The 56,815-nt window shown below is 64.0% G+C and carries 52 protein-coding genes (2 of these 52 only partly in view); 37 read left to right on the plus strand and 15 right to left on the minus strand.

Annotated elements, in window-relative coordinates:
• The 8 genes from groL to M4J40_RS15675 form a co-directional block, all read left to right on the plus strand.
• Positions 1-1,442: the 3' portion of a chaperonin GroEL gene (groL, locus tag M4J40_RS15640; protein ID WP_251755245.1), read on the plus strand. Its footprint begins 190 nt before the window's first position; only the last 1,442 of its 1,632 coding nucleotides appear in the window; its start codon lies off the left edge, out of view; the stop codon is at positions 1,440-1,442.
• A 215-nt stretch (positions 1,443-1,657) separates the two neighbouring features.
• On the plus strand, positions 1,658-1,858 hold the full coding sequence (locus M4J40_RS15645; protein WP_251755247.1) for a hypothetical protein: 201 nt from the start codon (positions 1,658-1,660) through the stop codon (positions 1,856-1,858).
• A gap of 244 nt (positions 1,859-2,102) precedes the next feature.
• Complete coding sequence (locus tag M4J40_RS15650; protein WP_251755249.1) at positions 2,103-3,911, plus strand: ABC transporter ATP-binding protein/permease; 1,809 nt, start codon at positions 2,103-2,105, stop codon at positions 3,909-3,911.
• A gap of 171 nt (positions 3,912-4,082) precedes the next feature.
• A complete protein-coding gene (locus M4J40_RS15655) occupies positions 4,083-4,499 on the plus strand; it encodes a DoxX family protein (RefSeq protein ID WP_251755251.1) in 417 nt (138 codons plus the stop codon).
• Between the two features lie 154 nt (positions 4,500-4,653).
• Positions 4,654-6,147 carry a histidine--tRNA ligase gene (gene hisS, locus M4J40_RS15660; protein ID WP_257235223.1) on the plus strand — a complete coding sequence of 498 codons (1,494 nt, stop codon included), beginning with the start codon at positions 4,654-4,656 and terminating at the stop codon, positions 6,145-6,147.
• Positions 6,144-7,280 (plus strand): ATP phosphoribosyltransferase regulatory subunit, encoded by a 1,137-nt coding sequence (locus M4J40_RS15665; RefSeq protein WP_251755254.1) that lies wholly within the window; start codon positions 6,144-6,146, stop codon positions 7,278-7,280. Before hisS ends, M4J40_RS15665 begins: the two co-directional genes overlap by 4 nt.
• Positions 7,277-8,269 (plus strand): ATP phosphoribosyltransferase, encoded by a 993-nt coding sequence (hisG, locus tag M4J40_RS15670; RefSeq protein WP_251755256.1) that lies wholly within the window; start codon positions 7,277-7,279, stop codon positions 8,267-8,269. The genes M4J40_RS15665 and hisG overlap by 4 nt, the downstream gene beginning before the upstream one ends.
• A 46-nt stretch (positions 8,270-8,315) precedes the next feature.
• Complete coding sequence (locus M4J40_RS15675) at positions 8,316-8,759, plus strand: GNAT family N-acetyltransferase (RefSeq protein WP_251755258.1); 444 nt, start codon at positions 8,316-8,318, stop codon at positions 8,757-8,759.
• Between the two features lie 69 nt (positions 8,760-8,828).
• Here M4J40_RS15675 and M4J40_RS15680 read toward each other — a convergent pair whose 3' ends face one another.
• Together M4J40_RS15680 and M4J40_RS15685 are read right to left on the minus strand one after the other, a co-directional pair.
• Positions 8,829-9,452 (minus strand): DNA-3-methyladenine glycosylase I, encoded by a 624-nt coding sequence (locus M4J40_RS15680; protein ID WP_251755260.1) that lies wholly within the window; start codon positions 9,450-9,452, stop codon positions 8,829-8,831.
• Between the two features lie 124 nt (positions 9,453-9,576).
• On the minus strand, positions 9,577-10,281 hold the full coding sequence (locus M4J40_RS15685) for a protein phosphatase CheZ (protein WP_251755262.1): 705 nt from the start codon (positions 10,279-10,281) through the stop codon (positions 9,577-9,579).
• Between the two features lie 314 nt (positions 10,282-10,595).
• Between M4J40_RS15685 and M4J40_RS15690 the strand changes: the two genes are divergently transcribed.
• Both M4J40_RS15690 and M4J40_RS15695 read left to right on the plus strand, forming a co-directional pair.
• Positions 10,596-11,303: a L,D-transpeptidase gene (locus M4J40_RS15690; RefSeq protein ID WP_251755264.1), complete on the plus strand. Its 708-nt coding sequence runs from the start codon at positions 10,596-10,598 to the stop codon at positions 11,301-11,303.
• 162 nt (positions 11,304-11,465) lie between these two features.
• Positions 11,466-12,137, plus strand: coding sequence for a L,D-transpeptidase (locus M4J40_RS15695; protein WP_251755266.1), 672 nt, complete (start codon positions 11,466-11,468; stop codon positions 12,135-12,137).
• A 9-nt stretch (positions 12,138-12,146) separates the two neighbouring features.
• On the opposite strand, the gene M4J40_RS15700 is transcribed toward M4J40_RS15695, so the two are convergent.
• Positions 12,147-12,479 carry a lysozyme inhibitor LprI family protein gene (locus tag M4J40_RS15700; RefSeq protein ID WP_251755268.1) on the minus strand — a complete coding sequence of 111 codons (333 nt, stop codon included), beginning with the start codon at positions 12,477-12,479 and terminating at the stop codon, positions 12,147-12,149.
• A 302-nt stretch (positions 12,480-12,781) separates the two neighbouring features.
• On the opposite strand from M4J40_RS15700, the gene M4J40_RS15705 reads away from it, so the two are divergent.
• Genes M4J40_RS15705 through M4J40_RS15720 form a run of 4 tightly spaced genes read left to right on the plus strand, consistent with a single transcriptional unit; the run spans position 12,782 to position 16,259 of the window.
• A complete protein-coding gene (locus M4J40_RS15705; RefSeq protein ID WP_251755270.1) occupies positions 12,782-13,549 on the plus strand; it encodes a (Fe-S)-binding protein in 768 nt (255 codons plus the stop codon).
• Positions 13,546-14,970 carry a LutB/LldF family L-lactate oxidation iron-sulfur protein gene (locus M4J40_RS15710; protein WP_251755271.1) on the plus strand — a complete coding sequence of 475 codons (1,425 nt, stop codon included), beginning with the start codon at positions 13,546-13,548 and terminating at the stop codon, positions 14,968-14,970. Before M4J40_RS15705 ends, M4J40_RS15710 begins: the two co-directional genes overlap by 4 nt.
• A complete protein-coding gene (locus tag M4J40_RS15715) occupies positions 14,967-15,641 on the plus strand; it encodes a lactate utilization protein (RefSeq protein ID WP_311134138.1) in 675 nt (224 codons plus the stop codon). The genes M4J40_RS15710 and M4J40_RS15715 overlap by 4 nt, the downstream gene beginning before the upstream one ends.
• Positions 15,642-15,644: 3 nt before the next feature.
• Positions 15,645-16,259: a LysE family translocator gene (locus M4J40_RS15720; protein ID WP_251755273.1), complete on the plus strand. Its 615-nt coding sequence runs from the start codon at positions 15,645-15,647 to the stop codon at positions 16,257-16,259.
• Positions 16,260-16,277: 18 nt separating this feature from the next.
• On the opposite strand, the gene M4J40_RS15725 is transcribed toward M4J40_RS15720, so the two are convergent.
• A complete protein-coding gene (locus M4J40_RS15725) occupies positions 16,278-17,171 on the minus strand; it encodes a LysR substrate-binding domain-containing protein (protein WP_251755275.1) in 894 nt (297 codons plus the stop codon).
• Positions 17,172-17,442: 271 nt separating this feature from the next.
• Here M4J40_RS15725 and M4J40_RS15730 point away from each other — a divergent pair, with 271 nt between their 5' ends.
• From M4J40_RS15730 to xseA, 6 genes are all read left to right on the plus strand, one after another.
• On the plus strand, positions 17,443-17,766 hold the full coding sequence (locus M4J40_RS15730; RefSeq protein ID WP_251755277.1) for a DUF1127 domain-containing protein: 324 nt from the start codon (positions 17,443-17,445) through the stop codon (positions 17,764-17,766).
• A gap of 187 nt (positions 17,767-17,953) precedes the next feature.
• Complete coding sequence (locus tag M4J40_RS15735; protein WP_251755278.1) at positions 17,954-18,292, plus strand: DUF1127 domain-containing protein; 339 nt, start codon at positions 17,954-17,956, stop codon at positions 18,290-18,292.
• Entirely contained in the window at positions 18,289-18,528 is a 240-nt protein-coding gene (locus tag M4J40_RS15740) for a glutathione S-transferase (RefSeq protein WP_251755280.1), read from the plus strand. The genes M4J40_RS15735 and M4J40_RS15740 overlap by 4 nt, the downstream gene beginning before the upstream one ends.
• Before the next feature lie 163 nt (positions 18,529-18,691).
• Complete coding sequence (locus tag M4J40_RS15745; RefSeq protein WP_251755619.1) at positions 18,692-19,435, plus strand: 16S rRNA (uracil(1498)-N(3))-methyltransferase; 744 nt, start codon at positions 18,692-18,694, stop codon at positions 19,433-19,435.
• A 122-nt stretch (positions 19,436-19,557) separates the two neighbouring features.
• Complete coding sequence (locus M4J40_RS15750) at positions 19,558-20,946, plus strand: glutamate--cysteine ligase (RefSeq protein WP_251755281.1); 1,389 nt, start codon at positions 19,558-19,560, stop codon at positions 20,944-20,946.
• Between the two features lie 97 nt (positions 20,947-21,043).
• A complete protein-coding gene (gene xseA, locus M4J40_RS15755) occupies positions 21,044-22,483 on the plus strand; it encodes an exodeoxyribonuclease VII large subunit (RefSeq protein ID WP_405030763.1) in 1,440 nt (479 codons plus the stop codon).
• Positions 22,484-22,492: 9 nt separating this feature from the next.
• On the opposite strand, the gene M4J40_RS15760 is transcribed toward xseA, so the two are convergent.
• Positions 22,493-24,121, minus strand: a complete 1,629-nt coding sequence (locus M4J40_RS15760; protein ID WP_251755285.1) for a diguanylate cyclase — start codon at positions 24,119-24,121, stop codon at positions 22,493-22,495.
• Between the two features lie 211 nt (positions 24,122-24,332).
• Between M4J40_RS15760 and M4J40_RS15765 the strand changes: the two genes are divergently transcribed.
• The 8 genes from M4J40_RS15765 to M4J40_RS15800 all read left to right on the plus strand — a co-directional run bounded on the left by M4J40_RS15765 (position 24,333) and on the right by M4J40_RS15800 (position 36,174).
• Positions 24,333-26,501, plus strand: coding sequence for a malate synthase G (locus tag M4J40_RS15765; RefSeq protein ID WP_251755287.1), 2,169 nt, complete (start codon positions 24,333-24,335; stop codon positions 26,499-26,501).
• A gap of 124 nt (positions 26,502-26,625) precedes the next feature.
• Positions 26,626-27,456, plus strand: a complete 831-nt coding sequence (locus M4J40_RS15770; RefSeq protein ID WP_251755288.1) for a universal stress protein — start codon at positions 26,626-26,628, stop codon at positions 27,454-27,456.
• 64 nt (positions 27,457-27,520) lie between these two features.
• Positions 27,521-30,226 carry a bifunctional acetate--CoA ligase family protein/GNAT family N-acetyltransferase gene (locus tag M4J40_RS15775; RefSeq protein WP_251755290.1) on the plus strand — a complete coding sequence of 902 codons (2,706 nt, stop codon included), beginning with the start codon at positions 27,521-27,523 and terminating at the stop codon, positions 30,224-30,226.
• Between the two features lie 288 nt (positions 30,227-30,514).
• Positions 30,515-32,902 carry a methyl-accepting chemotaxis protein gene (locus tag M4J40_RS15780; RefSeq protein ID WP_251755292.1) on the plus strand — a complete coding sequence of 796 codons (2,388 nt, stop codon included), beginning with the start codon at positions 30,515-30,517 and terminating at the stop codon, positions 32,900-32,902.
• Between the two features lie 189 nt (positions 32,903-33,091).
• Positions 33,092-34,051 (plus strand): transaldolase, encoded by a 960-nt coding sequence (gene tal / locus M4J40_RS15785; RefSeq protein ID WP_251755293.1) that lies wholly within the window; start codon positions 33,092-33,094, stop codon positions 34,049-34,051.
• A gap of 125 nt (positions 34,052-34,176) precedes the next feature.
• Complete coding sequence (locus M4J40_RS15790) at positions 34,177-35,130, plus strand: sugar-binding transcriptional regulator (protein WP_251755296.1); 954 nt, start codon at positions 34,177-34,179, stop codon at positions 35,128-35,130.
• A gap of 57 nt (positions 35,131-35,187) precedes the next feature.
• Positions 35,188-35,577: a DUF4440 domain-containing protein gene (locus M4J40_RS15795; protein WP_251755299.1), complete on the plus strand. Its 390-nt coding sequence runs from the start codon at positions 35,188-35,190 to the stop codon at positions 35,575-35,577.
• Between the two features lie 198 nt (positions 35,578-35,775).
• A complete protein-coding gene (locus M4J40_RS15800; RefSeq protein ID WP_251755300.1) occupies positions 35,776-36,174 on the plus strand; it encodes a diacylglycerol kinase in 399 nt (132 codons plus the stop codon).
• 109 nt (positions 36,175-36,283) lie between these two features.
• Here M4J40_RS15800 and M4J40_RS15805 read toward each other — a convergent pair whose 3' ends face one another.
• Both M4J40_RS15805 and M4J40_RS15810 read right to left on the minus strand, forming a co-directional pair.
• Entirely contained in the window at positions 36,284-36,982 is a 699-nt protein-coding gene (locus M4J40_RS15805; protein ID WP_251755302.1) for a D-allulose-6-phosphate 3-epimerase, read from the minus strand.
• A gap of 233 nt (positions 36,983-37,215) precedes the next feature.
• Positions 37,216-37,761, minus strand: a complete 546-nt coding sequence (locus M4J40_RS15810; RefSeq protein ID WP_251755304.1) for a hypothetical protein — start codon at positions 37,759-37,761, stop codon at positions 37,216-37,218.
• 200 nt (positions 37,762-37,961) lie between these two features.
• On the opposite strand from M4J40_RS15810, the gene M4J40_RS15815 reads away from it, so the two are divergent.
• Entirely contained in the window at positions 37,962-38,675 is a 714-nt protein-coding gene (locus M4J40_RS15815) for a response regulator (protein ID WP_251755306.1), read from the plus strand.
• A complete protein-coding gene (locus M4J40_RS15820; protein WP_251755309.1) occupies positions 38,672-39,985 on the plus strand; it encodes an ATP-binding protein in 1,314 nt (437 codons plus the stop codon). The genes M4J40_RS15815 and M4J40_RS15820 overlap by 4 nt, the downstream gene beginning before the upstream one ends.
• Positions 39,986-40,057: 72 nt before the next feature.
• On the opposite strand, the gene M4J40_RS15825 is transcribed toward M4J40_RS15820, so the two are convergent.
• From M4J40_RS15825 to M4J40_RS15840, 4 genes are read right to left on the minus strand one after another with little or no spacing between them, the layout of a single operon-like run.
• The gene (locus M4J40_RS15825) at positions 40,058-41,065 is read right to left on the minus strand and encodes a DUF4340 domain-containing protein (RefSeq protein ID WP_251755311.1); all 1,008 of its coding nucleotides are present in this window, start codon (positions 41,063-41,065) and stop codon (positions 40,058-40,060) included.
• Between the two features lie 22 nt (positions 41,066-41,087).
• Entirely contained in the window at positions 41,088-42,962 is a 1,875-nt protein-coding gene (locus tag M4J40_RS15830; RefSeq protein WP_251755313.1) for a Gldg family protein, read from the minus strand.
• Positions 42,963-42,971: 9 nt separating this feature from the next.
• On the minus strand, positions 42,972-43,718 hold the full coding sequence (locus M4J40_RS15835; protein WP_251755315.1) for an ABC transporter permease subunit: 747 nt from the start codon (positions 43,716-43,718) through the stop codon (positions 42,972-42,974).
• Positions 43,719-43,747: 29 nt separating this feature from the next.
• The gene (locus M4J40_RS15840) at positions 43,748-44,488 is read right to left on the minus strand and encodes an ABC transporter ATP-binding protein (protein WP_251755317.1); all 741 of its coding nucleotides are present in this window, start codon (positions 44,486-44,488) and stop codon (positions 43,748-43,750) included.
• 254 nt (positions 44,489-44,742) lie between these two features.
• Here M4J40_RS15840 and M4J40_RS15845 point away from each other — a divergent pair, with 254 nt between their 5' ends.
• The 4 genes from M4J40_RS15845 (at position 44,743) to hcp (ending at position 50,016) form a co-directional block, all read left to right on the plus strand.
• Entirely contained in the window at positions 44,743-46,134 is a 1,392-nt protein-coding gene (locus M4J40_RS15845) for an ethanolamine ammonia-lyase subunit EutB (RefSeq protein ID WP_251755319.1), read from the plus strand.
• Positions 46,131-46,880, plus strand: a complete 750-nt coding sequence (gene eutC / locus M4J40_RS15850; RefSeq protein ID WP_251755320.1) for an ethanolamine ammonia-lyase subunit EutC — start codon at positions 46,131-46,133, stop codon at positions 46,878-46,880. The genes M4J40_RS15845 and eutC overlap by 4 nt, the downstream gene beginning before the upstream one ends.
• Positions 46,881-46,991: 111 nt before the next feature.
• Entirely contained in the window at positions 46,992-48,311 is a 1,320-nt protein-coding gene (locus M4J40_RS15855) for an ABC transporter substrate-binding protein (protein ID WP_405030758.1), read from the plus strand.
• A gap of 121 nt (positions 48,312-48,432) precedes the next feature.
• Complete coding sequence (gene hcp / locus M4J40_RS15860) at positions 48,433-50,016, plus strand: hydroxylamine reductase (protein WP_251755322.1); 1,584 nt, start codon at positions 48,433-48,435, stop codon at positions 50,014-50,016.
• 83 nt (positions 50,017-50,099) lie between these two features.
• Here hcp and M4J40_RS22425 read toward each other — a convergent pair whose 3' ends face one another.
• Entirely contained in the window at positions 50,100-50,234 is a 135-nt protein-coding gene (locus M4J40_RS22425; protein ID WP_257235226.1) for a hypothetical protein, read from the minus strand.
• Positions 50,235-50,452: 218 nt separating this feature from the next.
• Here M4J40_RS22425 and hydE point away from each other — a divergent pair, with 218 nt between their 5' ends.
• Positions 50,453-51,502: a [FeFe] hydrogenase H-cluster radical SAM maturase HydE gene (hydE, locus tag M4J40_RS15865; RefSeq protein ID WP_251755324.1), complete on the plus strand. Its 1,050-nt coding sequence runs from the start codon at positions 50,453-50,455 to the stop codon at positions 51,500-51,502.
• 164 nt (positions 51,503-51,666) lie between these two features.
• On the opposite strand, the gene hydF is transcribed toward hydE, so the two are convergent.
• From hydF to hydG, 3 genes are read right to left on the minus strand one after another with little or no spacing between them, the layout of a single operon-like run.
• Complete coding sequence (gene hydF, locus M4J40_RS15870) at positions 51,667-52,899, minus strand: [FeFe] hydrogenase H-cluster maturation GTPase HydF (RefSeq protein WP_251755325.1); 1,233 nt, start codon at positions 52,897-52,899, stop codon at positions 51,667-51,669.
• A gap of 14 nt (positions 52,900-52,913) precedes the next feature.
• Positions 52,914-54,305, minus strand: coding sequence for an aspartate ammonia-lyase (locus M4J40_RS15875; RefSeq protein ID WP_251755327.1), 1,392 nt, complete (start codon positions 54,303-54,305; stop codon positions 52,914-52,916).
• A 24-nt stretch (positions 54,306-54,329) separates the two neighbouring features.
• Positions 54,330-55,730: a [FeFe] hydrogenase H-cluster radical SAM maturase HydG gene (gene hydG, locus M4J40_RS15880; protein ID WP_251755329.1), complete on the minus strand. Its 1,401-nt coding sequence runs from the start codon at positions 55,728-55,730 to the stop codon at positions 54,330-54,332.
• A 244-nt stretch (positions 55,731-55,974) separates the two neighbouring features.
• Between hydG and hpaR the strand changes: the two genes are divergently transcribed.
• Positions 55,975-56,520, plus strand: a complete 546-nt coding sequence (gene hpaR / locus M4J40_RS15885) for a homoprotocatechuate degradation operon regulator HpaR (RefSeq protein WP_251755331.1) — start codon at positions 55,975-55,977, stop codon at positions 56,518-56,520.
• 11 nt (positions 56,521-56,531) lie between these two features.
• Positions 56,532-56,815, plus strand: the 5' portion of a protein-coding gene (locus M4J40_RS15890) for a DUF1349 domain-containing protein (protein ID WP_251755332.1). Its footprint extends 304 nt past the window's final position; the window shows 284 of its 588 coding nt (coding positions 1-284); the start codon lies at positions 56,532-56,534; the stop codon falls past the right edge of the window.

Here is a 56,815-nt window from a genome sequence, read left to right on the forward strand (position 1 = left end):
ACAAGTTCGAGAACATGGGCGCCCAGATGGTCCGCGAAGTCGCTTCGAAGACCAATGACAAGGCTGGCGACGGCACCACCACCGCCACCGTTCTGGCCCAGGCCATCGTCCGTGAGGGCGCCAAGGCGGTTGCCGCCGGCATGAACCCGATGGATCTGAAGCGCGGCATCGACATGGCCGTCGCCGAAGCCGTCAAGGACCTGAACGCCCGCTCCAAGAAGATCTCCACCTCGGCCGAAGTCGCCCAGGTCGGCACGATCTCCGCCAACGGCGAGACCGAAATCGGCCAGATGATCGCTGACGCGATGCAGAAGGTCGGCAACGAGGGCGTCATCACCGTCGAGGAAGCCAAGACCGCCGAGACCGAGCTCGAAGTCGTCGAAGGCATGCAGTTCGACCGTGGCTACCTCAGCCCCTACTTCGTGACCAACGCCGAGAAGATGGTCGCCGAGCTCGACGACCCCTACATCCTCATCCACGAGAAGAAGCTGTCCAACCTGCAGGCCCTCCTGCCGGTGCTCGAGGCCGTCGTCCAGTCGTCGCGCCCGCTGCTGATCGTTGCCGAGGACGTCGAGGGCGAAGCCCTTGCCACGCTCGTCGTCAACAAGCTGCGCGGTGGCCTGAAGATCGCCGCCGTCAAGGCTCCTGGCTTCGGTGATCGCCGCAAGGCCATGCTCGAGGACATCGCCATCCTGACCGGTGGCCAGGTGATCTCGGAAGACCTCGGCATCAAGCTCGAGAACGTCACGCTCGCCATGCTCGGCCATGCCAAGCGCGTGTCGATCTCCAAGGAAAACACCACGATCGTCGACGGCGCTGGCGCCAAGGCCGACATTGAGGCCCGCGTTGCCCAGATCAAGGCGCAGATCGAGGAGACCACCTCGGACTACGACCGCGAGAAGCTGCAGGAGCGTCTGGCCAAGCTCGCCGGTGGCGTCGCCGTCATCCGCGTCGGCGGCTCGACCGAGGTCGAAGTCAAGGAGAAGAAGGATCGCGTCGACGACGCGCTCAACGCCACCCGCGCTGCCGTCGAAGCCGGCATCGTCCCGGGCGGTGGTACCGCTCTCCTGCGTGCCAAGGCTGCCGTTGCCAAGCTCTCGTCCGACAACCTGGACATCGAGCGCGGCATCAAGATCGTTCTCGCCGCCCTTGAGGCCCCGATCCGCCAGATCGCCGTCAACGCCGGTGTCGAAGGCTCGGTCGTCGTCTCCAAGGTGCTCGAGAAGGGGGATACCTTCGGCTTCGACGCCCAGAACGAGAGCTATGTCGACATGATCCAGGCTGGCATCATCGATCCGACCAAGGTTGTGCGCACTGCCCTGCAGGACGCCGCTTCGGTCGCCGGCCTGCTGGTCACCACCGAGGCCATGGTTGCCGAGCTTCCGAAGAAGGAAGCCGCGCCTGCCATGCCGGGTGGCGGCATGGGCGGCATGGACTTCTGATCCGAAGGATCTGAGCGTCCATAAGAGACAAAACCAAGTTGGGCGTCGCGAAAGCGGCGCCCTTTTTCATTGCCGGCAAAGACGGGACACACGGGAACGATCACCAAGAGGTGCATATGCACTCTCGCACCCTCATTGCGTTTAAAATGCATTAGGACAACTGGTCTAGATTGCTTCGGTCAATCCTGCCGACTTTGTCGCGGAGAACACCTGAAATGGCTGATTGTCCGAACCTGCCGAACTGCGGCTTCATGAAGAAGTACTGCGATGCCAAGAGCCTGGTCTGCCAGGGCTTTATCACAATGTACTGCAAGGGCGAAAAGCAGTCTCAATGTCAGCGCAAGCAATACAAGGCGACCCACGGCACGCCTCCGCCGGACAACATGATGCCGAGCGGGCAGATGATAGCGGCCTGACCACCGGACTGGCCTGAGCGAACAAGTTCCCACAGAGCGCATCATCCGAAAGGTGTGCTCCGGTTGATGTCGGTCGCCCTCCTTACGAAAGCTTCATCCAAGTCGCCGCAATGTTGCCGCGATCAAGCCGTGCTGTTCCTGCTGAAAAACTTGACGAACTCGCTGCAGTGGCATCGATTTTGATTGTCACCGCCGGGAGATTCTGCGTCAGTTCGCCGACTATCCGCCGTTCCGGGGACACCACATGAAAGCACTCTTTGCGACGCTAGCGCTGGCCTGGCGCCTCGCCATTCCCTACTTCAAGGAAAAGCGACAAGGCGAGCTGGTCTTCCGATGGTTCAAGATCCGGATTCAGGAGCGCTGGATCGGGCTTGGTTTTCTAGGCTCAATCCTGGCGCTCAACGTCGCCCAAGTCTATCTAAACGTGCAGTTCAACAGTTGGTACAATCGCTTTTACACAGCGATGCAGAACCGTGACGGCTCCCTCTTCTCGGCCGAGCTTGTCCTGTGGTGCGTGATCGTCGCGCCGCTTATCGCCTCGCTCGTGGTCGAGATCTACCTAACCAACTGGCTGCGCATCCGCTGGCGTGACTGGATGACGGATCACTTCGTCAACCGTTGGATGAACAACGCCAACTATTACCGCCTGTCTCAAATCGCCAGCGGCACCGACAACCCCGACCAGCGTATCGCCGAGGACATCCGTGATTTCATCAGCTATACGGTGACCATCTTCGTCCAGCTCTTCAATACGGTACTGACGCTCTATGCCTTCACCATGGTGTTGTGGGCTATCTCGTCGCAGTTCCCCTATTCGATCGGCGGCTTCGATCTTGCCCTTATACCTGGCTATCTCGTCTGGGCGGCAGTGATCTACTCGATCATCGGCACCTATTTCACTCACATGACCGGTCGCAAGCTCATCACCCTGCGCTTCCGCCAACAGCACGTCGAAGCCGACTTCCGTTTTGCCATGATGCGCCTTCGCGAAAACGCCGAGGAAGTTGCTCTCCTGAAGGGCGAAGAGCCCGAAAAGCGTGTCTTCAAAGGGGCGTTCGAGAGACTGAAGACGAACTTCTATGAAATCATGGACGTGACGCGTAATCTCAACATCGTCACGGGCTTCTACGGCAATCTCTCCGTCATCTTCCCGCTCCTGCTGCTGGCGCCTGCCTACTTCGCGGCTGGGTCGACCATGCAGCTCGGCGTGCTGATGCAAACCTCGCAAGCCTTCGACAAGGTGCAGAACAACTTCTCCGTCTTCGTCTCCCTGTACGACACCATTGCCAACTGGAAGGCCGTTCTCGACCGTCTCACCACCTTCGAACGAGCGATGTCGGCGGCCGAGGCGAATTCGGCCAATCCGGGCGTAGCACTGAAGCCGACTGGCGGCGACACGATCAGCGCCGATGGTGCTGTCGTCTCCCTGCCCAACGGCTCGCCGCTGGTTCGCCTTGACGATGCCGCTTTCGAAAAGGGCAAGGCAGTGCTGATCTCCGGCCCCTCCGGAGCAGGCAAGACGTCAGTGTTCCGGGCACTCGCCGGTATCTGGCCATTCGGCAGCGGCGAGCTCGGCATCCCCGAGAATGCGAGCGTGATGGTGCTGCCACAAACAGCTTACCTGCCACTCGGTACACTGCGGGAAGCGCTGGCCTATCCGAATCCGGCCGAAACGCAGGACGACGCCAAGGTTCGCGATGTACTCGCCGCCGTTGGTTTGGGCGCATTCGCCGACCGGCTGGACGACCTCTCGGAAGGCCCAAATCTCGCGTCGCGTCTTTCCGGCGGCGAACAGCAACGGGTGGCCATTGCACGGGCGATCCTCGCCGAGCCCGATTTCTTGCTGCTCGACGAGGCGACTGCCTCGCTGGACGAGGTTTCGGAGTCCGCTCTCTATCGCCTGCTTCGGGAACGCCTGCCGAGAACAGCTATCGTTTCCATCGGCCATCGCTCCTCGTTGAAGTCGCTGCATGACGAACTCATCGAGTTGCGAAAGCCCGAGAGCGACGGTCCTTACGTACTCGGAGCGGCGAAACCCGTTACCGCCGCCTGATGACGAACTGAACGTTCCACGACCAAAGAGCAACCGTTGCGACGCATTGTTTCCTTGACGGGAACAATGCGTCGCTCTTTTCATGGCTATGCTGCCAGCATGTGCGTAGCTATACGGACAGCAACGGCGTCTGGCGATGCCGCCCGCATCTCTCGATCGTGGAGTATCGACATGGACAGCATCAAGGCCCCGGCTCTGCTCGCCGGACGTATCCTTCTCTCAATCATCTTCATCACCTCAGGCTGGGGCAAGATCACCGGCTATGCCGGCACCGCCGGCTACATGGAGGCCATGGGCGTGCCGTCCATCCTCCTGCCGCTGGTCATCCTGACCGAGCTCGGCGGTGGTCTTGCCGTTCTCGTCGGCTTCCAGACCCGCATCGCCGCCTTCCTGCTTGCCGGCTTCTGCGTCGTCTCCGGTTACCTGTTCCACTACAAGGGGATCACCGGCACCGCCGGCCAGGAAATGATGGACATGATGAACTGGCTGGCCTTCATGAAGAACGTCACCATTGCCGGTGGCTTCCTTGCCCTGATGGGCGCCGGCGCCGGCGCGCTGTCGGTCGACGCCAAGCTCGGCAAGGCCTGACCCTACAACACAACCCGAAGGGGCGGGCAACGCCGAGCGGCCAGTTCGCCTTGCCCTTTCGCCGCTTATCGATTACTTGGAAACCCGCGCGCCCCGCTCGCGGGTTTTCGCGCGTCTTGGCCTTTTGTGGCCGCTATTCCAGGGCATAGGACTGATGTCGGATTATCTCAAGGCGCGCCTGCCGCGCGGTCTCGTCGATCGTACCCCCGCCGAACTCAAGGCGACCGCGGCCATGATCGAGACCATCCGACATACATACGAGATCTACGGCTTCGAGCCGGTTGAGACGCCCCTCATCGAATATACCGATGCGCTCGGCAAGTTCCTGCCGGACCAGGACCGGCCGAATGAGGGCGTGTTCTCCTTCCAGGACGACGACGAGCAATGGCTGTCGCTGCGCTACGACCTGACGGCGCCGCTTGCCCGCTTCTACGCCGAAAACCACGAAAAACTGCCGAAACCCTATCGCAGCTATCGCAACGGCTGGGTGTTCCGCAACGAGAAGCCCGGTCCCGGCCGCTTCCGCCAGTTCATGCAGTTCGACGCCGATACGGTCGGCGCGCCGTCGGTCGCCGCCGACGCAGAGATCTGCATGATGATGGCCGACACGATGGAGGCGCTTGGCCTCAAGGGTCAGTTCGTCGTCCGCGTCAATAACCGCAAGGTGCTGGACGGGGTCATGGAAGTCATCGGCCTTGCCGGGGACGACAAGGCGGGTACGCGCCTCACCGTGCTGCGCGCCATCGACAAGCTCGACAAGATCGGACCGTCTGGCGTGCGCGACCTGCTGGGCGCTGGCCGCTGGGAGAATCCCGAAGAAAAATCCGGCGATTTCACCAAGGGCGCCGGCCTCCCGCCGCAGGCGGCCGATGTGGTGCTGGCCTTCGTGGCCAGCGGCGCGGATAACGCGGCGGACACGGTTGCCAATCTCGGCCAGCTTGTTGCCGGCAGTCCGCGCGGCAGCGAGGGTGTCGAGGAGCTGAAGCTGATCGCTAGCCTCGTCGATGCCGCCGGCTACGCCGAGAAGGTGAAGATCGACCCTTCGGTGGTGCGCGGCCTCGAGTATTACACCGGCCCGGTCTTCGAGGCGGAGCTGACCTTCGAGGTCACCGGCGACGACGGCCGCCCGGTCCGCTTCGGCTCGGTGGGCGGCGGCGGTCGCTACGACGGGTTGGTCGGACGCTTCCTGAAGGACCCGGTACCGGCGACCGGCTTCTCCATCGGCGTGTCACGCCTGATGGCGGCGCTGCGGACGCTCGGCAAGATGGGCGTCGACAAGGTCAACGGTCCGGTCTGCGTTCTCGTCATGGACAAGACCACAGAGGCGATGGCCGGCTACCAGAAGATGGTGGCCGAGCTGCGCGCCGCCGGCATCGCCGCTGAAATGTATCTCGGCGCATCCGGCATGAAGGCGCAGATGAAGTATGCCGATCGGCGCAACGCTCCTTGCGTCATCATCGAAGGATCCAACGAGCGCGAGGCCGGAATCGTCCAGATCAAGGACCTCGCCCTCGGCAAGGAACTGTCGGCCGGCATCACCGATAACGCCGAGTGGCGTGCGGCACGTCCTGCCCAGAAGGAGGTCGCTCGCGCCGACCTCGTCGCCGAAGTGAAGGCGATCGTCGAGGCGGCGGGAGGCGCGGCATGACCGACGCCATTCAGATCGCCCTCGACAGCTTCAAGGCGGCCGGCTTCACTGCCGTCGACGTGCCCGTTCTTCTGCCGATGGAGGACTTCGTCCGCATTTCCGGCGAGGAGTTCCGCCGCCGCATCTTCGTGACGTCGTCGAACAATGGTCACGACTGGTGCCTTCGTCCCGAGTTCACCATTCCCGTGGTGCGCACCATGTTGGCCGCCGAGCCGGCCGGCGGTCGCTTCAGCTACTCCGGCCGCGTCTTCCGGAACGGACGCCCCGGTGAGGCCGACGAGGTTTGGCAGGTCGGCGGCGAAATTCTTGGCGACCACGACCCGGTCGCCACCGACGCTGCAGCCCTCGCCCATGCCGTCGCGATTACCGCCGCCTGCGGCGCCACCCGCCAGCGCATCATCGTTGGCGACGTGGCGCTGTTCTCCGCGCTGCTCGCCGCGCTCGACATACCGCCGGCCTGGCGGGCTCGTCTCACCACCCTGTTCGGCGAGCCGGACAAGATTGCCGATACTCTCGCTCGTCTGGAGCAGCGCCGCTTCGGCTTCCCCGGGTTTACGGCCCATGCCGAGATCATCGAGACCCTGTCCGTCTTCCCGGCCGAGAAGGTCGGCCAGCTTTTCGCCGACATCCTGTCGATTGCCGGGGTGAAGACCGTCGGTGGACGCACCACCGGCGAGATCGCCGAGCGCGTACTCGAGCAGGCGATGCTCGCGGCGTCCGACGGCGTGCCGGCCGAGACCATCACCGCGATCGCCGATTTCATGTCGATGCAGGACGAGAACGGTGGCGACCTCAGTATCGCCGACGGCGTGCTCCGCCTGGAGGAGCTGTCGAGCCGCATCGGCGACCGTGCGCCGTTCAGGGCCGCCGTCGATCGTTTCAAGGCGCGCGTCGCGGCCATCGCAGCCCTCGGCGTCGACCTCTCGACGCTGCATTACGCCGCCGGCTTCGGTCGGCGCCTCGGCTATTATGATGGTTTCGTGTTCGACATTCACGATGCGACCCAAGTCGAGGTGGGGCAGGTCAGCGGCGGTGGCCGCTATGATGGTCTGGTCCGACACTTCAAGGCCGCCGAGCCGGTCAAGGCGGTCGGCTTTGCCGTCTGGCCCGAGCGCTTCCGGAGGGCGTCATGACCGAACCATTGATCGTCGCCGTGCCGTCCAAGGGACGGTTGCAGGAACACACGCTCGCCTTCTTCGAACGCGCGGGCTTGCCGATCCGCCAGGCGCGCGGCGCGCGTGACTATTTCGGCACCATCGACGGGCTGAAGGGTGTCGAGGTGCAGTTCCGGTCGGCCTCCGAGATCGCCCGCGAAATCGGCGCCGGCAACGTGCATCTAGCCGTGACCGGCATCGACCTGCTGCATGAGACGCTGGGCGGAGACGACGGTGTCCGCGTGGTTGCCGAGGAGGCGCCTCACCCTGCCCACATCGTCACGCGTCTCGGCTTCGGCCGCGCCGACGTGGTCGTGGCCGTGCCGCAAGCCTGGCTCGACGTACAGACCATGGCCGACCTTGCCGACGTCGCTGCCCGCTTCCGCTTGAAGCACTATCGCCCCATGCGCGTCGCCACCAAATACGTCTCCCTGACGCGCCGTTTCCTGACGGCCCACGGCGTCCACGATTACCTCATCGTCGAGAGCCCGGGGGCGACCGAGGGCGCGCCGGCGGCCGGCACGGCCGAACTGATCGTCGACATCACCTCGACCGGTCAGACGTTGGTCGAGAACGGCCTCAAGATCGTCGATGACGGCGTCATCATGCGCTCCGAGGCCGCGCTCGCGGCTTCGCTTTCCGCCCGCTGGACGGAGGCGGCCCGCGCCGCCTGCAAGGGAATGCTCACCCGTATCGCCGCCGACGACCGGGCACGCTCCGTGCGACGCATCGACGCCGTCATTCAGCCCTCATCGATGCTGCCCGAAGAGCTCAGGGCGCGTACCGACCTGACGCTGCTGTCAATGCACGACGAAGGACTGAGCCTCCTGGCCCCGAAAGCTCACGCCCAGGCGGAAGCCGAGGCGCTGATCGCTCGTGGCGCCACCACGGCCGTCATCTCGTCGGTCGAGTATGTGTTCGAGGCGAAGAACGCTCTCTACGAGAAGCTGGAAGCGCGATTGGGCTGAGGAGCGAGCAGCGGCGGGTGGACACTCGCGGCGCAAGGGAAAGCGTATGGAAATTTCAAATCTTCAGCGCTTCCCGCAGTTTGCCGATGTCATCGCCGACCGCTGCTGGCACGCTTGGTGGACCGATAGTGGCGTTTCTCTCAGCCAGTACCGTGCCCACCTCGATCCATTGATCGAAGGGGGCGGAATATCTTTTGCCCTGGTCGCGCATCGGGATGGGGTTTATCTCGGGTCCGTCCTGGTAATCGAGAACGATCTTGAAGCGCGGCCGGAGTACATGCCGTGGATCGCTGCGCTTTGGGTGGAACCAGACCATAAGCGGCGGGGCATCGCTGCCCAACTCATAGGGATGGCCCGGCAGGAGGCCGCCGCGAGAGGGCACCAGCGCTGCTATCTCTGCGCCACGCCCGAGAACTCCGCCTACTACGCAACACGCGGCTTCACACAGATCGAGAGCGGTGTGTCTGGCTTGAATGTATTCAAGATCTGAGACACGGCGACCTGCCGGTCTTGTCGTTCCCTATCCCAAGACAGACAGCTCCGGAACTCGGACCTCGGTTCACGATCTCGGCCGGACGAAAGCGGCGCGCTCCTTCTCGACGGCCTTGCAGACGTCGCAACCGTCGAGATGATCGTTGACCAAGCCCATGGCCTGCATGAAGGCGTAGACGGTGGTCGGGCCGACGAAACTCCAGCCGCGCTTGCGAAGCTCCTTGGATAGGGCCGTGGACTCCGCCGTCTTCGGCAGGATGTCCTGCATGGTGAAGACGGAGGGGCGCGTGGACGGATCCGGCTCGAAGCGCCAGATGAAGGCTGCCAGCGAGCCAGCCTCGGCCTGAAGTTCGAGTGCACGCCTGGCGTTGTTGATCGTCGACACGATCTTGCCACGATGACGCACGATGCCGGTATCGCCGACCAGTCTTTCAACGTCAGCGTCGGTGAAGGCGGCGACCGTCGGAATGTCGAAGCCGGCAAAGGCAGCACGGAAGTTCTCGCGCTTGCGGAGGATGGTTATCCAGGCAAGGCCGGACTGAAAGCCCTCGAGGCAAAGCTTTTCGAAGAGACGGGTATCGTCGGCAACCGGCCTGCCCCACTCCTCATCGTGGTAGCGACGGTAGAGCGGATCGGTCCCAGCCCAGAAGCAGCGATTGATGCCATCTTCGCCCGTGATGATGCCGTCCATACCACCCGCCCCTCGTTCGATGATTGAGTTTGGCGGACCCTAGCGACGGCGGTTGCCACGAAGTGGCAGCAGCAAAACGGCGGTCGTTGCCGACCGCCGCGAAAGGAATGCTTCTGGGGGGTGGTCAGGCAAACAGCGCGTCGATGTCGTCCTGCGTCGCGCGCTCGGCGGTCGGCAAGGCCGGCCCGTTGAGCAAAGCAGCGTCGCCGACGCGGCGCAGCGACTCGTCGGCCTCGATCGAGTTGAAGGCCTCCATGCCGCCCCAGATCTCCATCATGCGATTGACGCGGTCTTCGATGAAGCGAAGGACGTTGACCACCTTGGTGATGCGCTGTCCGGTCAGATCCTGGAAGTTGCACGCCTCGTAGATGGCCAGCACTCGTTCCTGGATATCTGCCGCCATCGCCTGCTTGTCGCCCTTGAGATGGGCAACCAGATTGTTGGCGTCGTCGTCGATCTTCTCGACGGCCGCCAGAATGCTCTCGGTGGCATGCTCGGTGCCCTTCACCACGGCGTCGAGCTCGTCCGTGACGCGGCTCATGTCCTCGCCCTTGAAGCCAGAAACGTGAAGGCTGGCGATTTCCTGCTTGGTGCGGGAAATGGCTTCCTGGATCGTCTCCATTTCGCCTTTCAGCTTGTAGGCCTCGGTGAACTGCTTCTGGTAGTCGGCGATAATGTCCTTGCTGATTTCCTGTTGCGGCTTGACCAGCTTCTTGATCTCGTTGAGTTCATGGAGGATCGTGTCAGCGCGAAAATCGTTGGTCGGCTCGGACACCGCGCCGCCGCCAAGCATAGCTTCGATACGATAAGCCTTGCGAGCCAACGCCATATTCCACTCCTCGCTTCCGCAGCCAGAAAACGCCGCCAATCGGGCACCACCGCCGAATGATCGGATTTTAGGGTGAGGCGGTTAACAACGTGTATTCCGGAAACATGGCCCAACATAATTTCCACCTAAGTTTCAGATGGTTGGAAAGGACGTTGATACGTTTCCTTAACCATGGCGACAAATCGATCGACTTGAATGGAAATGGGTCGCATCTCGTTCACCATTCCTAGAGTGCCCGCCCCTAGCCTCGGCTGAAGCGCATGGTCAGCGGAACCGCCGGCCGTGCAGGACTCCACCAATCGAGGTTTCCACCGATGAGAGCTGCCGCCTTGTTCCTTGCCGGGGTTGCCGCCGTCGTGGTTGCGACGGGTTCGGCCGCCGCCCAGGCAGGTCGCTACCTCGCTCCACCGCCAGTCGTGCTGTCGCCCAATCTCACCGACCCCTGGGTGATGCAACTCCAGCCGGGCAACGTGCCGATCTACGCGACGCCCCAGGCGCGCAGCCCACGCACATGGTCGGCGCCGACGGGCGCCGAGACGAAGACCGCTCGCAAGGTTGATCCCCGCAGCTTGCCGCTTGCGCCGGAGCTGCTGCCGCAAGAGGTGGCCTACAACGGCCCCGGCGTCCCCGGATCCATTGTCATCGATACCGTCAATCGCTTCCTGTACCTCGTGGAAAGAGACGGAGTGGCGCGCCGCTACGGCGTCGGCGTCGGCAGGCCCGGGTTCACCTGGGCGGGCGAGCATCGGATCACGCGCAAGGCCGAATGGCCGGACTGGCGCCCACCGGTCGAGATGCGCCGACGGCAGCCCGGATTGCCGGTCATGATGCCCGGCGGACCGAAAAACCCCCTCGGCGCCCGCGCCATGTATCTCGGCTCGACGCTCTATCGCATTCACGGCACGGCTGAACCGTGGACCATCGGCCATGCCGTTTCCTCGGGCTGCATCCGCATGCGCAACGAGGACGTGACCGACCTCTACGAACGGGTGAAGGTCGGCACCCGCGTGATCGTGTTGTAACCGCCTCACCTTTGACCTTTTTCGCGCAAGAGCCGGTCCTGCGTACCCATTTGGATGGCGGCGATCTCGACAACCGAGACCGCCGCCATCTAGTTTCCTGAAAACGTCGTGATTCGCATTTGTTGCGCCGCCAGGCGGCGTCTCGCCCTCTCAGGTCCTTCCATGATGAAACTGTCCGTCGTTCCGGCGCGTTCGCTGATGTTGGCGCTCGCAGCCGGCCTTTCCCTGTCCGCTTGCGTTTCCTCAAAGCCGGTGGAACCGCCCAAGCCGCCGGTCGTCGAGAAACCCGTCAAGCCGCTGTCCTATCTGCCCGACGACACGGCCGAAGACGCGCGCGACCTTGATCTCGTTGGCGACCAGTTGCCTCCGGAACCTTTCCGCCGCGCGGAGATCGACTTCCCGACCGAAGAGCCGCCGGGAACGGTGATCATCGACACTTCGGAAAAGCATCTCTATCTGGTCGAAGAGGGGGGCAAGGCGCTTCGTTATGGCGTTGGTGTCGGGCGTCAGGGCTTTTCCTGGAAGGGCACAGTGGAAATCGGCAGCCGCCAGAAGTGGCCGCGCTGGTTCCCGCCGAAGGAGATGATCGCCCGCGAGGCCGCGCGGGGCCGCACCATCCCGGAGATGATGGAAGGCAAGATCGGCAATCCGCTCGGAGCCCGGGCCCTCTATCTCTACGACGGCCCCAAGGATACTCTGTTCCGCATCCACGGCACGTTCGAGCCAAAGAGCATCGGCACCAATGCCTCGTCGGGCTGCATTCGCATGGCCAATTCCGACGTGATGGACCTCTACGAGCGTGTCAAGGTCGGAACGCGCGTGGTGGTACGCTGAGCCAATCGCTCAGAACTGGGCGATCCGCTTTGTGTAGGCTTCAAGCACGCAGCCTCGCGGATCGCCGGTGCGGGCGCATTTCAGCATCTGGGCTCGCCATTCGCGCTGAGAGGCCCGGAGTTCGGGAACCTGATCGGCGCTGGCACGGGAAAGCACTCGCGCAAAGTCTCGGGCAAGACGAAGGTCGAGATCGGCGAGTGCATCGTCGCCGCAGATCATCTTTTCGACTTCCGACTTGGCGCCATCGCAATCGAAGCTGGGTTGCGCCGCCCCGGCCGGCAGTGCCAGCATCGTCAAGAGGACGACGGCAACGATGCCCGAACCTGTCGTCAACCCAGTCATACCTTCTCCTTTCTGCGAACGGCCTTTTCGGGCAAAACCAGCCCATCACCCAGGATCCGCCACGTCAGTCGCGCAAGACTAACGCATGATCCTACCGTCCGTCCATGACCGCCTTATGAGGGAAGCGACCGAACGCTACCCCTCAAAGGTGACGTTTCCTGGGATGGAAACAGGCTTTTGCTAGTCGTTTTCGGATTTCGCGCTGTCGATCGGCTTGAGAGTACGGCGATCGCCCCCTGGATTGCGAAGATCGATCGTTGCGCGTATCACCTTGACCGCGAAATAAACAGAACGGGATCATCATGACGACGCCGAAACCGCGGGTCGCGCTCTTCGTGACCTGCCTCGTCGACTTCTTCCGCCCGACAGTCGGCTTTTCGGCCGTCAAGCTGCTTGAAGATGCTGGCTGCGACGTCTACGTGCCGGCCGGCCAGACCTGTTGCGGCCAACCCGCCTATAACTCCGGCGACCGGGCCGGTGCACGGGCGCTTGCCGAACGGGTGATCACGCTGTTCGAGGGCTTCGATCATGTGGTGATCCCTTCGGGATCCTGTGCCGGCATGATCAAGACGCACTATTCCGACCTGTTCTCCGGCGAACCTGGCTGGCGACTTCGGGCCGAGGCGCTTGCCGACAAGACGCACGAGCTCACTTCGTTCCTTGTCGACGTGCTCGGCGTCTCCCCGCTACCCGTTACGTGGGAGGGGACGGCGACCTATCACGATTCCTGCTCCGGCCTCAGAGAGCTCGGCATCAAGGAACAGCCGCGCCGGCTGCTGTCGGCGGTGGACGGACTGACAGTCAAGGAGATGGCCGACCCGGAAGCCTGTTGCGGCTTCGGCGGCGCCTTCTGCGTCAAGTACGACGAGATCTCGAACGCGATCGTCGAACGCAAGGTCGCCGACGTCAGAGGCACCGGCGCCGAGTTGTTGCTGTCGGGCGACCTCGGTTGCCTCCTCAACATCTCCGGCAAGTTGAGACGCGAGGGCTCCAGTGTCGAGGTTCGTCATGTCGCCGAGGTCTTGGCCGGCATGGCAACCGGGCCAGCCATTGGAGAGTCGAGAAAATGAGCGGCGGTCTCACGTCCCAGTCCTTTCCGAAGAATGCGCGCGCGGCGCTCGCCAATCCGCCGCTTCTCAAGGCCATCGCGCATATCGAGGAAACACTGGTCGGTGGCCGACGACGCGCCACCGAGGCGCTGCCCGAGTTCAAGGCCTTGCGCGATGCCGGACGCGACATCAAGGCACACGCGCTTGATCATCTCGACCTCTACCTCGAGGCCTTCGAGCGAAAGGTGGTGGAGGCTGGCGGCTTCGTTCACTGGGCAGCCGATGCCGCCGACGCCAACCGCATCATTCTCGACATCTGCCGGAAAGCGGGCGCCCAGCGGGTCACCAAGGGCAAGTCGATGATCACCGAAGAGGTCGGCCTCAACGCCTTCCTTCAGGAGAATGGCATTGCGCCGGTGGAAACCGACCTCGGCGAGTACATCATCCAGCTTCGTGGCGAGACACCGAGCCACATCATCGCGCCAGCCGTTCACGTCAACAAGGAGCAGGTGGCGGCCGACTTCCGCCGGGCCCACGCCGACCTCGACCCAAAGCGCAACCTCGAAGAACCGACCTCGTTGCTCGCCGAAGCGCGCGGCGTGCTGCGCGAGCGCTTCCTGTCGGCGGATGTCGGCATCACCGGCGCCAACTTCCTGGTCGCAGAGACCGGATCGACGGTGATCGTCACCAACGAAGGCAATGGCGATCTCACCCAGATCCTGCCAAAGACACATATCGTTCTCGCTTCCATCGAAAAGGTGGTGCCGACGCTCGAAGACGTCGCCACCATCATGCGGCTGCTTGCCCGCTCGGCCACCGGGCAGGAAATGAGCGTCTACACCACCTTCTCCACCGGCCCTCGTCGCACCGGCGATCCGGACGGTCCCGAGGCCTTCCATGTGGTCCTGCTCGACAACGGCCGCTCGGCCATGCTGGGCAGCGAGTTCGAGGACATGCTGCGCTGCATCCGCTGCGGCGCCTGCATCAACCACTGCCCGGTCTACCGCTCGATCGGCGGCCATGCCTATGGTTCCGTTTACCCCGGCCCTATGGGATCGGTGCTGACGCCATCATTGCAGGGCCTCGAGAAGTCGGCCCATCTCGCCAATGCATCAACGCTGTGCGGCCGCTGCGAAAGCGTCTGTCCGATGCGCATCCCGCTGCCGAAGATGTTGCGACACTGGCGGGAGAAAGAGTTCGAACGCCACCTGACGCCCAAGAAGGCTCGCTTCGGCCTCGCTGCGTGGCGCTTCCTCGCGGCTCGCCCGCGCCTCTATGGCCTTGCGACTCGTCTCGGCGCCTGGGGGCTCGCTCGCCTTGCCGGCAGGGATGGTTCGCTTCGTCAGGCTCCGCTCGCCGGGAGCTGGACGCGCTGGCGAGACCTGCCGGCACCGGAGGGCGGAACCTTCCGCACCGAATGGGCCAAGCGGGGGAGAAAATGATGTCAAGCCGTGACGCCATCCTTGGCCGCATCCGCCGGTCACTCGGAGCATCCGGCTCCGACGCTACTCGCCTTGCCGCCGTCCGTCATCGTCTTGCCGAAACACCTGTCAACGTCGTGCCGGCACGCGGCCAGTTGCCGAGCTCCGAGCGCGTTGATCTGTTTGTTCGCAAGGCTGGAGAGGTATTTGCCAGTGTTGCCCGCCTTGAGGGCAGAGAAGACATTCCCGGCGCTGTCGTCAGCTATCTGCGGGACCGCAATCTGCCGCAGGAGATCCGACGCGGCGACGACCGGCGCCTTGCGGATTTGCCGTGGGAGAGGGAAGCACAGCTCGCAGTGACAACAGGTCCGAGCGACGGTAGCGATCTCGTCGGTCTCAGCCATTCCGATGCCGGCGTCGCGGAGACGGGAACGGTGGTCCTGACATCCGGGACGGACAACCCGACAACGCTCAACTTCCTTCCCGATCACCACATCGTGGTGGTCGATGCCTCGACGGTGGCCGGCGACTATGAAACCGTCTGGGCAGAGCTTCGCCGACGCTTCGGCGCCGGGGTGATGCCGCGCACCGTCAATCTCGTGACCGGTCCGTCGCGCTCGGCCGACATCGAGGAAACGCTCCTGCTCGGTGCCCATGGCCCGCGCAGCCTTCACATTCTGGTCGTGGGATAATCGATGCCAATACTGACGCTGGTTTTCTACACCGGGGCCCTCGCCGTCGCGGCGGCATCGCCCGGTCCTGGCATGACGGCCGTCGTAGCACGGGCGCTCGGCGGCGGCTTTCGGGCCGGCATGACCTTCATCCTCGGCATCGTCTTCGGCGATCTGTTCTACCTGACGCTCGCCATCTTCGGCCTCGCCTCTCTGGCGCAAGAGTTCAACCTGGCCTTCCTGATCATCCGCTACGTCGGAGCCGCGTATCTGCTCTATCTCGCCTACAAGCTCTGGACTTCGCGCGCCGATCCAGCCGAGGTCGCGGCGAGAGTGCGCTCCGAGAGCGCGTGGCGCACGGTGCTGGGCGGTTTCACGCTGACGCTGGGCAACCCGAAGACCATTGTCTTCTATATGGCGCTTCTACCGTCGCTCATGCCGATCGAAAGCATCACCTTGACCGGTTACCTCGAGCTGATCGGCATCTCGATCGTGACGCTAACTGCCGTCGGCGTGATCTACGCGGCGGCGGCGGCCGGTGCGCGCGAGTTCTTCCGCAGTCCGAAAGCGATGAGGCATCTCAACCGCGCGGCCGGCACCATGATGGCCGGCGCCGCGGCAGCCGTCGTGGCGCGATAGGCCGGCGCCTTCGGCCGGTTACTCCGCCGCGAGATTCAACGCTTGGTCGGCGGCGCCGAGATTGCCGAGCGACGTGGCAATGTGTTTGGCAAGTGCCTCGTGAATGGGGCTTTTGGCGTGTTCGGCGCGCAAGAGACCAATCTCGGCCGGGTCAAGCTCGGGAAAGCCTTCTCGCAAGCCGAGGATACGCATGTTGGCCTTGAGGGCGCTTTCCGGCAACACCGACACCGCTAGTCCGGCCAGCACGGCGCCCGAAAGGGCCAGCGCCGCGCTGGAGATATAGGCGACGCGAAACCGCCGCCCCTCGCGGTCTAGGGCGCGAACGACATTGGCGCGCCAGCAGCAATCGTCTGGGCCAAGGGCCAGCGGCACAGGGTCGAGTTCGTGAACGCTGTGGTCGCGCGAGCCGACCCAGAACAACGGCTCGCGCCGGATCACTTCACCCCGCATTGAGCCGTAGTAGCCGTGATTGATGATGCCGAGGTCGAGACGGCCGTCGCGGATCATGTCGGAGACGGTGACCGAGCGCTGACACTCCACCGTGATCTCGATCAGCGGATTGATGCGCGAGAAGCCGGCCAGCACCGGCGGCAGCAGACGATCGGCGTAGTCGTCGGGAATACCAAGGCGAACCGAACCTGTCAGGCCAGGGTCCTCGAAGGCGGCCAGCGTCTCGTCGTTGAGACGGATGAGGCGACGCGCATACTCGAGAAGTCGCCGACCGTCCTCGGTAAGGCGACTCTGACGACCGTCGCGGGAGAATATTGGCTTGCCGACTCGATCTTCAAGACGGCGCATCTGCATGGAGACCGCCGACTGAGTCTTATGCACCACGTCGGCGGCTGCGGTGAACGAGCCCACTTCGGCGATGGCGACAAAGGTCCTGAGTTGATCAAGATCGAGAACGTTCATCTTCAACATTCCTGATGGATGGCCGGTCGGCAGCGTATCCTGGGATCATCGTCGGTTTTCGGGTGGCTTCCCATCGCCCCGCGTGATCTCATTCAGTCAGACGGGTGATATCAAATTCCGTCATGAAAAGCATCAAAAACATGCGTTGGACTGATTGATAGCCACATGAGATAAATCCACTATCGAAACACCCAAGCGGTCCCCCCACATCAAACACGCAAGGCCGCTTCGTTCTGCTCCACGAGCAGGACAAGTCCGCAGGAGCCAAGAGATGACCCTGATCCTCGATCATGCATCCTCGCACCGCGCTTCCGCCTCTCGCTCCGTGCACGAGGCGTTTCGTCTCGCGAGCGCACTCTTTCGCCGTCTTGGCACGCTGATTGCCGCAGAAATCGATCGTCGGCAAACCATGCAGCTGCTTGAGTTCGACGCGCGCGCGCTGAAGGACATGGGCATTTCCCACGCCGATGTCGAAGGCGCATTGCTGACGCCAATCGACCGCAAGCCGAGTTATGAACTTGCTGCGCGCCGTGCCGAAGCCCGACGCGCCGACCGTGAGCAGGCCCTGGAAGCCTCCGCCGCGCTTCGTGAATAACACGTACGTGTTTCATAAGAGATCCACATAAGTCGGGCATAAAGCATTCGCCAGACTTATGGAAAGGTAAACAAAATCTCAACGGGGCTTCCAGGTGAAGCCCCGTTGGCGCCTCAACTCCAAACCTCAACCCCTTGACCCCAACGCAACGCACCCAAACCATCCAAGCCCCTTGATGGAGCCGATCATGTCCACGACCTTCGCGTCCCGCACTTACGCCGCCGCTTTCGTTACGACGTTCACCACGCTGGTGCGCGCCGCTGCCGAGCGCACCGCGTCCGTCGCGAAGATCATGGTCAATCGATGGATGGCCAAACAACTCTGCGACTTCACCGATCACGAGTTGGCCGATATTGGCCTCACCCGGTACGACCTGCGCGTAGCCCTCGACGGTCCGCTTCATGCCGACCCGTCGCTCAGGCTCGCCGCCATCGCACGCGGCAATTCGGCGAACATGAGCAGTGCTGTCCTGCGTCGCGCGGAGAGCGTGAATTACACGCCCTTGGTCAGGGGGAGGGAAGAATGATCGCACCCAGACTCGAAGACTGCGTCAACGATCTTTGCCCCATCACCCGTCGCCCTGTCAGCCCTGATGCCCTGACCTACTACAAGGGCAAGGTGGTCGGTTTTGCTGACCGTCAAGCGCGCGACACCTTTCTCGCCGCGATGCTGGCCTTCGAGACGGCCATCCAGCCGCCGCCGGAGGTTCGCTATTCGATGCCGCTCAAGAAGCAGCGCCAGAAGGAGCTGGAAGCGGCCTGATTGAGGCACCCTTCACGTGCGCACGCCACCCCGTGCGCTTCCGGGGTCCGGACCCGCCTCCTTTCCGGACCCATCCCATCCCGGCCCCCTGCCGGAACAACTGGCGGCGTCGCAAGGCGCCGCCTCTTTTTTTGCCCCTTCGGGGCGTGCTATTGGCATGTCCATGGCCCATTCCGATTTCCGTACGCCGCGCGTCTTTGTTTCAACACCGCTGGATGGCGCGCCGGTGTCGTTCGACCGAGACCAGAGCAACTACCTTCTCAACGTGCTTCGGCTGAGAGAAGGAGACGACGTGCTGGTCTTCGACGGTGTGAACGGCGAGTGGCGGGGTCGGATTGGTCTTGCCGGAAGACGATCGGCAGAACTGATCGATCTCAAGCCGAGTCGACCCCAGCCCCCAGCGCCAGACCTACTCTACCTGTTCGCGCCGCTGAAGCATGCCCGGCTCGACTACATGGTGCAGAAAGCGGTCGAAATGGGCGTAGGTCGGATCCGCCCCGTGCTGACGCAGCATACCCAGGCGAGCCGAGTGAACATCGAGCGCATGCGGGCCAACGTGATCGAGGCGGCAGAGCAATGCGGGGTGCTTCACGTGCCCAACGTCGAAGACGAGGAGAAGCTCGACCGGGCTCTCGCCCGCTTCGAACGCGACGAACCGCTCCGCCGTCTGGTTTTCTGCGACGAGGGAGAGGAGACAACCAATCCTCTGGCGGCGCTGGCGTCCCTGCCGCGTGGACCACTTGCCGTGCTGATCGGTCCGGAGGGGGGCTTTTCCGATGATGAGCGGCGCACCCTGCGGTCCCTGCCCTTCGTCACCGCGATCCCTCTGGGCCCACGCATTCTGCGGGCCGACACGGCGGCCGTGGCGGCGCTCACCGTCATCCAGGCGACGCTCGGCGACTGGTAGGCCCGGCTCCTGACACGATCGTGACGAGGCAAAGCGCAAAACGTCTCTCATCGATCGTTGCCGACAATTGAACAAACTTCGTCGGGCGGCTAGGTTGCCGCCCAATCCGAAGGGACCCCTATATGGCGCGCGACACGTCCGACACTACGCCGATCACTTCCGTCGCCGATCTCGTCGAGAGGATCGCCAGCGGCTGCAAACCCAGGGAACGCTGGCGGATCGGCACCGAGCACGAGAAAGTCGGTTTCCGAAAGTTCAGTCACGCACCGGTGCCCTACGAAGGGGCGGGCGGCATCCGCCAGTTGCTTGAGGGCATGGAGGGGCTGCTCGGCTGGGAGCCGATCGCCGACCGGGGGCGGCCGATCGGCCTGCTCGACCCCACGCATGGTGGCGCCATCAGCCTCGAACCGGGCGGCCAGTTCGAACTCAGCGGGGCGCCACTCACCAACCTGCATCAGACGGCGACGGAACTGCAGGCGCACATGATGCAGGTGCTGGAGATCGCAACGCCTCTCAAGATCGGCTTTCTCGCCCTTGGCGCAAGTCCGGTGTGGACGCTGCCCGAGACGCCGGTGATGCCGAAGTCGCGCTACGCCATCATGTCCGATTACATGCCGACGGTCGGTACGCGCGGTCTCGACATGATGTTCCGCACCGCAACCGTGCAGGTGAACCTCGACTTCGCCTCCGAGGCCGACATGCGCCGGAAGATGCAGGTGTCGATCGCCCTGCAGCCGATCGCCACGGCATTGTTCGCCAACTCGCCCTACCTCGACGGACGGGCCACCGGTCGTCTGTCGGAACGCTCCGAGATCTGGCGCGATACCGACAATGCGCGATCCGGTATGATTCCCTTCGTATTCGAAGAACAGTTCGGCTTCGAGCGCTACGTCGAGTGGGCGCTCGACGTGCCGATGTACTTCATCAAGCGCGGCGATACCTATCACCGGGCCACCGACATCACTTTCCGCCAGTTCATGGCCGGCGCCTTCCGCAACCGGCTGCCCGGCGTCGAACCGACAATCGGCGACTGGGACAATCACCTCGGCACGCTGTTCCCGGAAGTGCGCATGAAGCGCTATCTTGAAATGCGCGGGGCAGATTCAGGCTCTACCGACCACATCCTGGCTCTTCCGGCCTTCTGGGTCGGTCTTCTTTACGACCAGGTTTCGCTCGATTCAGCCTGGGACCTTGTCAAGAACTGGAGTGCCGAGGAACGTCAGCGCCTACGCGACGATGTGCCGACGCTGGCGCTCAAGGCGGAAATCGGCGGACGGACGGTGCGCGATATCGGCCGCGAAGTCGTGGAGCTGTCACGGGCCGGCCTTGCCCGCCGCGCCCACCTCAACCGCTGCGGTCAGGACGAGACGCAGTATCTGAGGCCGCTCGACATCATCCTCGACCGTGGCAAGACGGAAGCCGAAGTGCTGCTCGAGAAGTTCGGCGACAATCTCGACGGCATCTTCTGTGCGCTCGACATGCAGCCGATGGGCGACCTCGGCTGCCTGTGAAAGCCCGCCGCCCAGCGTTTGACGCCTCGCCTTCCGGCCGCCATGATCGTCGTCCCATCGAGTCGCCGCGCGCGGCTCATTTCAGCTCTGCCGGAAGATCTTGGTGACCGACGCCCCGACCAACGCCGCCGAATTTACCGTTTCGGAAATCTCCTTCGCCCTCAAGCGCAGCGTCGAGGATCAGTTCGGCTTTGTGCGTGTGCGCGGCGAGATCTCCGGTTACCGCGGTCCACATTCCTCGGGGCACGCCTATTTCGCCCTGAAGGACGAGGGAGCCAGGATCGAGGCCGTCGTCTGGCGCGGCGTGATGGGCAAACTGCGCTTCAAGCCCGAGGAAGGCATGGAGGTGGTCGCCACCGGGCGTCTCACCACCTACCCAAACTCGTCCAAGTATCAGATCGTCATCGACGCGCTGGAACCGGCCGGAGCCGGGGCGCTGATGGCGCTCCTGGAAGAGCGTAAGCGAAAGCTTGGAGCCGAAGGCCTTTTCGACCCGGAGCGCAAGCAGCTTCTACCGTATCTTCCGCGCGTCGTCGGCGTCGTCACCTCGCCGACCGGCGCCGTCATTCGCGATATTCTGCATCGCCTCGCCGACCGTTTTCCGGTGCATGTACTGGTCTGGCCGGTCAAGGTGCAGGGCGACAACTGCGGTCCCGAGGTGGCGGCCGGCATCGCAGGCTTCAATGCCTTGCCGGATGGCGGAGCCATTCCGCGTCCCGACGTCATCATCGTGGCGCGCGGTGGCGGCAGCCTCGAAGATCTCTGGGGATTCAACGACGAGATCGTGGTCCGTGCCGCGGCGGCCAGCGACATTCCACTGGTGTCTGCCGTCGGCCATGAGACCGACTGGACCCTGATCGACCTTGCCGCCGACGTGCGTGCGCCGACACCCACCGGCGCCGCCGAAATGGTGGTGCCGGTGAGACGCGAGCTTCTGGATCGTGTCGACGATCTCGGGCGTCGCCTTGCTGGCGCCAGCCTCAGGTCTATCGACCTCAGACGGACAAGGCTCGTCGCCGCCGCGCGCGCCCTCCCTCGCGCGTCGGATATCCTCGCCCTGCCACGCCAGCGCTTCGACACCGCTGCCAACGCGCTGCCAAAGGCGCTTGCGGCCAACACCACCCTGCATGGCCGGCGGTTCGAGCGCGTCACGGCCCGCCTCACGCCGACGAGCCTTCTCCGAACCCAAGAGCAGCTCGCCGAGCGGCTGTCGGTCTTGTCGGCGCGCGGCGGTCGCGCCATTGGCGAGTTGATCGCCCGACGACGGGGACGTCTCGATCAGGTGGCCTCGGTGTTCGATGCGGTCAACCATATGGCAACGCTAAGGCGGGGCTATGCGCTGGTGCGCGACGGTGAGGGTAAACCGGTGTTCCGCGCCAGCGGGCTCGCATCCGGAGCTCCGATCGAGATCGAGTTCGCTGACGGCCGGGTTCGAGGCCGGATCGGCGACGAACCGCCTCCCGTTACAGAGGCAAAGCCGGCACAGCGCCGGTCGAAGCCAAAGCCCGGCCCGGAAGACCAGGGCAATCTTTTCTGACGGGTGCGCTCAAACGGATCGCAGTCGCGCCTCGCCCGCCTCGCCCGGCAAGCGGGAAACGACAACGCGGTTGCGGCCAGCGCGCTTGGCGGCATAGACGGCCTTGTCGGCCTGCTGCAGCATCTGCTCGAAGGACGCTGCGGTGTCGGGATAGGCGGAGATGCCGGCCGAGAAACTGATCTCGGCCACGCCTTGGCTGGTCTTCACCGGCTGAGAGCGGATCACCGCCCGCCATGCCTCGGTGCGCGCGCGGGCCTCCTCGATGTCGGCGTGGGGCATCAGGACCAGGAACTCCTCGCCTCCCATCCGCACGGCGACCTCACCAGGGCGAAGCGAGCGCGCGAGAACGCCCGCCAACGCGACCAGGGCGTCGTCGCCCGCCTTGTGGCCAAAGGTATCGTTGAGCCGCTTGAAATGGTCGAGATCGAGTGAAACGGCGACGAGCGATCGTCCGATGGCGTCGGCGCTGTCGATCAACCGATCGGAGATGCTTTCAAGAATGCGCCGATTATTGAGACCGGTGAGGCTGTCGCGGTGCGCCATCTCGTGCAACTGCTCCTGAAGGCGCAAGTTGGCTTCGAGGCGATCTTCCATCAGCCGCGTCGACACATGAAGACTCTCCTGGGCGCGAAGATACTCGGTAATGTCGCGCAGCACATAGGCAACGCTTTCGGAGTGGCGAACCCCTCCGACAACGACGGTCCGTACCTCGTAAGTACGATCGCCCCTCTGCCAGCGCCGAACCAGTTCTCCACCGTTGAAAAGGCTTGCCCGGTCCGCCGGCCCGAAGTTGGCGCCGAGGCTCGAGAAAGATTGACCGATAGACAGCTTGCCATCGAATATCGAGTGCATCGCGGCGTTGGCTTCGGCAATCAGCCCATTTCCCGATACCACCAGAATGCCGTCCGGATGGGCTGCGACCACAGCGCTGAGCGCGACAGGAGCCAATGACAGGAACTGGTTGCGGCTGACCAGAAAGCTGTAGATCACCGGGACCACGACGTAGGCAAGCGGCGTCGGGTCGAAGCCGAGAACCCGAATCCCGGCGAGGTTGTACGCCGCGTTGGCCGCCCAGGGCACCATGGCCGATATGAGGAGACCGGCGAACTGGGCGCGATGCACCGGCGGCGCATGGATGGCAGCCCAGAGGGTTCGGACCGTTGTCAGCGCCATGAAGAAGTAGATGGCGATCATCACCGCGAAGAAGACCGAACCATGTTCGTAATACAGCTGGTGCGGATAGTTCGGCGTGGGATCCGGCGTCACGGCCACATAGACGAGGTGATGCAGCTCATTGGTGATCGCAATGCCCAGCATCGAAAGACCGGCCGCGATCGAAAGCCCGGTGTAGAACGAGCTGTTCGGCAGATCGCCTCCCCGAACATAGGCGCTCATGAACAGCATCCACGAGATCGGCGTGGTGACGATGCCGTACCAGGCGAGCTCCGAGTAGAACAGTTTGAGCTCGGGCGCCTCGGAGCTGACATCGAGAATGGCACAGATCGCCCACCAGCAGCCCGATGCCATCAGCATGAGATAGTCGGTGCGCCCCGGAAAGCTGCCGATGCGCAGCGTGTGCCAGGTGGTCGCAGCCGTACCGGCTACGACAAGTGCCAAAATGACGGCGGCCGGCTGCACGTGAATGGCTCCGCAGAAATAGATTAGGAAAAATGATTCGGGAGCATATATCCTGCAAGGCCTTTCCATTTGGTTTCGGATATATGCATTTTTCCCTCCCCTGATCCCGATCAAGATCACGTTCGGGACTGGACAGAGCCTATCGCAAGGGCTTTTGTGAGGCACCGTGCCATGAGGGGTTTTCCGGAGCCCCCAAAACCAGGATGCCGAAATGACCGCCTATCGCACGCTGAACGGCTACAAGGTCGCCGCGGAGCTCGCCGACTTCATCGAAGGGGAAGCGTTGCCCGGCACAGGCCTCGATCCCGATCGCTTCTGGACTTTGCTCGCCGATATCATCAACAGGTTCGGCCCGGAAAATCGAAGCCTCCTCGACCGGCGCGATGCGTTGCAACGTCAGATCGACGACTGGCACACGGCCCACCCCGGCCCCGTGGACCGTGCCGCCTACTCGGTCTTTCTTGCCGAGATCGGCTACATCGTTCCCGAGCCGGCACCCTTTTCCATAGAGACGAGTGGCGTCGATCCGGAGATCGCCGAGGTTGCCGGTCCGCAGCTCGTCGTCCCGGTGATGAACGCCCGGTACGCCCTCAATGCCGCCAACGCCCGCTGGGGCAGCCTCTATGATGCCCTTTACGGAACGGATGCCCTCGGTACGCCGCCGCCGCAAAGCGGCTTCGACGCCGAGCGGGCCAAGGCGGTGGTGGCGCGGGCCAAGGCGGTGCTCGACGGGGCGGCCCCTCTTGCGTCCCGAAGCCATTCCGATGTCGTCGCCTACGTCATCGTCGACGGTCGGCTCAAGGTTCGCTTCTCCGATGGCAACGAGGAAGAGTTCGTCGATCCCGACGTTTTCGTCGGCTATCGCGGCGATCAGGAGGAGCCGGCGGGCATCATCCTGAAGCGAAATGGCCTTCACATCGACATTCACTTCGATCGTGGACAGCCGACCGGTGCGAGCGATCCGGCCGGAATCGCCGACATACTCGTCGAGAGTGCGCTCACGACCATCATGGACTGCGAAGACTCGGTCGCCGCTGTCGACGCGGAAGACAAGGTTGCCGTTTACCGCAACTGGCTCGGACTGATGCGAGGCGACCTCGAGGCGAGCTTCGACAAGGGCGGCATAAGCACGACCCGGCGCCTTGCCGCCAATCGAAGCTATTTCAAGCGTGACGACTCGGATGGAGCTCTCAAGGGGCTCAGTCTGATGCTGGTGCGCAACGTCGGGTCGCTGCTGACGACCGACGCGGTCCTGGACGCCGACGGCAACGAAACCGCCGAGTGCCTTCTCGACGCCCTCGTCACGTCGGCCATCGCCCTTCACGACGTGGGTCCGAACGGTCGGCATGCCAACAGCCGTACCGGCGCCGTCTATATCGTCAAGCCGAAGATGCACGGCCCCGATGAAGTCGCCTTCGCCGACCGCCTGTTCTCGGCAATCGAGACGGGATTGGGGCTCAAGCCGCTCACGCTCAAGATGGGCATCATGGACGAGGAACGGCGCACCTCGGTGAATCTTCGCGCGTCGATCGCCGCAGCAAAGTCGCGCGTGTTCTTCATCAACACGGGCTTCCTCGACCGCACGGGCGACGAGATCCATACCTCCATGCTGGCCGGGCCGATGGTGCGAAAGGGCGACATGAAGTCGGCCGCCTGGATCGCCGCCTATGAAGCAGGCAATGTCGACGCCGGCCTGGCCCTGGGCTTTAGGGGACGCGCCCAGATCGGCAAGGGCATGTGGGCGGCGCCGGACAGGATGGCGGCCATGCTCGCGGAGAAAGTCGGGCACCCGCGTGCCGGAGCCTCAACCGCCTGGGTGCCCTCGCCAACAGCGGCGACATTGCATGCCCTGCACTATCTCGACATCGACGTTGCCGCCCGCCAGACCGAGCTGGTCAAGCGCGAGCGGGCGTCCCTCGAGGCGCTTCTGACACTGCCGATCGCTCCGGACCGTCCATGGAGCGCCGAGGAGATCGCCGAGGAGCTCGACAACAACGCGCAGGGGTTGCTCGGTTACGTCGTTCGCTGGATCGACCAGGGCGTCGGCTGCTCCAAGGTGCCCGATATCCACGACATCGGCCTGATGGAAGACCGGGCGACGCTCCGCATTTCCAGTCAGCATATTGCCAACTGGCTGAAGCACGGCGTCATCAGTCGCGAACAAGTGATGGGAACGCTAGAGAGGATGGCGGCGGTCGTCGACAGGCAGAACTCCGGCGACCCAGCCTATCGACCGATCGGCACCGATTTCTCGGGATCACTGGCTTTCCAGGCCGCGATCGAGCTCATCATGACCGGCGACCGCCAGCCGAATGGCTATACGGAGCCGGTCCTGACGACATTCCGGCGTAGGCGAAAGGTGGAGATCGCCATGAGGTGAATTGATCGGCGCCCAGACCTATCTAAGGATTATGGCGTCGGCGGTTTTTTGGTCTCGTACAAGGCCTTGCCGCCAACGTCGGGTCACTGGGACCCCGTTTTGAAGTCACTGAGGAGGCGCAGCGATGACCGTCAGGGACATCTTCACCATCATCGACATCTACAATGAAAAGATGAACGCCTCCACGGCGGCGCTTGAACTTGCGTCGCGGCGAAAGGCCCACGTCACGGGTCTGGCGCTGGCGCTCGAACCTATTGCTCCCGGCTTCCTTGCCTCGCCGGTTCCGGCGGAGTACCTCGTCGAGGCGATCACCAATGCGGAGACCTCGGCCAAGGACGCAGCCGCCGCCTTTGCCGCCGAGGCCAAGAAATACGAGGTCGACGCCGAAGCGCGCACTGCCACCGTCTACTCGGGCGGAACGCCGGCCATCGTACGGCAGGCACAACTCTCCGACCTGATCGTCATCGGCCAGGACGACCCCGAGCATGGCGAGCCGATGCGCGCGGCCATCATCGAAACCCTGCTGTTCGAGTCTGGTGTACCGGTCCTGATCGTCCCGTCGAACTGGAACAAACCGATCACCTCCGAAAAGGTGATGATCGCCTGGGATGGTTCGTCGACGGCGGCCCGCGCCGTTCACGCCGCCCTGCCGGCGCTGAGGGTGGCCACCTCGATCGAAGTCGTGATGGTGGCCGGTTCGAAGAGCTGGTCCGGAGAACCGGGGGCGGACGTCGCGGCCTACCTGGCCCGCCACGACCATAAGGTCACGGTCACGACATTGCCGCGTTCGGCCTCGGAGGTGTCGGCGGTGCTCAACAACCATGCCGCCGAAAGCGGCGCCACCATGTTGGTCATGGGCGGTTACGGGCACAACCGCTTCCGCCAGTTCGTGCTCGGCGGTGTTACCCGCGACATGCTCGAGAAGATGACCATTCCGACACTCATGACTCACTGATCGCCCATAACGGGGCGCGGCCGAAGGCTGCGCTCCGAGCCCCTTCGCCGAGCCCTCGCCCGACATGAGCCACCAGAGCCTCGACCCTTTCTTCCGGCCGAAGCGTGTCGTGCTGATCGGCGCGACGGCTCGGCCGAACTCGGTCGGGTCGGTTCTTGCTCGCAACCTCGCCGCTTTCGGTCGCGACCGGGTCGCATTCGTCAATCCGTTCATCACCGAGATCGACGGCGTCGCGGTTCTTCCCTCGGTCGCAGATCTCGCCACACCGGCCGATCTCGCGATCGTCGCCGTGCCGCCGGAGGCAATTGTCGGGGTGATGGACGAGCTCGGCGCGGTCGGCATTCGCCACGCGGTCGTCATCACCACCGGTCTTGGCCACGGGCCGAACAGTCTTCTGGAAGCGATGAAGGCGGCGGCGCGGCGGCATGACATTCGGGTTCTCGGCCCCAACAGCGCCGGCCTGCAGATACCGCCCATCGGCCTCAACGCTAGCTTCGCACAGCGAGCGGCCGTACCCGGCGACCTTGCCTTCATTTCGCAATCGGGAACGCTCACTCACGCCGCCCTCGACTGGGCGGCGCGACATGGCATCGGATTTTCAGGCATTGCCGTGCTCGGGGACGCCGTCGACGTCGATTTTGACGAGATGCTCGACCATTTCGCCCTCGACCACCGGACCCGCGCCATCCTGCTCTATCTCGAGAGCATTCGCGACGCCCGCGCCTTCATGTCAGCGGCGCGCGCCGCCGCCCGGTCGAAGCCGGTGGTGGTGATCAAGGCCGGCCGGCATGCCGCCGGCGCCCGCGCCGCCAGGTCCCACACCGGCGCGCTGGCCGGCGTCGATGCCGTCTACGACTGCGCCTTTCGCCGGGCTGGCTTGCTCAGGGTCGCCGACCTCGACGAAATGTTCGCAGCCGCCGAAACTCTCAGCCTCGTACCCCGGATCCAGGGCAAGCGCATTGCCATCGTCACCAACGGGGGCGGCGCCGGAGTGTTGGCAGCCGATCGTGTCGTCGACCTTGGCGGCGAACTCGCCACACTGTCCGACGGCACCATAGCATCCCTCGATCAGGTGCTGCCGGCGGGATGGTCACGGAGCAACCCGGTGGACCTCATCGGCAACGCCGCCGCGGACCGATATGGCGCGGCAACGCGAGCCATCCTCGCCGACCGAGGCGTCGACGCCGTGGTGGCGATCAACTGCCCCACCCCCCTTGCCCCCTCCAGACTCGCGGCCGAAGCGGTGGTCGACGCCGTGGCCGAGTATCGCCGGGGCCGCTACGACGGCAAGCCGCTGATCGCCGCCTGGCTCGGGGAGGACGATGGCTGGAGCAACACCTTTGCTCGGGCACGCATACCGGCACTCGAAACACCGCACGGCGCAGTCGAGGGGCTGATGCAGCTTGTCCGCCATGCCGAGGCTCAGGCGGCGCTGACGGCGACGCCGGCCGACGTTCTGGCCGGCTTCTCTCCGGACCGGGCCCGTGCGGCAGCCGTGATCTCCGCCGTGTTGGCCGACAACCGCCGCTGGCTCAAGGCGAGCGAAGTGGTTGAGCTCCTCGGCACATATGACATTCCCATCGTGCCGGCGCTGGCCGCAGCCGACAGCGACGAGGCCATGCGACTTGCGGCGACGCTTCTTGCCGAGCATCGTTCGCTGGTCGTGAAGATCGCTTCGCCCGATATCGTCCACAAGTCCGACGTGGGCGGGGTGGAACTTGAACTATCGAGCCCAGACGCAGTGGGTGTCGCGACGGAAGCGGTGATCGCCCGGGCAAAAGCGGCCCGCCCGGACGCTCGTATCGACGGAGTAACGCTCCATCCGATGATCGTAGCGCCCAAGGCGGTTGAGCTGATCGCGGGCGTTACCGACGACCCGGTCTTCGGACCGGTGATGGTCTTCGGGCGTGGCGGCACCGCCGTCGAAGTGATCAACGACCGAGCGTTGGCCTTGCCGCCGCTCGATGCCAACCTCGCCCGCGACCTGATCGCCCGGACGCGTGTGGTCCGCCAACTTCAGGGCTATCGCGACCGCCGCCCCGTCGATGTCGACCGTCTCGCCATCGTCCTGCAACGCCTCGCCCAGCTCGTTGCCGAGCACCCGGCCATTGCCGACATAGACCTAAACCCGCTCATCGCCGAGGCGGATCGCCTGACAGTGGTCGATGCACGCGTCACGCTTGTCGCCGACCCTCCGGCGTCCGGCGGCGCCGTCCACCACCCGCGCCTGTCCATCCGCCCCTACCCAACCGAATGGGAGGAGTACATCGCACTCCCCACCGGCCAATCGGTCTTCGTTCGGCCGGCGCGACCGGAGGACGAAGGGCGCTACCTTGCCTTTTTCGCGCGAATGACCCCCGAGGACATGCGCCTGCGCTTTTTCCAGCGGGTTCACGATCTGGGTCATGCCTTTGTCGCCCGCCTGACGCAAATCGACTACTCGCGCGCCATGGCCTTCGTCGCACTCGATCCGAAAACCGGCGAGATGCTTGGTGGCGTCAGGCTGCACGGCGACCCTGGCGGCGGCGATGGGGAGTACGCGGTGTCGGTTCGCTCAGACCTGAAGGGGCACGGCCTCGGAAGAGCGCTGATGATGCAGATCATCCGCTACGCTCGCCGCGAGCGCTACCGGCGCATTCACGGAGAGGTTCTCGCCGAGAATCGACAGATGCTCCGGATGTGCGAACGCCTGGGCTTTGTGCTGGCGCCCGATCCCGACAGTCCGGAAATCATCCGGGTTTCCCTGGACCTCCGTTCGACTGCGGACTGAACTAAAGTCTAGCCGCCACATCTCAAGATTGAATTCGCCGTTTCATATGCATGAACGGTCGTTGCCAGTTTGATTTCTCCGCCATTTTCAGCCGTCGATGGAACGATCCCGACAAAACCGGCGGCGGCCGAGACTTCCACTCAGCGCAAACGATTGCGAAGCTGACAATTTTTCGCGTATTTCGCGCATCCCATCCACTTTTTCTTTACCTGCGAGCAGCACATTCTGCGGATGCACACGTGCAGCTTGCGCGCCGTCCTGTGGCGGGCGCTATTCCGGGGGGAGAAAATGTCGCTCACGGCTTTCCTGTCGAACCGTTCGATTTCAATGAAAATCGGCGGTGGTCTGGTCTCTCTCGCGGTACTAGCCGCCGTCGTTGGAGGAGCCGGATTTCTAGGCCTCAGCCGCCTGGGCCTTGCCGTGGACATGACCTCGAAGTCGGCTTCGGTACTGGCGACGGTCAACGATGCCGGCAATGCGGTAACGACTTTCATCCAGAACAGGGACAACGGCGCCGCGGCAGCGGCCAGCAGCCTGCTTGAGCAGGTCAACGCCAGCCTCGACGAGCTTGGCGGCAAGTCGGACCCCGCCCTTGCCCCGGCCTATGCGGCCGTCGACAAGTTCCGTGCCTCGATTGGCGTGCTGGCCTCGTCATCGGATGCCGTCGCGGCCAGCGCCGCCTCCACCATGGAACTGCTCTCCAACATGCAGAGCCGGGCCAGCCAGATCGAATCCGACGCCGCCACCAAGGCCAAGGACTTCCAGACCAAGGCCAGCGAGTCCGCGCTTGCCACCAATGCCGCCGCCAACCTCGCCGTCACCGCCTACAAGATCGAAATCTCGGCCCTGAAGGCTAACGAGCTCCTGGCCAAGTTTGCCGCGACCGGCGATGGCGCGAACATCGACGCGGCGCTGAAGGCGGTGATGTCGGTACGGGCGATCGTCAATCAGATCAGGGCCTTGGGCGCCGACGACGAGATAAAGGCGCAAGCCGGCACGATTGAACAGGTGGCCAAGGATCTCGTCCCTTTGCTGGACGAGATGCGGAACAGCTCCAACCCGTTCGCAGTCGAGCAGAAGCGCATCTTCGCCCTCGACGGCCTCGGCAAGCTCAGCAACGGCACCGAAGAGATCATTCGCCTGGCCGGCCAGCAGCGTGATCTTGCCAGCTACAACATGCAGTCTCTGCTCGAAGACGCCACCAAGGCCCGCCAGCTATCCGACCTTGCAACCGTTTTCGGCAGCCAGATCGACCAACTGGCGCAGCAGACGACAACCTATCGCTACGATCCGGAAGCAATCAGTACCAAGGCAACCCTCAAGGCGGCCGATGTCGCCAAGGAGACGGGGCAGAAAATCGTGGCTGCAGGAGGCGTCGATCCGTCCAAGGACATCGATCGCTTCAAAGAGGCGTTTGCCAAAATGGTCGATGCCTCCAAGGCCTTCAAGGGCGCGCGGGAAGAGTCGCGCAGCCAGTCGGTCGCGGCCATTTCTTCGATCAAGGCGGTGGTCGACGACCGCGCCGCAGCGGCCAGCCGCAACCGGGCGTCCAGCACCTTCACCATGTCCGGTACGCTCGGCGCGGCACTTGTGTTCGCATTGATCATCGGCGTCGTTCTGTCGCGACTGATCACCCGCCCGATCACCAACCTGACCGCCGCCATGCGGCGGCTGGCCACCGGCGACACCGACATGGCGCTCGACCTCGCCGGCCGAAAGGACGAGATCGGCGGCATGTTCGGCGCGGTCCGCGTTTTCCGCGACAACGCCATCGAGCGCCGCCGTCTCGCCGACCAGACCGCAGCCGAGCAGCGGGCCCGGGAGCTCCGCCAGGAAACCATCGAGGGCGTCATCAACGACTTCCGGTTGGAGATCGAGCAGCTCGTCGGCACCGTCGCAGGCAACGCCGACCAGATGGAGGCAACCGCTCGCGCGTTGGCCTCCATTGCGGAGGAGGCGCGCGAGCGCGCCGGTACCGCCGCCTCGGCGTCCGAGCTTGCATCGGACGGCGTCCAGACCGTCGCCGCAGCCGCAGAGGAGCTGTCGGCGTCCATCGGAGAGATCTCTCGCCAGACGGACACGGCAACCGCCGTCGCCCAGCGTGCCACTGGCGAGGCGAAGAAGACTGACGCCACCATCTCCGGCCTCTCGGACGCGGCAACGCGCATCGGCAATGTCATCACCCTCATCAAGGCCATTGCCGAACAGACCAATCTTCTCGCCCTTAACGCCACCATCGAGGCGGCGCGAGCCGGCGAAGCGGGCAAGGGCTTTGCCGTGGTCGCTTCCGAGGTGAAAAACCTCGCCGGCCAGACGGCCAAGGCCACCGAGGAGATCGCCTCGCAGATCGCCCAGATCCAGGCCTCGACCGATGAAGCCGTTTCGGCCATCCGCGCCATCTCCGACATTATGGGCGAGGTCGATCGCACGACCAACGTGATTGCCACCGCCGTCGGCGAGCAGGGTCATGCCACCGCCGAAATCTCGCTGAACGCCCAGAAAGCGGCCGGCGGGACCAAGTCGGTCGCCGACGAGACGCTGGCGCTGACCCGCGTCGTCGGCGAGACGTCGCAGTCTGCGAGCCAGGTCCTCGCGGTCTCCAACGACATGAACGATCAGGCGACGCGCCTTCGCGCGGTCGTCGAGAACTTCATCAACCGCGTCATGGCGGCCTGACAGTATTCGGGGGGAGAGGGAAGCGGGCGGGCTCCAATGAGGGCCCGCCCGTTCCATTTGCGAACTTAAAATGCAATTAATTTCTTTTTATCTGTTTCTTGCATTTTGGCGATCGAAGGACCATAGTTTGTGAGGACGGAGAGCGGCCGCGGCGTCAACGAATGCGCGGCCGGATATGGAGTTGAGGACATGGCTTCCAAGCTGGATCAGTTGCGCGAGATGACCGTGGTGGTCGCCGATACGGGCGACATCGACGCCATCAAGAAGTTCAAGCCGGTCGACTGCACGACCAACCCGACCCTGGTGCTGAAGGCTATCGGCCTGCCGGCCTACGAGCCGATCCTGGCCGACGCCGTTGCCTGGGGCAAGAAGCAGGGTGGCACGCAGGAAGCGGCGATCAAGGCCATCGGCGATCGCCTCGCCGTTGCCGTCGGCACCGAGCTCACCAAGCTGGTCGAGGGGCGCGTGTCCACCGAGGTCGACGCCGACCTCTCGTTCGACACTGCCGCCACCGTCGAGAAGGCGCGCGCCATCATCGCGGCCTACAAGGCCAACGGCGTCGATCGCGAGCGGATCCTGATCAAGGTCGCCGGCACCTGGGAAGGCATCCGCGCGTCGGAGATCCTTCAGAAGGAAGGCATCGACACCAACATGACGCTGATCTTCGACATCGCCCAGGCCATCGCCTGCGCCGATGCGAAGGCCTTCCTGATCTCGCCGTTCGTCGGCCGCATTCTCGACTGGTACGTCAAGGCCGAGGGCCGCACCTTCACGCCGGACGAGGATCCGGGCGTCGTTTCGGTACGTGGCATCTACGACTACTACAAGGCCCACGGCATCCCGACCGTGGTGATGGGTGCCTCCTTCCGCTCGCAGGGTGAAGTCGAAGCGCTGGCCGGCTGCGACCGCCTGACCATCTCCCCGGCGCTTCTCGATGCGCTGGCCGCCGACAATGGCACGCTCCAGCGCGCGCTGTCCCCGAACAAGCCGGGCCCGAAGCCCGCTGTGGTCAACCTCGACGAGAAGGCCTTCCGCTGGGCCATGAACCAGAACCCGATGGCCACCGAGAAGCTGGCCGAGGGCATCCGCCTGTTCGCCAAGGATCTCGGCGAGCTGCGCAATATCGTCGCCAAGCGCTTCGCCGCCTGACGACCTTAGGCCGGGGTATTTTCAAGCCAATACCCCGACCGTCTCCCCGGGCCGGCACGTCGACGACGGACGACGTGCCGGACGCCGGAGGTTTGTGACTTCAAGCCCCATCCAAGGCGCATATCATGCCCCGGCCCCGCCGCAGCGAAGACATGATCGTCGAGATCGCCCGCCTCCGCTACGAGCAGCGCCTGCCGCAGACCGAGATCGCCCGACTCCTTGAAATATCAGAAGCAACAGTCAGCCGAGCCCTGAAATCAGCGCTCGATCTCGGCTATATCGAGTTTCAGGTCACGCCCAAGGCATTTCGCGATGGTGCTGCCGAGCAAAGGTTGAAGGCCCACCTCGGCCTCCGTCTCGCGATCATCGTCGAAAACAAGGCTGGCACCCATGCCGACACGCTGGGCAAGGCGGTTGCCCGCATCATTGAAGACACCCTGAAGAGCGGTGACGTGCTCGGCGTCTCCGACGGCGCTACCGTGGCAGCCATCGCGGCGGCTTCGCGTCGTTCGCCGGCGCGCGACCTCAACGTCGTCGCCCTGGTCGGCGGCGTCGGCGCGCCGGAACACTACACCCACTCCTCCGAGGTCTGCCGAAGGTTCGCCGCCGGTCTCGGCGCCCAGGCCTGGCAACTGCCGGTACCGGCAATCGTCGACGACGCCGGCGCGGCGCACCTTCTGCGCGAGACCGGTACCGTGCGCGGCGTCCTTTCCATGATGGACCGCCTCGCCATGGCCGTGGTGGGCGTTGGCGCCATCTCGGCGAATGCCATGGTGTTTCGCGAAGGGTTCATCGCCCCCGGCAAGCTTGAAGAAATCCGCGCGCATGGCGCCGTGGGTACCATATGCGGACGCTTCTTCGGTCAGGATGGTCGGCCCGTCGGCACGGAGTTCGACGACCGCACCCTTTCCATTTCGCTGGAACGCCTCGCTCGCGTGCCGCTCTGCATCGCCGCCGCGTTGTCACCTCTGAAAGCCGAGGCGATCCGCGCAGCCGTCACCGGCGGCATCGTCAACGCGGTCGCCACCGACATCGAGACAGCCGAGGCGCTGATGGCGCTTTCCCCCTCTCGCTGCTGACAGGCGTCGACATCGTGCAGCCCTAATCTCCCAGCCAAGCCAAAGGGGGAGATTGCCGTGACTATCGCCGACGACATTATCGCATTGGAAAAAGCAGCGCTCGACCGCTGGTGCGCGGGGGATCCCGATGCCTTTCTCGACTTGTCGGCCGAGGACCTGACCTACTTCGATCCTTTCCGCGAGACCAGGGTCGACGGCAAGGCTGCGCTGGCAGCCCTTTATGGCGACCTGCGCGGCAAGATCTTCGCGCCGCGTCATGAAATGCTCGAACCGAAGGTTCAGGTGATAGGCGAAGCCGCCGTACTGACCTTCCGCTTCGTTTCCTGGAACGGCAGCGAGGGAAAGCGCGTCGCTTGGAACTGTACCGAGGTTTACCGGCGGTCCCCCGAGGGATGGCGCATCATCCAGACGCACTGGTCATTCACCGGCGCAGGCCTCGCCGCCTGACACGCCTGTGCGCGGGAGCATGAGGCCCTTCCGTCGATCCGCGCGGGCTTTCACGCTTGCCGGAGGGAAGTCGCCGTGTCTGGCGCGACCCTGTCCAACTTGCTTGAGGGGCCCAACTTGCTCGAAAATGCACTATTGGGTTTTCCGCTTAGGGATTGCTATGCTCGGTGGCAATCGCAACAGACAGCGGATGGAATCATGGCGGATGTCAGGGCAATCTGCGCGATCGGCCAGCGGGGGCAGATAGGACTCAACGGTGAGTTGCCGTGGGAGGGCAATCCGGACAGGGAGTTCGTCGCCGACGTCGAACGCTTTTACGAGGTGACGCGTGGCCATGTCATGCTGGCCGGCCCGCATACCATTTCCACCCTGCCCGGTTTCATGAAGTTCGATCGTACGCTTTGCCCCGTCCGTTCGAGCGACCGCCCCGAGGATGTCCTGGCTCGCTTCCCTGACCGGGTCGTCTACGTCGCCGGAGGGCCAGCGGTTTGGGAGGCCTACGCGCGCTTCATCCGCCATTGGGACATCAATCGCCTGCGTTACGACGGGCCGGCCGACCGTTGGTTCAAACCGGAGTGGCTGGTGGTCGCCCGCTGACGCGCGGAGACTAAGGAAAAGGCGTCAGGGCAATGCCCCGACGCCTTCTATGTTTCGGCTCGGCCGAAAATGTTTCTGACATCTCGATCCAGCGGCCTTTGTTTCCGGATCAAAGGCTGTTCAACCACTCCATGCGCTTGCCGAGATCGGGTGCATCGAACACAAGCTTGCCGGCAACGATCGCCTGGGCTCCCGCCTTGCGCAGCACTGGCACGGTATCCTCGCGAATGGCGCCGTCGGCCACCAGAACAATGCGGTGAGCACTCGGAATCCCGGCAATGTACTTCCGCGCTTCTTCGAGACGTTGCGTCGCCGACTGACTGATACCCTCGCGCTCACCGATACCGGCACCAAACAACGTGACCAACTGAACGCGCGGCAAGTGGCGGATCAGCTTGGCAACTGGTGTATCGACCTTAAGCACGACACCGGCCACGAGACCGAGCTCATTGATACGGGCGATACCGCTGTCGGTCAGCAGGGTGTTCTCGGCATGGATGGAGATAGCGTCGGCACCGGCGGCCGCGAACTGATTGATCTGGTTGATCAACGCCGGCTCTCCGACCATCAGGTGGACGTGAATGGGCTTGTCGGTGATCGAGCGGATGCGGGCCACGATCTCCGGGAACATCAGCAACGTATCTGCAAAGACGCCATCGGAGGCGTCGATGTGGATCACGTTGGCATAAGGGTCGATACGGACAACTTCGTCGGCGATGCGCAGGAGGTCCGACGACCACATCGAGAACTCGGTGATCAGGTGGTCGGTCGGGAGGCGGTCGATCCATCCGGCGGCGGGGCGGTTCATCAGGCGGTTCTCCGGGGGTCAGAACAAGCAAGGCGCCCCACCGGACGACGGCCTTCGCCGGCCCGCTGGCGCGCCATGTTCAAGATTGCGCACAAGCACTTGGATAGCACTAGTGCTTTCGTAGCGAAGAGTGCTTTTTTCGCGCGGCCGTCATGCACGGCCCATTCCGCCCCCGGAAACGCGGAACGGCGGAGCCCTGCCCCGCCGCCCAAAATGCGCGATCGACGATTGCCTCAGGCGACCAGATCGAAAAGATAGCTGGTGCTGTTCGATGAGGTCGTAGAACCGTCGGCACCATAGGCCGTCTGGTTGCTCTCGGCGAGCGCCGCCTGCAGCTCCTCAAGAATGTCGGCGATGGTCGTACCGGACGACGAGCTGCTGTCGGTGCTGTCCGTCGTTTCCTCCCCCTCCGGGGGCGGCCCCGGAGGCGGTCCGCCGGCTCCACCCGGACCGCCGGCGCCTTGCGGCCCCTGCGAGAAGGTTTCGTCGAAGACCTTGGCGAGCTCGTCGGCCTGATCGGAGGTCAGCGTGCCGGCGTCGACCTGCTGCTGGATCAGATCTGCGATCTTCTCCTTCATCTCGTCGGGCGACGGTGGCTTGCTGCCGGAGGTCTGGCTCGACCGATTGCTCGACAGGGTCTCGTCGATGCTTTCGATTGCGGTTTCGAGAGCGGATTGGCTGGTCGACTGGATGCTGCCGGCGCTGATATCGGACTGTAGCGTCGACTGCAGCCGAGCAAGCGGCGACTGATAGGCGTTTGTTGATGAAATCGAGGTCATTTTTACCCTCGGGCTAGAGTCTTACGCATTACCTTCGGGAAACCAAGCGCCGCGTCCGTTAACGAGCGGTAACCAATTGGCTGGCGCGGTAACAAGGCGTTTCGACAGTCACGAAAGGAAACATCCAGATACAAAATAACTGTCGTGGCCGACCGCCCGAATGCTAAAGCTCGGCCGTTGAATGGAGATGGCCTTTCTTCATGCAGAACCACATCCTGCTCGTAGAAGACGATAACGACATCAATACGCTGGTCTCCCGCTACCTCAAGGCGAACGACTGCCGCGTATCTGTAGCCCGCGACGGGCGCGAGATGGACCGCATCCTGGCGACCTCGCGCGTCGATATTGTACTGCTCGACATCATGCTGCCCGGTGAGGATGGACTGAGCATCTGCAGGCGCCTGCGCAATGGCTCGACCATGCCGATCATCATCCTGTCGGCACGCGGAGAAGAGATCGATCGGGTGGTGGGTCTAGAGATCGGCGCCGACGACTACATTGCCAAGCCGTTCAGTGCTCGCGAGCTCCTGGCTCGCATCCGCGCCATTCTGAGACGGAGCAGTCTGCCCGCCGCCAAGACGACGCGGTCGGACGCCCGGCGCCTGACCTTTGCCGGATGGGTGATCGACACCCGAGAACGCAGCCTGACAACCCCAAGCGGCGCCAAGGCAACACTGACCGGCGCGGAGTTCGACCTGTTGGTCGCCTTCGCCGAGCGATCCGGCATCACGCTCAGTCGGGACCAACTCCTGGAGCTGACCCAGGGCCGCCTCGCCGCGCCCTTCGAGCGGTCGATCGACATCCTGGTGAGCCGCCTGCGACGCAAGCTCTCTCCCGATGACGAGAAATCCGAGTTCATTCGCACCATTCGCTCGGAAGGCTATCTGTTTACTCCCGAAGTTACGCCCTCATGATCGGCCGGGTCCTGCGCCTGGTCTTCGATTCAGTTGCCGGCCAGGTCATCGTTCTGCTGGTGCTTTCGATCGCGGCGATACATGGGGGGCTGACCGCCTATTTCTTCCTGTCCAATCCCCGCTCGGTCTTCAGTGCCTCGCCGGCAGAAACGGCCGGCGAGATAGGCGCCGCCGCACATATGCTAGCTGCGGCCAATCCTGCGGAACGACCACGGCTCATCGAACTGATGGCGGATAACCTTCCGTCGATCGCACTCTGCGCCGACCCAGTACCGAAGGAAGCGACCGAGATCCGGTTTGGCCCGCTGGCCGCGCGCCTGGGTGGAGCCGCCAAAGCCTGGAAGGTGCTGGAGGGGCGGCCGGCTCCCGGAGACGAGCTGATCGGCCCACTCTTTATCGAGCTCTCCGACGGCGCCTGCTACAGGCTGGACCTACCCGAAGCGGATGCACCGCACTTCTTCGGCCCCGGCACGACCCTGCTCGTCTTCCTGCTCATCACGACTATCGTGCTGGTGAGCTGGGCCATGATCGTCATCATCGGCCCTCTCAGGCGCTTCGAGACCGCCGTGGAGCGCCTGCGCGACATGCGCTCGGACGTGTCGGTTCCGGAAATCGGGCCGCGTGAGCTGCGATCGGCCATCTCAGCCTTCAACCGCATGCGCGCGCGCATTGGCAAGCTCATGGCGGAAAAGACGACCATGCTCGCAGCCGTGAGCCACGACCTCCGAACGCCGATTACCCGCCTGAGACTGCGCGCCGAGTTCATCGACGACGAGACGATCCGCGAACCGATGCTGGCCGACCTCGACCACATGGCCGCGCTGGCCCACGTGGCGCTCGTCCACCTCTCCGGCACCGACAGTCCCGAGCCCTTCGACCAGACCGACCTGCCAAGCCTCTTGCAGACCATCGCCGACCAGTTCGCCGACCTCGGCCACACGGTATCCTATGAGGGGCCGAGCCGTCTCAGTGCTTGCGTAAGGCGTCGCGATATCATGCGGGCGGTTACCAACCTCGCGGACAATGCCGTGCGCTACGGTGACAAGGTGGTGATATCCCTGCGGAAGCTGTCAGGGCGGGGTCTGGCGATTTCAGTGGCCGACAACGGCCCGGGCATACCAGCCGGTGAGAGGGAGCACCTGCTCGAGCCTTTCGTGCGCGGCGACAGCGCCCGCAGCTCCATGCCGAATTCCGGCTTCGGGCTTGGCCTCACCATCGCCCGAGACGTCGCTGAAGCGCATGGTGGACGCATCTTGCTGGCCGACCACGCGCCGCACGGTCTGTTGGCCGTCCTGGAAATCGAAGGATAGCTCCGAACAGGCAACGGCCGGCAGGTTCCCCCGCCGGCCGCATGTTTCACTTCGTTCCAGCCGGCGTCTGGGTCAGCCGTCCTTGGCCAGACTTGCGACCGTCCAGCCGAACATCTCGGTGTGAATGGTGTTGACCTTGAACTCGTAACCGGCCGCCTTCTCGTTGATCGCCTTGGCGGCGTCGGCCGCCTTGGGATCGATCGCTTCGGCGACAATGCGGATCCAGCCCTTGCCAGCGTCATCCGCCGCGGGGACGGCCGTTGCCGTGACCGCAAGACCATCGGTGGTCTCGTAGCGAAGACGGGTGGTGTTGGCGATGGACGCAGGCGTTTCCTTGCGGACATCGGTAAAGTTGAAGCCCTGCAGGAAGGCCGTGACGCGATTGGCCTTGCCTTCGTCCGGCGTCTTGCCATCGGGCAAAGCCGCCGGAAGAAGCTTGTCGCCCGTCCGCACGAAGTCGACGGTCGCGCCGCCGGCATCGGTCAGTGTCACCTTCGACAAGGTCGCGGGCTTGATGTCGGTCAGGCTGGCATCGAACCAGTCGGCCCGCGCTGTCGGCACGTCGAGGGAACCACGCACCAGATAGGACTGCGGGTTGCCGTCGATGCGAACGTACTGGCCACCTCGGCTACCTCCGACCGTGTAGTCCTTGGTACCGGCATAGACGACGGCCAACGGCTTGCCCTGCTTGTCCAGCAGCGCAACCTTGGTGGCCGCCCCGTCATCGGCGGTCGGGTCGGCAAGTCCGAGATCGACGTAGCGGTCGGGCTTGTCGGTCTTGTCCTCGTCGATGGTCAGCGTGGCCAAGGACGAGACGAGCTTGCGGACCACGTCGATCTTGGCCGGGTAGCCGGACGCATCCACGAAGCGGTCTCCTTCGCGCGTCAGCGTGGTGGTGTCCTTGCCGACGGTCACGGCGAGACTTTCCACAGATGCTGATGTCTTCACGAGGTCCGGCAGAAGCGCCCGGCCACGATCGGCGACGGCGCTGTCGGCGGCAGTCCCACCAGCGACCACCACGGCCGCGACAACGGCGGCGGCGGTGACGACGGCAAGACCGAAGAGCGATTTCGGCGTCATATCAGGTAACTCCTCGCTGGACTCAGGCTTTGCGGACCGGCACCGGCCGGCGAGGCCGGCGCAGCGCGAAGACGAGGGCGATCAGCGCCACCGCCGCCGGCACGACGCCAATGATCAACACCATGATCCAGTTCTTGAGCCGGGCAACGTCGGCCCGGAGGTTGTATTGCACCTCACGCAGTTCGGCGCGGGCCGACAGCAGATCGGACCGGAAGGTCTCGATCGTCTTCGCCTGCTCGGCGGAGACCAGTTCGCCATCCTTGGCTTCGCCGGTGGTCGAGGCGTCCTTCAGCTTCTTCTCGGTGTCGGCGATGCGCTGTGTCAGCTCCTGCTGCTTGGCGAGGAACCGCTCTTCGGCGGCCCGCTCCAGCGCGTCGATCCGGGTAAACGGACGCCAGGAGACGGTGCGGCTGCGAAGGTCGGCCAGCGCCACGCCACCAGCCATTTGCTCGACGGCGTTGAGCAGGAAGTCGCCGTTGTTGGCGAATGCCTGCGCCACTTGCCGGCCGAGCACATTCTGCTTCTGCAGCCAGTTGCGATCGGACAGCATGTCGGCGTCACCGACGAGGATGACGTTGGGGGCCGACGCGCTTTCCTTGATCGGCGCGGCATCGGCGGCCGAGTCCTTGGGCTTGCCATCCGGGAAAGCGGTGTGAAGCTTGCCTTCGAGACGAGCGGCAACCACCGGGCGACTACCGGTCTTCTCGATCTTGGCGAGAAGGGCGCGTGGATCGCCATAGGGATCGGCCGCTTCTCCCGCCGGCAGCAGGCCGGCGTCTGCGGACGCATACATCAACGGCTTCAGCGTCGTGTCCTTGCCGGTGGAGGTGAAGCTGCCAGCGGTGGTCATCACCACAGCGTTGAGCTTGGAGGTGACGGCGTCGCCGCGGTCGAAGCCATCGTCCTGGATGGCGAACCAGGGATAGTTCGCAACCTCGGCCTGACGTCCGCCGATATTGCGCGTGGTGCGGATCGCCCAGTCGGGATCGCCGATCGCCTTCTTGGCGTCGAAGCCCACTCCCCAGGCGTCAAACATCTTCTGGAAGTCGGAGGCGTTGTTCTCCGCCGGCATGCCGGGCCGGGGGCCCATCTGGGTCTCGGCGAACGGATCGGCGAACACCAGAGTGGCTCCGCCCGAAAGCACCCACTGGTCGAGGGTGTAGAGTGTGCGGTCGCTGAGATTCTGGGGCTGCACGACCAGCACGACGCGGGTGTTGTCGGGCAGCTTGTCGACGTCGCCGCCGATGGTCTCGACCTTGTAGGTCTCCTTCAGCATCGTCAGGATCTGAGCTGGTTCCTGGCCTGCCATCGGATTGCCGGCCATTCCGAGACCGTCAATAAGAGCGACGACGGGCTTCTTCGGCTGTCCAAGTTCGGCGACCAGGCGCGTCAGATCGTATTCGAGGAACGCCTCGCGGTCCGGCGTGAACACGGGAATGTTGGCCGAGCCGTTGGTGGAGTTGGTGGCGGCGAGACCGAAGTAGATCGGATCGGAACTGCCATCGAGGCTGATGCGGTTGATGCCGAGACCGACGGCGCGATCCTCTTCCTCAGAGTAGGGCTGGGGATCGATCACCTCGAGGGTGATCTTGCCGTGCGACAGGCTCTCGTAGGTGTCCAGCATGGCCCGGACGCGCGAGGCGTAGGCCGAAAGCGCCGGAGCAGCCTGATGCAGACCGGCCGACATGAACAGGCGCATGTGGATTGGCTCGTCCAGCTTGTCGAGCATGGCCACCGTGCCATGGGAGAGCGAATAGAGTCCACCGTCCGTGAGGTCGATGCGGCTCGAACGGAACAACGTCGACGCAAGCGAATTCACGGCCAGATAAAGGATGACCGCGAGGACGGCGCCAACGGCGACGAGGCGGGTTTTGGGGATCCGGTTGAGTTTCGACATCGCTGAACCTCAGGCGGCTTTCTTGGCGTCGACGACCTGGACGTTGATCCAGAGCGCGAGCACGATGGTCGACAGGAACAAGATGACGGCTGGGGCCTCGAGGACACCGCGCGTCAACCGGTCGAAGTTGGTGATGAAGGAGAGCGACTGCACCAGATCGACCACGAAGGCCGGCGCCCAGCCGCGAAGGGCCGCGAGCACCAGATTGGTACCGGACATCACCAGTAGGAAGGACACGATGGCGGCAAGGATGAAGGCGATCACCTGGTTCTTGGTCATTGCCGAGATGCAGGCCGAAATCGCCAGGAAGGCGCCGGCCATCAGGAAGGACCCGATGTAGCTCGCAAGGACGATGCCGTTGTCGGGCGACCCGAGATAGAGCGTCACCAGCCAGAAGCTCATGGTGAGCACCAGCGCCACCGCCGTGAAGGCCCAGCCGGCGAGGAACTTGCCGATCACCACCTCATGGGCGCGAACAGGCAGCGTCATCAGAAGCTCGATGACGCCGGATCGGCGCTCGTCGGCCCAGAGCCGCATGCCGATGGCGGGCATCAGGATGAGAAAGAGCCAGGGGTGCCAGGCGAAGAAGGGGCCAAGGTCGGCCTGCCCTCGCTCGAAAAAGCCACCGGCGAAGAAGGCCAGACCGGCCGAAAGGGCGAGGAACACTAGCAGGAAGACGGCGGCGAGCGGCGTCGCAAAATAGGCGCGGAACTCGCGGCCAAACACCAGCGCGATGGTGCGGAAAGAAGTTTTCATCTCGGATTGTCTCCGGAAGATAATCGGCGTCAGGCGGCCTTGCTGCCGGTGATGGAGCGGAAGACGGTTTCGAGCGTCGGTCGCTTGCCATCGACGGCGGCGGCATCGAGAAGCGCGGTCGGCGTCGCATCGGCGACCACCTTGCCCTCGGCAATGATGACGACCCGACTGCAGATCGCCTCGACTTCCTCGAGGATATGGGTCGAGATCACGATCGCCTTGCCAGGCGCGATGGCTGCGATCAGCTCGCGCATGTCGTGCTTCTGGTTGGGGTCGAGGCCATCGGTCGGCTCGTCGAGGATGAGAACCTCGGGGTCATGGATCAGTGCCTGGGCAATACCGACACGGCGCTTGAACCCCTTGGATAGCGCGTCGATCGGCCGATTCCAGACGGCGGCGAGGTTGACGCGTTCGACCATTTCGGCAAGGCGTTCGCCAAGCATTGCGCTCGATAATCCGCGCATGCGTCCGACGAAGGCGAGGAAATCGGCGACCGTCATGTCGCCATAGGCCGGCGCCCCCTCGGGCAGATAGCCAAGATGACGGCGCGCGGCGATCGGGTCAGCGAAAACGTCGTGGCCGGCGATCGAGGCGGTACCGGCGTCGGGTTCGAGGAAGCCGGTCAGCATCTTCATGGTCGTCGACTTGCCGGCGCCGTTGGGGCCAAGAAAGCCCACGACCTCGCCACGGCTCACCTCAAGGCTGACGCCGTCCACGGCGCGCAGTCTCGAAAAGGTCTTCACCAGGCCGCTGGCCTGAACGAGTTGCATGCCTTTTCCTCCAGCGTTCGAAATCGTCCATCTGGGTGCCCAGCGGCCCCGAACCGGTCCGGCCGGAGCTACCACGGGCGAGCAAGCAGGGATATCGGATTCTTGGCGAAATCGTGTTCAAAAACAGACCTTACCGATTGTTCATCAAAGTCGGTCCCGCGCATTACTCGCGCCCCTCGACTGACTGCGCCCGAGGCGGGGCGTGCCCAACAAAACGCCTTGGCCATTCCTTGGGCGATGATAAACTGGCAGACATGTCCAGCTATGCCATCCTGCTCGGCCGCCAGCGCCATGTCTTCGACGACCTCAAGGCCCTCATGGCCGCGGCCTCGCCTGAGAAGTCCGGCGACCGGCTGGCCGGCATCGGCGCCGACACCAACGAGCGTCGCGTCGCCGCCCGTTATCTTCTGGCTGACATTCCGCTCCGCACCTTCCTTGAGGAGCCGTTGATCCCTTACGAGGTCGACGAGGTCACCCGGCTGATCCTGGATAGCCATGACGCTGCCGCCTTTTCGCCAGTCGCCCACATGACGGTGGGCCAGTTTCGCGACTGGCTGCTGTCCTACGAAAGCACCACGGACGCGCTTTCCGCCCTCGCCCCAGGCCTGACGCCGGAGATGGTCGCCGCGGTATCCAAGGTGATGCGCAACCACGACCTGATCGTCGCCGCCGCCAAGACCAGCGTCGTCACCGGCTTCCGGACCACCATCGGCCTGAAGGGGCGCCTGTCCAGCCGCCTGCAGCCAAACCATCCGACCGACGATCCGGAGGGGGTCGCCGGGTCGACGCTCGACGGCCTCACCTATGGGGTTGGCGACGCGGTGATCGGCATCAACCCGGCCGGCGACAACCTCGAAGCCTGCATGCGGTTGATGGAGCTGTTCGACCGGCTTCGCCAGCGCTTCGACATTCCAACGCAATCCTGTGTGCTGACGCATGTGACGACGTCGATCAAGGCCGTCGAGGCCGGCGCGCCGCTCGACCTGGTGTTTCAGTCGATCGCCGGCACCGAGGCCGCCAACCGCGGCTTCGGCGTCGACCTCAACGTGCTTCGGGAGGGGCGCGAAGCCGCTCTCAGCCTCAAGCGGGGCACCGTTGGCGACAACGTCATGTATCTGGAAACCGGCCAGGGATCGGCGCTCAGCGCCGACGCCCATCATGGCGTCGACGAGCAGACAGTGGAGGCGCGCGCTTACGCCGTCGCCCGTCACCTGAAGCCGTTGATCGTCAATACCGTCGTCGGCTTCATCGGGCCGGAGTATCTCTACGACGCCAAGCAGATCATCCGGGCCGGCCTGGAGGACCACTTCTGCGGCAAGTTGCTGGGCGTGCCGATGGGCGTCGACGTCTGCTACACCAACCACGCCGAAGCCGACCAGGACGACATGGACAACCTGATGTTCCTGCTCGCCTCGGCCGGCGTCAATTTCCTGATCGCCGTGCCCGGCGCCGACGACGTGATGCTGAACTACCAGTCGCTCAGCTACCATGACATCGTCAGCCTCCGTCATTCCTTCGGGCGGCCGCCGGCGCCCGAGTTCGAGGCCTGGCTCTACCGCATGGGGCTCTTCGACAGCGAAGGGCGGCTGGCGCCGCAAGCCAGCTCCGACGTGCGACGCCTCATCGACTACAGGGCGTCGGCATGAGCAATCCCATCGACCTCGATCCATTCGCTCGCTTCAGAGCCGTCACCCGCGCCCGCATCGGCCTCGGGCGAGCCGGCGACTCGCTGCCGATCCGCGCCGTGCTAGACTTTCAGCTCGCCCATGCCCGCGCCCGCGATGCCGTGCATGGCCGCGTCGACTTCTCCGCCATGGCGGAACGGATCGGCGCTACGCAGTCGGTGATCCGCCTCAAGTCGCGCGCCACCGATCGATCGACCTACCTCGCCCGCCCCGATCTCGGCCGACGCGTCGATCCGACAGCCCTTGCCGGCATTGAAAAGGGCGAGTGGGATGTCGCCTTCGTCATCGCCGACGGCCTCTCGGCCGCCGCCGTGGAAGCGCATGCCGAGACCGTATTGTCGGCCTGTCTGCGCAGGATGGGAGACCTCAGGATAGCGCCCATTGCGCTGGGCGAACAGGCGCGCGTCGCCTTTGGCGACGAGGTCGGCGAAGCGTTCGGAGCCCGCATCATCGTGGTGCTGATCGGCGAGCGCCCCGGCCTGTCGGTTCCCGACAGCCTCGGCGCTTATCTGACCTTCGACCCGAAGGTCGGCCGGCGCGACAGCGAGCGCAACTGTCTCTCCAACATTCACGCCGACGGCCTGACGCACGAGATGGCGGCCGACAAGATCGCCTGGCTGACCCGGCAAGCCCTGCGGCTCGGGCTCACCGGCGTCGACCTCAAGGAGGACATGGCGGGGACTGAAGCGCTGCCGGCCTCCACTTGATCCGAGACTTTCTCGACCGTCACTCCTTTCTCGACCCTTCGCCAGTACCTTCGTGCCGATTGCCGCATTAGCATTCCCGATGGAGTGAAGTGAGTCGGGGGAGTAAGGGCGATGCGCTTCTGCGCGATTGTGGGGGTTGCGACGCTGATCGGCACGACCGTTGCCGCCATGGCGACCGATGTGCTGACGGTTGCCGCCGTCGACAATGCCGACATGATCCGCATGCAGGAGCTTACCGACGACTTCGTGGCGAGCAATCCGGGCATCCACATCAACTGGGTCATCCTGGAAGAAAGTGTTCTGCGGCAAAAGATTGCAACCGACATCGAGACGCGCGGCGGTCAGTTCGACATCATCACCATCGGCAACTACGAAGTACCGATCTGGGCGCGGCAAGGCTGGCTTCAGCCGCTTGACGATCTGGGCGACAACTATGACGCCGACGACCTCCTTCCGGCGATCCGCAAGGCTGTCTCCTACCGTGGCAAGCTTTACGCCTCGCCGCTCTACGGCGAGAGCGCCATGCTGATGTACCGCACGGACCTGTTCAGGCAGGCGGGGCTGGATATGCCGCCCTCACCGACCTGGGCTTTCGTCCGCGAAGCGGCTTTGAAGCTCACTGACAAGTCCGCCGGACGCTATGGCATATGCCTGCGCGGTCGGGCCGGCTGGGGCGACAACATGGCCCTGCTCACCGCGGCCGCCAACTCGTTCGGCGCCCGCTGGTTCGACTTCGACTGGCGCCCCGAGCTCGAATCCCCGGAATGGAAGCGGACGCTCACATTCTATGTCGACCTGATGCAGTTGGCGGGACCTCCGGGCGCCGCCTTCAACGGCTACTCCGAGAACCTCGACCTGTTCCGGGCCGGCAGGTGCGCGATGTGGATCGACTCGACCGTCGCCGCATCGACGCTGAGCAATCCCATGACCTCGGACGTGGTCGGCCGCGTGGGATACGCGCCATTTCCGAGCCACGGCGGTCTTGGAAATCACGGCAACTGGCTGTGGACCTGGAACTTCGCCGTTCCCACCAGCACGGAAAAAGCCAAGGCAGCCCAACGCTTCATCGCCTGGGCGACGGACCGGGAGTATGCCGATCTGGTCGCCGCCCACGAGGGCTGGCCCTACGCTCCGCCGGGTACGCGCACATCGCTCTACAACAACCCGTCCTATCGTTCGGCGGCCCCGTTCTCCAACTACACTCTGACCGCCATCAACACGGCCAACCCCGACCAGCCCACGGTCAAGCCGGCGCCCTATACGGGAAGCCAGTTCGTGGCGATCCCCGAGTTCCAGCGCATCGGCGACGCTGTCGGCCAGATTTTCGCAGCCGCCGTCGTCGGCCAGATGAGCGTGGAGCAGGCGCTGGCGTCGGCAAACCAGTTGACGCTGAGAGAGATGAAAAGAGCGGGATACGTATCGTCCCCATGAAATCGCCGAGCAGTTTGTCGCCGCGCAACGTCGCAGGCAGGCGCTCCCCCTAAGTTCCCCTCCATTCCGCCGGCCCCGCCGGCAAGAAGGGCCAAAGGCCCCCGAGGATGGAGACGGACAGATGTTTTGCTATCAGTGTGAACAGACCGCCCGGGGAACCGGATGCGTGACGCGTGGCGTCTGCGGTAAATCTCCGGAGGCTTCCGACTTGCAGGACGTGCTCGTTCACGCCGCCAAGCGTCTTGCCACCCGTTATGCGAGCGTGCCCGCCGCCGATCGGCCGGCGAGCCTTGCCCCGATGCTCGAGGACGCGCTGTTCGTCACCGTCACCAACGTCAACTTCGACACCGCTTCGATCCTCGGCAAGATCCGCGAAGTGGTCGCCGCCGCCGGCCCGGCCGCTGCAGTGGCGGCGGAAGCCCCCGAAGCCTCGCTGGTCTCCTGGTCGCGAGCCTCGATGATCGATTCACGCAAGGCGACCCTCGGCGACGATGTCACCGGCCTGCAGGAGCTGCTGCTCTATGGCCTCAAGGGTGTGGCCGCCTATGCCCATCATGCCCGCCAGATGAACCGAGTCGACCCGATCGTCGACGCCTTCATGGTGGAGGCGTTGGCCAAGCTCGACGCCGGCGTGGCCGCTGTCGACGAGCTTCTCGCCCTCAACCTCAAGTGCGGCGAGATCACGGTCAACGTTCTGGCGCTGCTCGACGCCGCCCATTGCGACACCTATGGCAAGCCGACGCCGACGCCGGTTCTGATGGGCCATGTCCCTGGCAAGGCGATCCTGGTTTCCGGCCATGACATGGTCGATCTCAAGGCGCTTCTCGAGCAGACCGAGGGCAAGGGCATCAACATCTACACCCACGGCGAAATGCTGCCGGCCCATGGTTATCCCGAGCTCAAGAAGTTCAAGCACCTCGTCGGCCATTTCGGCGGCGCCTGGATGCTGCAGCAGCGGGAGTTCCCCAACTTCCCCGGCGCCATCCTGATGACCACCAACTGCCTGATGCAGCCGTTCGAGGACTACGAGGGCCGCCTGTTCACCCGCAATCTCGTGGCTTGGCCGGGCATCGCCCACATCGCCGACCGCGACTTCTCGGCGGTGATCGAAGCGGCGTTGGCCGCCCCCGGCTTCACCGACAGCGTGACGACCGGCGAGCATATGGTCGGGTTTGGGCATGACGCGGTGCTGGGCGCCGCCGACAAGATCATCGGCGCGGTCAAGGCCGGAGAGATCAAGCACTTCGCCGTCATCGGCGGCTGTGACGGAACCGAAGGCGAGCGGTCCTACTACACCGACCTCGGCACGACCATTCCGAAGGACTGGGTGATCCTGACGCTCGGCTGCGGCAAGTACCGCCTGCTTGGCCACGACTACGGCACCGTTGCCGGCCTGCCCCGTCTCCTCGACATGGGCCAGTGCAACGACAGCTTCTCGGCCGTCAAGGTGGCTCTGGCGCTGGCCGATGCGTTCGACTGCACGGTCAACGACCTGCCGCTCTCCATCGTGCTGTCGTGGTTCGAGCAGAAGGCGGTCTGCGTACTGCTCGCCCTCCTCCACCTCAACGTCAAGAACATCCGCATCGGGCCGCGCCTCCCGGCCTTCCTGACGCCCGCCGTGCTGAAGGTGCTTGTCGAGACCTTCGGCCTGAAGCCGGTCGGCGACGTCGAAGCGGACCTCAAGGCCATGGCCAACGCCGCCTGATTGATCCCGCGAGGAGGGGAAAAACGGACCGGCCGGGCATCGCTGCCCGGCCGGCGGTTTTCACCAAGGATGCTTAGCGCGTATCAAACGCCGACGGCGATGGCCTGAAGACCGAACAACACCGTCAGGAATGCCGCTGCAACGGCAATCCGAAGACAAAAACCAGCGGACGGACACGTAAGGGCCCGCCCCACTTCCTTGACCATGGTGACAATCACGGCCGCCTCCCTGTTGCGTTCGCAGGTCAACCATGAACCATGAAGTCCGGCAAGTTCCTCCCAAGCCGGACCGCACGTGTACAAGAACTAAAATCGAATCTGCTCAAGAGTCATCCAAAACGTTTCGTCTAAGTATTCGGAGGGATGGATGGCGCCTGTTACCAACAGGCTGTTCAGGCTATAACTTTCACAACAGATATAAGTTTTTCGGACAGTCAATGAGTACAGCCCCTGCCCGCATGGAAGAAGTCCCCGCAGGGGATAGCTTCGATCGCCCCGCCGTCAAGGCCCTGTTCGACCTGCCGCGCGAGGCGTTGTTCGCCCGCGCCGACGCCGTGCGCAAGACCAATATGGGCGACGAGGTGTTCCTGCGCGGCATCGTCGAGTTTTCCAACGTTTGCGCCAACGACTGTCTTTACTGCGGTATCCGCAAGTCCAACCACGACATACGCCGCTATCGCATCGATGAGGAGGAAATCCTCGAGGTGGCCCGCCGCATGGAGGGGTGGCAGCAAACCACCATCGTGCTGCAATCGGGCGAGGTGGCCGCGGAGAAAGAGGATGAGCGCATCGAGCGCATCATCCGCCGGATCAAGACGGAAACGAAGCTGGCCGTCACCATGAGCGCCGGCAACCGGCCGCGCGACACCTATGCGCGTTGGCGGGCGGCCGGAATGGACCGCTATCTCCTGCGCTTTGAAACGTCGAACCCCGAGCTCTTCGCCTTCCTGCATCCCGACTGCGACCTCGATGAGCGCATTCGTTGCCTCCAGGATCTGCGCAGCCTCGGAGTACAAGTGGGATCCGGCTTCATGATCGGCGTGCCGGGCGAAACGCTCGACGTTCTTGCCGACAATATCCTGCTCTGTCGCGACCTCGACCTGGACATGATCGGCATCGGGCCGTTCATCGCCCATCCCGAAACGCCACTCGCCGGGAAGCCGAACGCCTACGCCGACGACCACGACATGTTCTTTGCCGCCGTGTCGGCGCTTCGCATCGTCAACCCCAAGGCGCATATTCCGGCAACCACGGCCTTCGATGCCATCTTCCCGCATGCCGGCCGCGACCTCGTCCTGCAACGCGGCGCCAACGTGTTCATGCCCAACGCCACGCCCGGCCGCTTCCGCAAGAACTACATGCTCTACCCGGACAAGCCCTGCGTCGACGAGGACGACCACCAGTGCTCGGGCTGCGCCGCTGCCCGCGTGTGGTCGATCGGTCGGGTGATCGGCCAAGGACCTGGGCATTCGATCAAGGTCAGGTGAACCAGCGAAGCCTCGCCAGCAAGCCAACGCGGAAAACGCGAAGCGGCTTTCGATAGAAGTCGTGCGCCGTGATCGCGCGCCCTGCCGTGCGGGACGCTTTCCCTTCGATTGGCCCTACTGACGCAGGAATCGGGGCGTGCAGGCGAGGCCCCGGCCCCGCCTTTTCATTGGGTGGCGTTGGCCCGCTCGAAGGCGATGCGCGCCGAAGGGAACGGGCCGAGCGAACGTTGGAGCACCCCTTGCACGCGGCTGATGGCGACGCCGTAATTGGTGATAGGCACCCCCTGCCGTTCAGCCTGCCGGATGCGCAGCAGCACCTGTTTTCGATTGACGGTACAGGCGCCGCACTGCACGACCAGCGCGTAGGGACTGAGATCCTCGGGGAAAGCCCGGCCGGCCATCGTTTCGAACTCTATATCGCCGCCGGCATACTGTCGGAACCAACGAGGTATTTTTACCCGTCCGATATCGTCGGCCATGGAGTGATGGGTGCAGGCCTCGGCGATCAGCACCCGATCCCCCGGCTTCAGCTGATCGATGCGAGCCGCGCCCTCTGCCAAGCGCACAAGATCGCCCTTGAAGCGGGCCATCAGGATCGAGAAGGTGGTCAGCGGCACGTCATCCGGCGTATCGGCGGCCGCCTTCAGTACGATCTGGCTGTCGCAGACGACGAGATCCGGCTTCTTTCCTAGCGTTTTCAGCGTCGACGCCAGCTCACGCTCCTTGACCACGGTGCAGCTCGCGTCGGCATCGAGAATGTCGCGGATCGCCATCACCTGCGGCAGGATCAACCGGCCCTTGGGCGCCGACAGGTCGATCGGCACCACCAGCACGACATGGCCACCGGCAGGCACCAGATCCGCGAGAAGATGCGGCACATCGAAGGAGCTTTCCGGCGCCGCTTCGAGAATGAGCTCACGCACCCGGGCGGCGTCGCTTTTCACGGCCGTGGAGATCGAGGCGACGGGCACGTCGCGTCCCTTCGCCAACGCCAACGCTTCCGCCGACGGCGAGCCGAGATCCGCCTTGGTGAAGACGATGCAATAGGGCGTCTCGCGCTCGGCCAGCGCATCCATCAGCTTGATCTCGTCATCACCGATCGGGCCGTCGGTGACGATGATGCCAAGGTCAGTGTGATCGAGTGCCTTGAGGGTCTTCTCGATGCGCATTTCGCCAAGGTTGCCGACATCGTCGATGCCAGCGGTGTCGACGAACAGCACCGGCCCGATCGGCAGCAGTTCCATCGCCTTCTCGACCGGATCGGTGGTGGTGCCGGCCACGTCGGAGACGATCGACACCTCCTGTCCGATCAGGAGATTGACCAGCGACGACTTGCCGACATTGCGCCGGCCGTAAACGCCGATGTGAAGGCGAAGACCCTTGGGCGTGGCGAGCATGATCTGGTCCTTGTTTACTTCGTGCCGAGGGCGGTCATGGCGTTGGCGGACAGCAAGCGTTCGAGATCGGCGGGCTCGATCAGCTTGCGTTCGAGAACGATCTCGATCACCGAGCGACCGCTGTCGCGCGCGGCGACGGCCACCTCGGTGGCGGTTTCGTAGCCAAGGCGGGGAAGAAGCGCGGTGACGACGGCCCGGCTCTCGGCCACCTGGCGACGGCAGGCCGCCTCGTCGACCGACAGTCCCTCGACACAGCGTGTCCTGAAAACGGAGGAAGCGGCCTCGAGCAAGCTGAGACTGTCGAGTAGCGCGTCGGCCAAAAGCGGCAGAAAGGCGTTGAGTTCGAGCTGGCCGTTCTGGGCGGCGAGCGTCACCATCTGGTCGTTGCCCATCACACGCATGGCCGCCTGCCCCACCGCTTCCGGGATCACCGGATTGACCTTGCCCGGCATGATCGACGAGCCCGCCTGCACCGCCGGCAGCAGGATCTCGCCGAAGCCGGCCTGCGGCCCTGAAGAGAGGAGCCGGAGATCGGAGGAAATCTTGAACAGGTTGACCGCATTAGCCTTCAGAATACCGGACACCTCGACGAAGGCGTCGGCGTTCTGGGTGGCATCGACGAGGTTTTCGGCACGGGCAAGACCGAGCCCGGTCACCTCGCGCAGCACCTCGGTGACCATGAAGACGTAGTCGCGCGGCGCGGCGATGGCGGTCCCGACGGCGGTGCCGCCGAGGTTGACGACGCGCAGCCGCTCCTCGCACTTGAAGACACGCCAGCGGTCGCGCGACAGCGCCTCGGCCCAGGCCGAGAACACCGCGCCATAGGCGATGGGACAGGCGTCCTGCAGCTCGGTGCGGGCAATCTTGACCACGCCGGACCACGTCCGCTCCTTCTCCTGGAAGGCAACCTGAAGGTCGGCAATAGCCTTCTCCAGGCGGTGCAGCAGGCGGATGGCGGCGATCTTCAGCGCCGTCGGGAAGGTATCGTTGGTCGACTGGTTGAGGTTGACGTGATCGTTGGGATGGACGTGGAGATGCTGCCCGCGCCGACCGCCGAGCAGTTCCTCGGCACGATTGGCGATCACCTCGTTGACGTTCATGTTGAGCGAGGTGCCGGCACCGCCCTGCAGGGCATCAACGACGATCTCCTTGAGGAACGCTCCATCCTCGATCTCTCTGGCGGCGCGCACGATCGCATCCGCCACATCGTCGGCAAGGAAGCCCAGGCGATGGTTGGTCTTCGCCGCCGCGATCTTCACGGCGGCGAAGGCCTTGATCAGTTCGGGATGGCACGGTCGGCCGGTGAGCGGGAAATTCTCGCGCGCCCTCGCCGTGTGGATTCCCGCAAGAGCATCCTCCGCAATGTCACGCTCGCCGATCAGATCGGCCTCGCGCCGCGTCGCCATCGCCTGCCTCCAGGCCACGCTACCTCAGCGGTAGACGTCGCGCTTGCCCTCGCGCACCTTGCGCATCATCGTCTGGGAATAGCGGGCGATCTTGGGCTCCATGGTATCCACCTCGGCCGCCACGGCCTTTTCGCCGGCAGCGCAGGTTTCCTCAGAGCCATAGTCGAGCATGTATTCCATGAAGGACGACAGGGCGTTCGGCCCGCACATTTCGCGGATGAGACCGGGTTTGGCAAGGTCCATGAAGTCGGCGCCGGTACGCCCCATGCGATAGCAGGCGGTGCAGAAGGACGGCACGCAGCCGCTGGCCGCGATGTCGCGGACCACTTCGTCGAGCGGCCGGTGATCGCCACGGGTGAACTGCGCGGCCTGCTCCTCGACCGGCGTCGCATAACCGCCGGGGTTGGTCCGGCTACCGCCCGAGATCTGCGACACGCCGAGACGGAAGGCGTCGCGACGCATTTCAGGGTTCTCGCGGGTCGACAGGATAATGCCGGTGTAGGGGACAGCAAGGCGCAGAATGGCGATGATCTTCTTGAAGTCATCGTCCGAAACCATATGCGGCGGGGCCATGGACACGTCGGACCCCACGGCCGGCTCCATGCGAGGCACCGAGATGGTGTGCGGGCCGACGCCGAATGCGTCTTCCAGATGGGCGATGTGCTGCATGGTGGCCAACACCTCGAAGCGCCAGTCGTGCAGGCCGAACAGCGGGCCGATGCCCACGTCGTCGATACCGGCCGCCATGGCGCGATCCATCACCGACACGCGCCAGTCGAAATCCGCCTTGGCGCCCGAGGGATGCATCGCCTCGTAGACCTTGCGATTGTAGGTCTCCTGGAACAGCTGGTAGGTACCGATGCCGGTTTCCTTCAGGCGACGGAACTCGTCCGTCTCCAGCGGCGCGACGTTGACGTTGATGCGGCGAATCTCGCCACGGCCACGCTTCACCGAATAGATGCGCTCGATGGCGTCGATCAGATACTGGAAACCCGTCTTAGGGAAGGCTTCGCCGCCGATCAGAAGAAGACGCTTGTGGCCCTGGTCGATCAGAGCCGCCGTCTCGGCCTCGATTTCCTCCATCGTCAGGATCTTGCGGTCGAGATCCTTGTTGGACCGGCGGAATGCGCAGTAGACGCACTCGTTGAGGCAGATATTGGAGAAATAGAGCGGCGCGAACAGCACGATGCGCGGCCCGTAGATCTCCGTCTTCACTTTCTCCGCCGTGTGGAACAGCTCGGCCGTCAGGTCCGGATCGGTGACTGCGCAGAGAACGGCCACATCATCCTCGGACAGGCCACCCAGCATCGTCGCCTTCTCGAGGATTTCGCGCACGCGCTGCTTGTCGGCGCCGGCGGCGGTCGCTGCGATCTCCGCCTCGATGCGGGTTTCATCGAGCCAGGTGATCCGTTCAGTCTTTGTCATCTTTGCAGCCTTTCACCGGCCCGTCCGCCGGAGCTATCCGCAAGAGACACTGCCCGATATCGATCGAAGGCGAATTGCGCGAGATCAATCCTAACTCGGTTAAACTGGAATAACGGGGTAATAAAAGCGAGATACGCTCGGTTTGGCGCCGTGTTTACCTTGCTCATTGGCGCGATTTTGATGTTGGCGTTTGCTGTCAGCAAAAAAGCGGATAGGTTTGGTGCAAACCAGCGAGGATTGTCGAATGAGGGAAAAGGACAACGAGGCCTTGTCCAGCGGTCCGGCCGGTCAAGAGTCCGACTCCCGCAACCGCGCGCGCCTCAGAAATGTTTCCCGTTCGCTGCCAGTCGCCCTTCTCCGGACGCGAGAAGCGGTGATGCGGCAGTTTCGCCCGGTGTTGAGATCGGTCGATCTCACCGAGCAGCAGTGGCGGGTGCTACGGGCCCTCGATTCGGTACCGGAGATCGACGCCACAGGCCTCGCCATGGCGACATTCCTGCTTCCACCCTCGCTGTCGCGGATCCTGCGCGACCTGGAAAAGAGGCATCTCATCAGCAGGCGACCCGACCCCGCCGACCTCAGGGCCTGGCTGATCTCGTTGACGCCCGAGGGCAAGAAAGTGGTCGATGCGGCCGGAGTCCGGGCCGAAACGATCTACGCGGCGATAACGGACCGGATCGGTCAGGAGCGACTCGACACGCTGATGCAACTCCTTAGGGATATCGAGCAGGACCTGAACGTGCCGTTGCTCGATGACGGCACCGAGACGGCCGCCTCGCAAAAGAAGTGACAGGAGGAGACATGCACAAGGCAGGGTTCAGCGGCGGCGTGTGGCTAAACGAGCCATCCCGCTGGAGCATTGACGGTGACCGATTGATGCTGACCACCGAGAACGAGACGGACTTCTGGCGAGAGACCTATTACGGCTTCGTGCACGACAACGGCCACGCCTATCTGCTGCCGGCCGACGATGGTTTTACCGCTCTCTTGCGCATTCGTGCCGACTACACCGCCAACTTCGACCAGGCCGGCCTGATGCTTTACCTCGACGACAGTCACTGGCTGAAATGCGGTGTCGAGCTGAC

The organism is Pleomorphomonas sp. JP5, assembly GCF_023721815.1.
Lineage (GTDB): Bacteria > Pseudomonadota > Alphaproteobacteria > Rhizobiales > Pleomorphomonadaceae > Pleomorphomonas.

Bases quoted from the DNA above. Each gene is read 5' to 3' on its own strand.
- eutC (WP_251755320.1), top strand. From the start codon at position 46,131: ATGAGCAATCCCATCGACCTCGATCCATTCGCTCGCTTCAGAGCCGTC.
- M4J40_RS15645 (WP_251755247.1), top strand. From the start codon at position 1,658: ATGGCTGATTGTCCGAACCTGCCGAACTGCGGCTTCATGAAGAAGTAC.
- M4J40_RS15825 (WP_251755311.1), bottom strand. From the start codon at position 41,065: ATGACGCCGAAATCGCTCTTCGGTCTTGCCGTCGTCACCGCCGCCGCC.
- M4J40_RS15690 (WP_251755264.1), top strand. From the start codon at position 10,596: ATGAGAGCTGCCGCCTTGTTCCTTGCCGGGGTTGCCGCCGTCGTGGTT.
- M4J40_RS15720 (WP_251755273.1), top strand. From the start codon at position 15,645: ATGCCAATACTGACGCTGGTTTTCTACACCGGGGCCCTCGCCGTCGCG.
- M4J40_RS15740 (WP_251755280.1), top strand. From the start codon at position 18,289: ATGATCGCACCCAGACTCGAAGACTGCGTCAACGATCTTTGCCCCATC.
- M4J40_RS15655 (WP_251755251.1), top strand. From the start codon at position 4,083: ATGGACAGCATCAAGGCCCCGGCTCTGCTCGCCGGACGTATCCTTCTC.
- M4J40_RS15835 (WP_251755315.1), bottom strand. From the start codon at position 43,718: ATGAAAACTTCTTTCCGCACCATCGCGCTGGTGTTTGGCCGCGAGTTC.
- M4J40_RS15650 (WP_251755249.1), top strand. From the start codon at position 2,103: ATGAAAGCACTCTTTGCGACGCTAGCGCTGGCCTGGCGCCTCGCCATT.
- M4J40_RS15845 (WP_251755319.1), top strand. From the start codon at position 44,743: ATGTCCAGCTATGCCATCCTGCTCGGCCGCCAGCGCCATGTCTTCGAC.
- M4J40_RS15700 (WP_251755268.1), bottom strand. From the start codon at position 12,479: ATGACTGGGTTGACGACAGGTTCGGGCATCGTTGCCGTCGTCCTCTTG.
- M4J40_RS15750 (WP_251755281.1), top strand. From the start codon at position 19,558: ATGGCGCGCGACACGTCCGACACTACGCCGATCACTTCCGTCGCCGAT.
- tal (WP_251755293.1), top strand. From the start codon at position 33,092: ATGGCTTCCAAGCTGGATCAGTTGCGCGAGATGACCGTGGTGGTCGCC.
- M4J40_RS15800 (WP_251755300.1), top strand. From the start codon at position 35,776: ATGGCGGATGTCAGGGCAATCTGCGCGATCGGCCAGCGGGGGCAGATA.
- hcp (WP_251755322.1), top strand. From the start codon at position 48,433: ATGTTTTGCTATCAGTGTGAACAGACCGCCCGGGGAACCGGATGCGTG.
- hydF (WP_251755325.1), bottom strand. From the start codon at position 52,899: ATGCTCGCCACGCCCAAGGGTCTTCGCCTTCACATCGGCGTTTACGGC.
- hisS (WP_257235223.1), top strand. From the start codon at position 4,654: ATGTCGGATTATCTCAAGGCGCGCCTGCCGCGCGGTCTCGTCGATCGT.
- M4J40_RS15790 (WP_251755296.1), top strand. From the start codon at position 34,177: ATGCCCCGGCCCCGCCGCAGCGAAGACATGATCGTCGAGATCGCCCGC.
- hydE (WP_251755324.1), top strand. From the start codon at position 50,453: ATGAGTACAGCCCCTGCCCGCATGGAAGAAGTCCCCGCAGGGGATAGC.
- M4J40_RS15745 (WP_251755619.1), top strand. From the start codon at position 18,692: ATGGCCCATTCCGATTTCCGTACGCCGCGCGTCTTTGTTTCAACACCG.
- M4J40_RS15770 (WP_251755288.1), top strand. From the start codon at position 26,626: ATGACCGTCAGGGACATCTTCACCATCATCGACATCTACAATGAAAAG.
- hydG (WP_251755329.1), bottom strand. From the start codon at position 55,730: ATGACAAAGACTGAACGGATCACCTGGCTCGATGAAACCCGCATCGAG.
- M4J40_RS15765 (WP_251755287.1), top strand. From the start codon at position 24,333: ATGACCGCCTATCGCACGCTGAACGGCTACAAGGTCGCCGCGGAGCTC.
- hpaR (WP_251755331.1), top strand. From the start codon at position 55,975: ATGAGGGAAAAGGACAACGAGGCCTTGTCCAGCGGTCCGGCCGGTCAA.
- M4J40_RS15725 (WP_251755275.1), bottom strand. From the start codon at position 17,171: ATGAACGTTCTCGATCTTGATCAACTCAGGACCTTTGTCGCCATCGCC.
- M4J40_RS15685 (WP_251755262.1), bottom strand. From the start codon at position 10,281: ATGGCGTTGGCTCGCAAGGCTTATCGTATCGAAGCTATGCTTGGCGGC.
- M4J40_RS15820 (WP_251755309.1), top strand. From the start codon at position 38,672: ATGATCGGCCGGGTCCTGCGCCTGGTCTTCGATTCAGTTGCCGGCCAG.
- M4J40_RS15805 (WP_251755302.1), bottom strand. From the start codon at position 36,982: ATGAACCGCCCCGCCGCCGGATGGATCGACCGCCTCCCGACCGACCAC.
- M4J40_RS15735 (WP_251755278.1), top strand. From the start codon at position 17,954: ATGTCCACGACCTTCGCGTCCCGCACTTACGCCGCCGCTTTCGTTACG.
- M4J40_RS15675 (WP_251755258.1), top strand. From the start codon at position 8,316: ATGGAAATTTCAAATCTTCAGCGCTTCCCGCAGTTTGCCGATGTCATC.
- M4J40_RS15665 (WP_251755254.1), top strand. From the start codon at position 6,144: ATGACCGACGCCATTCAGATCGCCCTCGACAGCTTCAAGGCGGCCGGC.
- M4J40_RS15815 (WP_251755306.1), top strand. From the start codon at position 37,962: ATGCAGAACCACATCCTGCTCGTAGAAGACGATAACGACATCAATACG.
- M4J40_RS15730 (WP_251755277.1), top strand. From the start codon at position 17,443: ATGACCCTGATCCTCGATCATGCATCCTCGCACCGCGCTTCCGCCTCT.
- M4J40_RS15705 (WP_251755270.1), top strand. From the start codon at position 12,782: ATGACGACGCCGAAACCGCGGGTCGCGCTCTTCGTGACCTGCCTCGTC.
- M4J40_RS15840 (WP_251755317.1), bottom strand. From the start codon at position 44,488: ATGCAACTCGTTCAGGCCAGCGGCCTGGTGAAGACCTTTTCGAGACTG.
- M4J40_RS15830 (WP_251755313.1), bottom strand. From the start codon at position 42,962: ATGTCGAAACTCAACCGGATCCCCAAAACCCGCCTCGTCGCCGTTGGC.
- M4J40_RS15710 (WP_251755271.1), top strand. From the start codon at position 13,546: ATGAGCGGCGGTCTCACGTCCCAGTCCTTTCCGAAGAATGCGCGCGCG.
- M4J40_RS15715 (WP_311134138.1), top strand. From the start codon at position 14,967: ATGATGTCAAGCCGTGACGCCATCCTTGGCCGCATCCGCCGGTCACTC.
- M4J40_RS15780 (WP_251755292.1), top strand. From the start codon at position 30,515: ATGTCGCTCACGGCTTTCCTGTCGAACCGTTCGATTTCAATGAAAATC.
- M4J40_RS15875 (WP_251755327.1), bottom strand. From the start codon at position 54,305: ATGGCGACGCGGCGCGAGGCCGATCTGATCGGCGAGCGTGACATTGCG.
- M4J40_RS15810 (WP_251755304.1), bottom strand. From the start codon at position 37,761: ATGACCTCGATTTCATCAACAAACGCCTATCAGTCGCCGCTTGCTCGG.
- M4J40_RS15775 (WP_251755290.1), top strand. From the start codon at position 27,521: ATGAGCCACCAGAGCCTCGACCCTTTCTTCCGGCCGAAGCGTGTCGTG.
- M4J40_RS15680 (WP_251755260.1), bottom strand. From the start codon at position 9,452: ATGGACGGCATCATCACGGGCGAAGATGGCATCAATCGCTGCTTCTGG.
- M4J40_RS15855 (WP_405030758.1), top strand. From the start codon at position 46,992: ATGCGCTTCTGCGCGATTGTGGGGGTTGCGACGCTGATCGGCACGACC.
- hisG (WP_251755256.1), top strand. From the start codon at position 7,277: ATGACCGAACCATTGATCGTCGCCGTGCCGTCCAAGGGACGGTTGCAG.
- M4J40_RS15695 (WP_251755266.1), top strand. From the start codon at position 11,466: ATGATGAAACTGTCCGTCGTTCCGGCGCGTTCGCTGATGTTGGCGCTC.